This window comes from Pseudomonas sp. Irchel s3a12 (assembly GCF_900187485.1).
In the GTDB taxonomy this organism is placed as follows: Bacteria; Pseudomonadota; Gammaproteobacteria; order Pseudomonadales; family Pseudomonadaceae; genus Aquipseudomonas; species Aquipseudomonas neuropathica.
Genome location: NZ_FYDN01000019.1, coordinates 1 through 56892, shown reverse-complemented (window position 1 = coordinate 56892; position 56892 = coordinate 1). Strand labels below are relative to the sequence as shown.

The window sequence follows — 56892 nt, the reverse complement described above, 5'->3', positions numbered from 1 at the left end:
ACGTCACGCGGCAGACCAAGGCGTTCGGCCCACTGCTCGGCTTGCGCTTCAAACGTCGGGCCGAGGGCCTGGACATGGATGCGGCAGGCCGCGGGTTGCTCGATCATGGAAAACACGCTCAAAAATTCAAGGATCGGCAAATACCGCCGATAATTCATTCAACGCGCATTTTGCCAGAGCTGAGCGTCAACCGAAAAAAATGTCAGGCATTCTTCCCACATCGATTGGCTACATCTCGCCCCATGGCGACTTTAGCCGTCACAACACTCAAGCACTGAGCGGCGTCAGTCACCTGTGGCAGGATTTCTTTGCCCAAGCGATGGCCGAACAGACGAGTGAAGTGGTGCCTGCCTGCGGTACATTTCCGCCGGTTGACCTGAGCAGCCCGGAAGAACCGACCATCGGCAGCGAGCTGCACGCGCACATCGTCAGCCAGCGCGAGTGCGATGTGGTGGAAACCGAAGTGCGTCCGCCAGAGCCGCTGTTCCTGCCAATCGCTGAATTCGAAATGGAACTGCTGGACAAGCCGTTCCCGCCATTCCCGCCAGAAGAACTGCAAGCTCAGCAGGCGCAGCAGGATTTCGACAGCAGTTGGGTTCGCCCGGTGGTGATCAACAATGGTCAGCCCGTTCCAGAGCCTGGCCCGGCCCCGCAGAAGAAACCGCTTTACCTGCCGATTGCCGAGTTCGATCTGGATCTGCTGCAGAAGCCTTACCCGCCGTTCCCGCCGGAAGAAATCGTCGAGCAACAGAAAGCACTGGACTTTGATAACGGTTGGGCGCGCCCGATCGTTCTGCAGAACCTGCGCCTCGCCGCCTAAGCCTCAGCGACACACGCTCCAGCGTCCGACATCGACATGAAAGTGATTGCGGTGGGCGGTGTTGTAATCCGGCCCCAAGACAACACTGAACGCCTCGCAGGCGCCATCGCGCACCTGACGCAGAAACTGCGCGTCCTGATTTTGCTTCGGCCAGTCCTTGAGCACGCTGATGCTGCGACCATCGGTCAGACGAAAACCGGCAATATCCAGCGCATCGGCACTGGCGTGGCGACTGAGCGCGCCGCTTTCGCGGTTGTAGACATTGCGACAGGCGAAGCTGCCGAGGTGATCAATCCGCGCGACCTTTTGCCCGTAAACGGATTGTGCAGCAGGTCGCAGCGTGTGCTGTTCAAACATCGCGTAGGCCACCGCCAGCGGACAACTGGCGAGGAAACTGCTGCTCAACGCCACCTCACCGCCCTGTACGCGCAAGGCACCGATCAGCGGGCACTTGGCGTCGGGACTGTCGGCTTGCCGCATGACCCGCAGATCAGAGCTGTTCAACGCCTGGGCACAGAGTTCAGGATCACTGCGCAAACGCATCAGCTTGTAGCCGGTCAGCCAGTTGGGCGCGGCTTTTACATCCAGTGGCGCCCATGGATTCCATGACGGCGGCACGTCCAGCCAACCGCGCCACACACTGATCAACGCGCCGCCAGTGATCAGCAACACGGTCAGTGCGATCCACCGCCCCATGCTCAGCCTTTGAAGAATTGATTGGCTTTGGCGTACGGCATCGACTGCGAGGTAAACCCGAAAGTGCCGGATTGCTGGATTTCTTCAGCGGCACGGAAGAATTCGCCGAACGCCGCCAACGCCAGTGCCGAACCGGTACTGATGCGCCGCACGCCCATTTCTTGCAGCTCCTGCACGGTCAGTTTCAAACCGCCGGACATCAGCACATTGACCGGTTTTGGCGCCACTGCACGCACCACTGCCAGCACTTCTTCGGCGTTGCGCAAACCTGGCGCATACAACACGTCGGCCCCTGCCTCGGCGAAGGCCTGCAGGCGGCGAATGGTGTCGTTGAGATCGGGATGACCGTGCAGGTAGTTTTCCGCCCGCGCGGTGAGGATGAAGGGAAAGGGTAGCGTGCGCACCGCAGCGACAGCGGCTTCGATGCGCGCCACAGCGTGTTCGAAGCAATAGATTGGCGCATCCGCGCGGCCCGTGGCGTCTTCGATCGAACCACCAACAGCGCCGGCCTCGGCAGCACGCAGCAGACTCTTGGCGCATTCAGCCGGGTCATCGGCGAAACCGTTTTCCAGATCCACCGCTACCGGCAAATCGGTGGCGGCGACAATCGCGCGGACATTGGCCAAGGTCTCATCAAGGCTTAACACGCCGTCGGCCTTGCCTTGGGAAAACGCATAACCGGCACTGGTGGTCGCCAAGGCCTGATAGCCGAGACTGGCGAGCATTTTTGCCGAGCCCGCATCCCACGGATTAGGAATGACGAAAATCCCCGATTGGTCATGCAGGGCTTTGAAGGCGTGGGCTTTACGGGCTTGGGCATCCATCGGCAGGCTCCTGGGCAGAAAAAAATCCGCTTCAGAGCAGGCCAAGTTGCTCCGCGGCGGGTTCTCTGTATAGCGCAGGCAGCGCTGGCAGGCCAGGCAAACGTTGCATCAGTTGTGCGTGAAAACGTTGCGCCAGCTTCGCCGCCAGCAGGTTATCGGCGGTGTGCAGGAAGATGTAAGGCGTGCGGCCCTCTTCGATCCACTCGGCGATTTTCGCCACCCACGGCACTAGGAACGGGTCGTTGGCTTTCAGTTCCGGATGGCCAATGAAGCGCACTTGCGGGAACTGGGTGAACGCCGCCGGGCGCGTCGGCACGCGTGGCTTTTTCGATTGCGCGTGGATTACCGAAGATTCAGTCGACAGGCAACTGAACAGCGCACGCGGGTCGAGGCAGATGCGCTCAACGCCACGATCCAGCAGCAGGCGATTGAGCAGACGTTCACTCTCGCCCTTGGCGAAGAACTGTTCATGGCGCACTTCCACCGCCAACGGGCAATCTAGCGCATCAATAAACCCCGCCAGTTCCGGCAGTCGATGCGGCGTGAAGCTTTTCGACAATTGCAGCCACATCGGCGAGACGCGCTCACCGAGGGGTTTGAGTAATTGCAGAAATGTTTCGGCGGCGGTCAGTTGCTCGCGCAGGTCACCGCTGTGGCTGATGTCGCCGGGGAATTTGGCGGTGAAGCGAAAGTGCTCGGGCATGACCTCGGCCCAACGCTGCACCGTGGCGGGCGACGGGCTGGCGTAGAAGGTCGTGTTGCCTTCAACGGCGTTGAACACTTGGGAATAGAGACCGAGGAAATCGGAGGTTTTGGCGTCTACCGGGTACAGATACTCGCGCCAGGCGTTTTCGCTCCAGGACGGACAACCGAGGTAGTAAGGCAGATCCATCAGATATACAGATCGAGGCCCAGCACGTCTGCATCCCAATCGACAAAACCGGCGGTGCTCAGGTAGCTGGCGAGGGCCATCGCTACGCTTTTGCTCATGGCGCGGTGGTAAATCATGTCTTGTTGGCGGGCGGGCAGATTGCTCAGGCGTTGCGCGGCGGCTTTGGCGGCAGCACGGGCAGCCAGTTGCTCTTCAGTCGGAAATTCCAGCTCACCGTCGATGTCATCGACGGACTCATCCACGATCACATGGCCTTTGCGAGGCTTGCGCTTGATGGGGTAGGACTGAGAGGAAAGGCCGTCTATACGCATAATTTCATGCTCGGTATCAATGATGGCAATTTAGCGGCACTTGACCGACTTAGCAAACTGCCGAGTGATAACTAGAACACATAAAGCGCAAAAGGTTTAAAGCGAGGGGTTAGAAACTGACGATTGGCTTCAGAAGATCAAAAGATCGCAGCCTTCGGCAGCTCCTACATTTGGAATGCGATCCTTGTAGGAGCTGCCGAAGGCTGCGATCTTTTTAAAGGCTCAACGAGCCTTGGGGGTGGCGACTTTGTCGCGCAGGTAAACCGGTTGCGCGTCATCCGCCGGAATCGATTCGCCGCGCTCCCAAGCGAAGCGCGCCAAGGTCAGCAAGTCTTCGGCGTGGGGCAGCATGCCGGCGTCGGAGCCTGTCAGATTGACCGCGATGCGCTCGGCATAACCCCAACCGGTGCCAGCACCGAACCAGTCGCCACTGGCATCGGCCGGCAGCGCAGCAACTTCTGGTGGCAACACCGCTTCGGCACCGACCAGACGCATCTCCCCCGCCGTCTCGCGGTAGCAGCCCCAATACACTTCATCCATCCGCGCATCGATGGCCGCCGCGACCTGGCTCACGCCATGCTCGCGCAGCGCACGCTGGGCCAATACTGCAAGGTTGGACACCGGCAGCACCGGGCGATCCAGCGCGAACGCCAGCCCCTGCACCACACCAATGGCGATCCGCACGCCAGTGAACGCGCCAGGCCCACGACCGAAGGCAATCGCATCGACCGCTTGCAACGTGGTGCCAGCGTCGGCCAGAAGTTGCTGGATCATCGGCAGCAGTTTCTGCGCGTGCAGGCGCGGGATCACCTCGTAATGGCTCGTGACCTTGCCGTCATGCAGCAAGGCAACGGAGCAAGCTTCAGTCGCGGTGTCCAGGGCCAGCAAGGTGCTCATCGATGTTTCCAAAACAGGTGTGGGAAAAAGGGCGTCAGTATAAACAACTACGGCCCGCAAGCGGGCCGTGGATGATGCAGCCGATCAGACTTTTCAGCTCAGCGCGGCCAGCACCTTGGCGGTGATCGCATCAACCGAACCAACGCCCGGAATGTGGCTGTACTTGGGCTTGCCAGCGTTTTTGGCGGACAGGCTCTGATAGAACTCCACCAAAGGCTTGGTCTGCGAGTGGTAGACCGACAGGCGATGACGCACGGTTTCTTCGGTGTCGTCCTTGCGCTGTACCAGCTCTTCGCCGGTGATGTCATCTTTGCCCGCGATTTTTGGCGGGTTGTAGACGATGTGGTAAACGCGGCCGCTGGCTTCGTGAACACGACGGCCGGCGATGCGTTGAACGATTTCTTCGTCTTCAACAGCGATTTCAACCACTGCATCCAGCTCAACGCCGGCAGAAACCAGAGCTTCAGCCTGCGGAATGGTGCGCGGGAAGCCGTCGAACAGGAAACCGTTGGCGCAGTCTGGCTGAGCGATGCGGTCCTGAACCAGTGCGATGATCAGGTCATCCGACACCAGGCCGCCGGCATCCATGATGCTCTTGGCTTGAACGCCCAGTGGTGTACCGGCCTTGACCGCTGCACGCAGCATGTCGCCGGTGGAAATTTGTGGAATGCCGAATTTTTCGGTGATGAACTTAGCCTGAGTACCTTTACCGGCCCCGGGAGCTCCCAGCAGAATGACGCGCATTAGATGTGCTCCTCAATTTTTTTATAAAAAGCTTTTACAAAACAAAGGATTCGCCTCTTGGGACGAATCCTGAAAATACGGGTCGTGGCCGCATAAACGGCCAAAGGCTGATCAAGATACACAGCAGGCTGCGCCCACACAAGACGCCAAAAGTCGGAGAAACCGACGTCCCCCGCGACCTCGCGACGCGGTCACCCAAGTCGCAACCCCATCATTAACTGTCGCCTGACGGCACTTTCGCCGGTCAGGCGACGCGACAGCCAAGTCTTCGTCCGGCTACCGCGCACCCGACAAAAACCTTAGCCGGTATTTCGCAAACCGGCGGCAATGCCCGCCACAGACACCAGCAACCCCTGTTCCACCGGGCTGCCCTGCTCGACATCCTGCTGCCGCGAACGGGCCAGCAGTTCGGCCTGCAATAGATGCAGCGGGTCGAGGTAGGTGTTGCGCAGACGGATAAATTCAAGGGTGTCAGGGCTATGTGCCAGCAGCTGCGACTGGCCAGTCAGGCCGAGCACCACCGCGCACGCCTGCGACAATAGGTCGCGTAACTGCGCGCCCAACGGCAGCAGATCAGGCTCGACCAGACGCTGATCGTAGGACAGCGCAATATCCGCATCAGCCTTGGCCAGGACCATTTCCAGCATGTCGATACGCGTACGGAAGAACGGCCATTGTTCGCGCATCTGCCCAAGCAACTCGCCTTCGCCGCGTTCCAGCGCCTTGCTCAGTGCCGACTCCCACCCCAGCCACGCCGGCAGCATCAGCCGCGTTTGCGTCCAGCCGAAGATCCACGGAATCGCCCGCAGACTTTCGATCCCGCCGGCGCGGCGTTTGGCCGGACGACTGCCCAGTGGCAAGCGACCCAACTCCTGCTCTGGCGTGGACTGACGGAAGTACTCGACGAATTGCGGATTTTCCCGCACGACCTGGCGATAAGCGCTGACGCCATCGGCGGCCAATTCGTCCATCAAGTGACGCCACTCTGGTGTCGGCGGCGGCGGAGGCAGCAGCGTTGCTTCAAGCACCGCCGCCAGATACAGATTGAGGTTTTGCTCGGCGATGTCCGGCAGGCCGAATTTGAATCGAATCATTTCCCCCTGCTCGGTGGTGCGGAAACGCCCGGCCACCGAGCCCGGCGGTTGCGACAGAATCGCCGCATGCGCCGGGCCACCGCCCCGGCCCACGGTGCCGCCGCGACCGTGGAACAGCAGCAGTTCGACTTGTTGCTCGCGGCAGATTTCCACCAAGCGTTCCTGCGCGCGATATTGCGCCCAGGCCGCTGCCGTGGTGCCAGCATCCTTGGCCGAGTCGGAATAACCGATCATCACTTCCTGCGGGCCTTGCAGCCGTGCACGGTAACCCGGCAGCAGCAACAGCCGCTCCATCACCGGCCCGGCGTTGTCGAGGTCAGCGAGGGTTTCGAACAGCGGCACCACGCGCATTGGCCGCAGCACGCCAGACTCTTTGAGCAGCAGTTGCACGGCGAGCACATCAGAAGCAGCGCCGGCCATGGAGATCACGTAGGAACCGAGCGAGGCGCCCGGTGCGGCAGCGATTTCCTTGCAGGTGTTGAGCACTTCGGCGGTGTCAGCGGACGGTTTGAAATGCGCTGGCAGCAGTGGCCGACGATTGCTCAGTTCGCGGGTCAGGAAGCTGATGCGCTGCTCTTCGTCCCAATCTTCGTAGCGACCGAGGCCGAGGTAATCGGTGATTTCAGTCATCGCCGAGCTGTGGCGCGACGAGTCCTGGCGCACATCCAGACGCACAAGGAACAAGCCGAAGGTCACCGCCCGACGCAGGCAGTCGAGCAACGGACCATCAGCGATCACGCCCATGCCGCACTCGTGCAGCGAGTTGAAGCACAGCTCCAGCGGGTCGAGCAGATCGCGGTTGTTGTGCAGCACGTCTGCCGGCGCTGGCGTCGGTGCAGTCAGCGCAGCGTGTGCCCAATTGCGCGTGGCGCGCAGGCGTTCGCGCAGTTGTTTGAGCACCGCACGATACGGTTCGGCGCTGTCGCCGGCCTTGGCTTTGAGGGCGTCGCTGGCTTGTTGCATCGACAGTTCGGCTGCCAAATGATCGACATCACGCAGGTACAAATCGGCGGCCATCCAGCGCGCCAACAGCAACACTTCGCGAGTCACCGCAGCGGTAACGTTGGGGTTACCATCACGGTCGCCGCCCATCCATGACGCGAAGCGAATCGGCGCGGCTTCCAATGGCAGACGCAGGCCGGTCGCTTCATACAACGCCTTGTCGGCCTTGCGCATATGGTTGGGAATCGCCTGCCACAGCGAATGCTCGATCACCGCGAAACCCCATTTGGCTTCATCGACTGGCGTGGGGCGCGTGCGGCGGATTTCTTCGGTGTGCCAGGCTTCGGCAATGAGCCGCTGCAGGGTGTTTTGAATCTGTTCGCGTTCGGCTGTGGTCAGGTCGCGATGGTCCTGCGCGGCGAGTTGCGCGGCGATCGCGTCGTATTTCTGGATCAGCGTGCGCCGCGCCACTTCCGTGGGGTGCGCGGTCAACACCAGTTCGATTTCCAGCCGCGCCAGTTGCCGCGCCAGCGATTCGGCACTGTGGCCTTCGTTGCGCAAACGCGCGAGCAATTCCGGCAGCACGCGGGATTCGAACGGCGCCGGCTGCGACTCCTCGCGACGATGAATCAACTGATACTGCTCGGCGATGTTCGCCAGGTTGAGAAACTGGTTGAACGCGCGCGCCACGGGGAGCAATTCGTCTTCGCTCAATTGATTGAGGCTGGCGCTCAGTTCGGCGTCCATCGAACCACGCCGATCGGCCTTGGCGCCCTTGCGGATCTGCTCGATCTTGTCGAGGAAAGCCTCGCCATACTGATCTCGAATGGTGTTGCCCAGCAGCTCTCCGAGCAGGTGAACGTCTTCGCGCAAGCGTGCATCAATATCGGTCATCAGCAATTCCCCAGCAGTAATCCGGACGGCTTAGAAACGAGTGCATGACCTAGAGAGTGCCGCTCTACGACGCTTCTTACAAGCAGCCGACGAAGGGACGTTAAACCTTGTGGGCGAAAGCTAGTCTCAACAGTAAGCCGCACAACGGCTTGCCGCCGGCCCGGCGGACACTCACCCAGACCTGCCATGAGCAGGTGCGAAATGAGGTCATCATGAAAATTCGTGAACTCGCCCAGCATTGGGAAGAAAACGCCAAAGGTCGCCTGACCGACACTGGCTACGCGATTCATCTGGACGTTGAAGCTGCTGCGCGTCTGGGAGCGATTACCGAGATGTACCCCAAACGTCATGTCGAAGAGTTGCTTGGCGAACTGATCGGCGCGGCGCTTGAAGAGTTTGAAGCGAGCCTGCCGTATGTGAAGGGTTCGACGGTAGTGGCGACCGATGAGGAAGGTGATCCGTTGTATGAAGACGTCGGGCCTACGCCGCGTTTTCTGGCCCTTTCGCGCCGGCATTTGCATGACCTCTCGGCCGCAGCAGGCAAGCAAAAACACTGACACCACACAGATCAAACTGTAGGAGTGAGCCTGCTCGCGATGGCGGATTTTCAGTCGACATTTTTGTTGTCTGATACACCGCTATCGCGAGCAGGCTCACTCCTACAAAGATCGTATTCCAGTTCAAAATCAGTGTGTTTTCGGGATCCGAAAACTCCGCGCGTACCACTCTCCCCCGTCAAAGTTCCCGGCCCAGAGCCCTGTCCATTCAGTCAAAAATTATTTTGGCGATAGGCCATCTTTTCTGAACTTTTGAAAAACGCCTCCGGTCGGAACCTGTAACCACGCCTGGAACGAGCGTTTCAAAAACGCCTTTCACACGACGCTTTCGGCTCCTCGACCAGGATGGATTCAGTTGTTTTCAGGAGATGCCTAATGGAGTTGAAGACCATGAAAAACCAAACCTCGTTTACCCACCTGCGCGGTCTGAAACTGGCGGCTCTGGCCATCGGCACCAGCTTCGTACTGGCCGGTTGCGCCGGTAACCCACCGACCGAGCAATACGCCGTGACCCAGTCGGCTGTGAACAGCGCCGTCAGCGCTGGCGGTACCGAGTTCGCTGCCGTTGAGATGAAGCAAGCGCAGGACAAACTGAAACAAGCCGAAATCGCCATGCACGACAAGAAGTATGACGAAGCTCGCATCCTGTCCGAGCAAGCCGAGTGGGACGCTCGCGTCGCCGAACGCAAGGCTCAGGCCGCTAAAGCCGAACAGGCTGTGAAGGATTCCCAGAAAGGTGTTCAGGAACTGCGTCAGGAAAGTCAGCGCACCGTGCAGTAAGCGCGCATCCCGACCGCAAAGCTGAATCTCTTACCGATAGAAAGGACGACAAATTATGCGTAAGCAACTGATGATCCCCGCTCTCCTCGCCGCAAGTGTTGCTCTGGCTGCCTGCTCCACCCCGCCTAACCCGAACCTGGAACAGGCACGCACCAACTACGCCGGCCTGCAAGCCAACCCACAGGCGAGCAAAGTCGCGGCGCTGGAAACCAAAGACGCCAGCGATTACCTGGACAAAGCCGACAAGGCTTATCTGGACAAGCAAGACGCGGCCAAGGTTGACCAACTGGCTTACCTGACCAACCAGCGTGTGGAAGTGGCCAAGCAGACCATCGCCCTGCGCACTGCGGAAAACAATCTGAAGAATGCCGCCGCCCAACGTGCCCAGGCGCGTCTGGATGCTCGCGATCAGCAGATCAAACAGCTGCAGGACAGCCTGAACGCCAAGCAGACCGATCGCGGTACGCTGGTGACTTTCGGTGACGTGCTGTTCGCCACCGACCGTGCTGACCTGAAGTCCAGCGGTCTGGTCAACATCAACAAACTGGCGCAGTTCCTTCAGGAAAACCCGGATCGCAAAGTGATCGTCGAGGGTTATACCGACAGCACCGGGACCGCCAGCCACAACCAGTCGCTGTCCGAGCGTCGCGCCAACTCCGTGCGCACCGCACTGGTGAAAATGGGCGTTGATCCAGCGCGCATCGTCACCCAAGGCTACGGCAAGGAATACCCGGTTGCCGAGAACGGCAGCGCTTCCGGCCGTGCGATGAACCGTCGTGTGGAAGTGACCATTTCCAACGACAACCAGCCAGTGATGCCACGTTCGGCTGTTAGCTCGAACTAAGCGTCACGCGGTAACGCAAAAGCCCCGCCTGAGTGATCAGGCGGGGCTTTTTTTGTGGGGACTGAAATCGCAGCCCCTCACCCCAGCCCTCTCCCGAGGGAGAGGGAGCCGATTCGCGGTGCGTTCAGAATTTGGTTCGACACGATGGATCAGGTCGGCGTAACTCGAATGACACCTCGGTCAGTCCCCTCTCCCTCTGGGCGGTCCGACGTTTCGGGAGGGTTAGGGTGAGGGCTGGTCCTGCAGAATCACTGCTCAAGCTTCTGCGGGGTTTCTTCGCCCATGCAGCGCACGGCTTTTTTCTGTGCGTTGATCAGCACACCGGTCAGACCTTTCTGCTCGGTATCGAACAACACCAGCACCCCATCAATGCACTGCGCCACCTGCGCCGCCGGGTCCAGCGAGACTTTGTAGTCTTCACCCGGAACAGTCTTGAGCATGGTGAATTCGTTGAGCAGCAACGCATCCTCGGGTTTGGCGAAGTGCAGGTAGCCGTAGTACCACAGCGCCCCGACGGTGCCGAGGATGCTGCAGATACCGGTGATGATCAACGGGATGGCGTTACGTTCTTCACTCATTGCGGACTCTCATCTTCAGAATTCGGGGGTTGCGGATAATTGGGGATTTCGCCGAGGCGGCGCAGGCCGTTGAAGTGCTCGGGGTCGTCGAGATAGCGCAGCATGACTTGGCGCCAGACCGGGTCGCCGAATGTCTGCACATGACCGCCACGGGTCAGTTGCAGCACGCGCGGTGGCGGCGCAGCTTGATACAGACGGATGCCGTTGGACAGCGGCACCAGTGGATCGTCGATGCTGTGGAAGATCAGTTTCGGCACACCGTTGAGTTGCGGCATCGAGTTGATCGCGCTGTCGCTGTCCGGCACCAGCCAGGACAATGGCACCTGGAACGGCCAGGTCAGCCACGAGGTGCTCAGCGCATACTGGCCGACGCTGCGGTAACTGGCGGGCACGCCGTCGAGCACCAAGGCCTTGAGCTGTTTTTGCCGCTCGGGATGCTGCACCAGCCAATGCACCGCCATCGAACCGCCGAGGCTTTGGCCGAGCAGGATCAGCGGTTTGCCTTTGACTTCCGGCGCCTTGTCGAGCCAGGCGAATGCGGCGTCGATGTCCTGATAGATCGCCGGCAGGCTCGGTTTGCCCTCGGACAAGCCATAACCGCGATAGTCAACCAGCAGCACTTGATAGCCGTTTTTCGGCAGCCACCAACTGCCGCCCAGGTGCATCGGCAGATTGCCGCCATTGCCGTGCAAGTGCAGCACGGTGCCTTTGACCTCTACGCCGGGTTTGGCCGGCAGCCACCAGGCGTTGAGCTTCAAGCCATCCGCCGTGACCAGCGTGACGGTGCGGTATTCGAGCTTGGCTTTTTCCGGGGTGAAGATCTGGCCCGGCTCAGGGTAGAACAACAGCGAACTACAACCGCCGAGGGTCAGGAGCAGGCAAATGATGCCGAGGATTCTCATCCGGTGAAACCTCGCAAAAATTCAGGTTCAGATCGTTCCCACGCTCTGCGTGGGAATGCATCCCGTGACGCTCTGCGTCACAGTGGACGCGGAGCGTCCATGGCGGCATTCCCACGCGGAGCGTGGGAACGATCGGTCTGTAGTGGGCTAGAGGATATTGGAGTAATCCGCTTCGATCCGGTCCAGGCTCAAATGGTTGAGGAAGTTGGAGAAGCACATCCACGCCGACAACGCATTCAAATCGCGGAACTGGTCCGGCAGATACTTCGGCGGCACCACCAATCCTTCATCCACCAACTGGCGCAAGGTACGCATGTCTTCCAGCGTGGTCTTGCCGCAGAACAACAACGGAATCTGCTCAAGCTTGCCCTTACGCACGGCCAACTGAATGTAGTTGTAAACCATGATAAAGCCCTTGAGGTAGGACAAGTCTTTGGTGAATGGCAGCCCCGTCGGCGTCGATCCACGGAAAACCCGACTGGCATTGCCGTAACTTTCCGCCATCTCGAAGCCCTGCTCACGGAAGAATTCGAAAACCTGCAGGAAGTCCGCGCCCTCCTCGACCATGTGAATGGCGCGGGTGCGGTTGGTCAGTTTGCGCAGGCGGCTCGGGTAGGAGGCGAAGGTGATGATTTCCATCAGGATCGCCAGGCCTTCCTGGGTCACCGTCGACGACGGTGGGCCTTTGGACAGGAAGGTGCAGATCGGCTGGTTCAAACCGTTGAGCGTGGTGCCCACGTGGACCAGGCCTTCGTGGACTTCCAGCGCGCGCACGTCACGGTCGTTGAACATCGCGTCGGTGCGGATCTTGATGTAGTCCGCACCGGCCGCCGCGTCAGCAACAATACCGTCGGACTCGAACACGCGGATGGTTTCTTCGGCCTCGCCGAACACCTTGTTCAAACGGGTCTGCAGCAAGTGCACAGCGTCTTTGGCGGTGAGGATTTTCGGTTCATCCTTCAAATCGCCGCGGCCATCGATGTTATTCAGGTAGTCGGACATCATCAGGCCGAGGTCGGCCAGGGTCGGGTCACCGGCGTGGAACGCATCGGACGCGGCGCCATACAACTCTTGGGAGATCAGACCGAAATCTTCGGTGCCGCGCGCTTCGAGCATGCGCACCACCATGCGGTATTCCTTGCACATGCGCCGCATGATCTGCCCGACCGGGTTGAACTGGCCAAGCTGGCGGGTGATGTCGCGCTCGATGTTCTGGAATTCCAGTTTGACTTTGCTCGAATCAAAACTCAGCGGCCGATTGAGGTAATAGTCGCGATCCACCGCCGGCATTTCCTTGCCTTTGGCCTTGAGGAACCCTTTGCGAATGTTCTCGTCCCACTTGACCGCGTCGAGCACACGGATCGGCGTCTGCGCCAGCACAATGCGATCGGACAACATGCGTATCGTCTGCTGGTAATCGTCCACCCGAAACTCCTGTAGAAAACCTGACGTAATGAATTATTGGGCGCGGGCCTGGCGCTGGTAGCGCACGGCTTCAACGAAGACGTCGGAATTGGCCGGATCGTCGAGGTAAGCAAAGACCTTGTCGAGATTACTGTCGACTTGCACGCCGTCGCCATCGTCGGTCTGGAAGGCCTGACCGTCGAGGGCTTTTTGTTTGATCGCCTGGTTGATCTGCTCGAGATCGAGGTTGTAGACCACCAGTTCGTGTTTGTCGGTGAGTTCGAAGCCGGCGATGGTGAAGTGGCCACCGTACTGCGCCGGGACTTTCGCCGACAGATACCAGCGGTTGCCATGGCGCGACACGGTGAAGGGATAGGCTTCGCGTTCGCGGGGTTTGACCTTGAAGTAAGTGACAGCCTGATAGCGGTCGTTGCCCAGGCGCGTCAACTCAAGGTTCATCGGCTCGCCCCAGGCGTTGGTGCTCGACCATTTGCCGAGCAGGCCCTTGGGCGCCGGGTCACTGGCGGTCAGCGGCTCCTTGAAAGTCACCAGACAGCCACTGAGCAGCAGGAACGACAAGGCGATCAGCACGCCACGCCAGGCTTTCATTCAATACTCCCTATGAACATTGGCCGCCCTCATGGTGATCGATCGTTCCCACGCTCTGCGTGGGAATGTATCCACTGACGCTCTGCGTCATGTCGACGAAGGGACGCGGAGCGTCCCCGGCGGCATTCCCACGCAGAGCATGGGAACGATCTTGTGGTCAGACCGACGCAAGCACCAGGTGCATATAGCGCGTCAGAATGCCGAGCATGTCCTCTTCGGCCAAAGGCTCGGCGTCGTTGAGCAGGCCCTGATATTCCATCCGACCGATAATCGCCGTCAACACCTTGGCATCCTGTTGCGGTTCACGCGAGCCCAATACCTGGAACAACTGGCAGGTGCCCTGCAACAGAATCTGCTGATGCGAGCGCACCAGAATCGCCAGACGCGGGTTGAGCAGCGCTTCCTGACGGAACGCCTGCTCGGCCATCAAATGCTCACGACGGTTAACCAACTGACGATGCACGTAATCGGCCATCAACCGTGCAATGTCATCGGCTAGTTGCGAGCGCGATTCGGGGCTGCCGTCACCGCTGACAACCATGTCACGCAGCAGACCTTCATTGTTGACCCATAGCTTGGCCATGTACGCCGCGCTGCGTTCAACGTATTGAGCGAAGGTATCGGTGAGCAGGTCATCGATGTCCTTGAAGTAGTAGGTGGTCGCCGACAACGGCACACCAGCCTCGGCGGCCACTGCACGGTGACGCACGGCACGCACGCCGTCGCGCACGACAATCCTCATCGCCGCGTCGAGAATGTCCTGCCGACGCTGCTCACTGCCCTGTCGGCTGGCCTTGCGACCCTGGTACTGAACACTTTCAGCGACCGCAGTGGCGATACCCGCTGCACCCTCTTGAGCTATTGCACCCATCACGACAGAACTTCCTCTGCTATTGCAAAATTAACCAATTGATACATTTGTACCAGACAGGCAATAAAAAGCCGCCTGTTTTAGGCGGCTTTTTAACTGAAACGTTTACGCTTGCGGTCGCATGTGCGGGAACAGGATCACATCGCGAATCGACGGCGAGTTGGTCAGCAACATCACCAGACGGTCGATACCGATACCTTCACCGGCCGTTGGCGGCATGCCGTACTCCAGCGCGCGAACGAAGTCGGCGTCGTAGTGCATGGCTTCGTCGTCGCCGGCGTCCTTGTCGGCCACCTGCGCCATGAAGCGCTCGGCCTGGTCTTCCGCGTCGTTCAACTCGGAGTAGGCGTTGGCGATTTCACGGCCGCCAATGAACAGCTCGAAGCGGTCGGTGACGTTCGGGTTGTCATCGTTGCGACGGGCCAGCGGCGACACTTCAAACGGGTACTGGGTGATGAAGTGCGGCTGTTCCAGTTTGTGCTCGACCAGTTCTTCGAAAATCATCACTTGCAGCTTGCCCAGACCTTCGAAGCCCAGCACCTTGGCGCCGGCCTTCTTGGCGATGGCGCGGGCCTTGTCGATGTCGTTCAGATCATCGGCGGTCAGCTCAGGGTTGTACTTGAGGATCGAGTCGAACACCGACAGACGTACGAACGGCTCGCCGAAGTGGAACACCTTGTCGCCGTACGGCACGTCGGTGCTACCCAGTACCAACTGCGCCAGTTCGCGGAACAGTTCTTCGGTCAGGTCCATGTTGTCTTCGTAGTCGGCGTACGCCTGGTAGAACTCCAACATGGTGAATTCCGGGTTGTGACGAGTCGAAACGCCTTCGTTACGGAAGTTGCGGTTGATCTCGAACACTTTCTCGAAACCACCGACCACCAGACGCTTCAGGTACAGCTCCGGGGCGATACGCAGGAACATTTCCATGTCCAGCGCGTTGTGGTGGGTTTCGAACGGCTTGGCCGCAGCGCCGCCCGGAATGGTCTGCAGCATCGGCGTTTCGACTTCGAGGAAGTCGCGCTTCATCAGGAAGCTACGGATGTGCGCGATCACTTGCGAACGTACGCGGAAGGTCTGACGCACTTCGTCGTTGACGATCAGGTCAACGTAGCGCTGGCGGTAGCGCTGTTCGGTGTCGGTCAGGCCGTGGTGCTTGTCCGGCAGCGGACGCAGCGATTTGGTCAGTAGACGCACGCTGGTCATTTCAACGTACAGGTCACCCTTGCCGGAACGCGCCAGGGTGCCTTCGGCGGCAATGATGTCGCCCATGTCCCAGGTTTTCACCGCGGCCAGGGTGTCTTCCGACAGGGTTTTACGGTTGACGTAGACCTGAATGCGACCGGTCATGTCCTGGATCACCATGAACGAGCCACGGTTGAGCATGATGCGACCGGCAACCTTGACCGGGATTGCAGCCTCTGCGAGCTCTTCCTTGGTCTTGTCCGCGTACTGTTTCTGCAGTGCGTCGCAGTAGTTTTCGCGGCGGAAGTCGTTCGGGAAGGCGTTGCCCTTGGCGCGCTCGGCAGCCAGCTTTTCCTTGCGCAGGGCGATCAGGGAGTTTTCTTCCTGTTGCAGGGCTTGCGGGTCGAGTTGTTGGTCGCTCATGTCTTTAGATATTCCATCAGGTTCGTTGCCCCCGGGCCTTGCGGCCCGGGGATCGCCAGCAGGGCTGGCTCCTACAGGGATCGTACTGAATCAGCCGATGCTGTATTGCGTCTTTTACAGGCCCGATTTCAGGCTGGCATACAGATATTCGTCGATATCGCCGTCGAGTACCTTGTCGCAGTCGCTGCGTTCGATGTTGGTGCGCAGATCCTTGATCCGCGACGCATCGAGCACGTACGAGCGAATCTGGTGACCCCAGCCGATGTCCGACTTGGTGTCTTCCAGCGCTTGCGACGCGGCGTTGCGTTTCTGCATTTCCTGCTCGTACAACTTGGCCCGCAGCATTTTCATGGCGGTGTCCTTGTTGGCGTGCTGGGAACGTTCGTTCTGGCAGCTGACCACGGTGTTGGTCGGTACGTGAGTGATACGTACGGCCGAGTCGGTGGTGTTTACGTGCTGACCACCGGCACCGGAAGAACGATAGGTGTCGATCCGCAGGTCTGCCGGGTTGATTTCGATTTCCACCTTGTCATCGATCTCTGGTGAGACGAAAACCGCGGAAAACGAGGTGTGGCGACGGTTGCCGGAGTCGAACGGGCTCTTGCGCACCAGACGGTGTACGCCGATCTCGGTACGCAGCCAGCCAAAGGCGTATTCGCCCTTGATGTGCACGGTCGCGCCTTTGATACCGGCGACTTCACCGGCCGACAGTTCCATGATGGTCGCGTCGAAACCGCGTTTATCCGCCCAGCGCAGGTACATGCGCAGCAGGATGTTGGCCCAGTCCTGGGCTTCGGTGCCGCCGGAACCGGCCTGGATGTCCAGGTAGGCGTTGTTCGGGTCCATTTCATGGCTGAACATGCGGCGGAATTCCAGCTTGGCCAGATTTTCCTCGAGACGGGCCAGCTCGGCGACGACATCGCCCACTGCGCCTTCGTCGTTTTCTTCGACGGCCATGTCCAGCAGGTCACGGCAATCGGCCAGACCGCCGTTCAGTTCATCGAGGGTATCGACGATCTGCGCCAGCGCAGCGCGCTCGCGGCCCAGTTCCTGGGCGTATTCAGGTTTGTTCCAGACGCTCGGATCTTCAAGCTCGCGATTGACTTCGGTCAGACGCTCATGCTTTTGATCGTAGTCAAAGATACCCCCGAATAGTTTCGGAGCGCTCGGACAGGTCCTTGATGGTGTTCAGGATCGGGTTGATTTCCATGACGGGCAGCACTCGTTGGCGAACTTTTGAAAGCCGGCGAGTATAACGTAATCAGGCTGTGACGGCAGCCCGTCTGGCGGGTGTGGGGATCATTAAAGCCTTTGCCCTCACCCTAACCCTCTCCCAGAGGTAGAGGGGACTGATTGGGGGATGTTCGGGAGGTACACCGACGTGAAAGGGCTTTGCCGAATCCATAATCGCCAAGGATTTCAAGCGGAAATTGGCGCATGGGCCTGCCCCTCACCCTAGCCCTCTCCCGGAGGGAGAGGGGACTGATTGGGGGGTGTTCGGGAGATACGCCGACGTGAAAGGGCTTAGCTGAATCCGGAACTGCCAAGCTTGAAGATCCATAATCGATTCGTTCGATCAGGTCGATGTACAGCGCCAGACACCTCCGTCGGCCCCCTCTCCCTCGGGGAGAGGGCTGGGGTGAGGGGAAAGCCGTTACTCGATCCCAACCTGATTACGCCCACTGTTCTTCGCCAGATACAACCCACGATCCGCCGCCGAAATCAGCAACCGACAATCACTACCCGCCTGCGGCACCATGGTCGCCAGGCCAATACTGATCGTCAGGCTCGCCCCTTCCGCCGGGGTGTTGTGCGGAATTTTCAGCGAGGCCACGGTCTGGCGCAGTTTCTCCGCCACCAGCCGCGCGCCGCCCGGCGAGGTGTTCGGCAGCACCAGCACAAACTCCTCACCGCCATAACGCGCCGGCAGATCCGAAGGTCGGGCGCTGGCCTCGCGGATCGCCGTGGCGACCTTGCGCAGCGCTTCGTCGCCTTCAACATGGCCAAAGCTGTCGTTGTAGGACTTGAAGTAATCGACATCGATCATCAACAACGACAGCTGGCTCTGATCGCGCAGCGAACGCCGCCACTCCAGTTCCAGGTACTCGTCGAAGTGGCGGCGGTTGGACAGCCCGGTCAGACCATCGGAGTTCATCAGCCGTTGCAGCACCAGATTGGTATCGAGCAATTGCTGCTGGCTGACGCGCAACGCACGGTACGCGGCATCGCGTTGCAGCAGCGTCATGTACGAGCGCGAGTGATAGCGGATGCGCGCCACCAGCTCGATGGTGTCCGGCAGTTTCACCAGATAATCGTTGGCGCCGGCGGAGAACGCCGCGCTCTTGATCAGCGGGTCTTCCTTGGTCGACAGGACGATGATCGGGATGTCCTTGGTCGCCGGGTGATTGCGGTATTCGCGCACCAGGCTCAGGCCATCGAGGCCGGGCATCACCAGATCCTGCAGAATCACCGTCGGCTTGATCCGCACGGCCTGCGCGATGGCCTGCTGCGGGTCGGAGCAGAAGTGAAAGTCGATGTTTTCCTGATTCGACAGCCCACGGCGCACCGCTTCGCCGATCATCGCCTGATCGTCCACCAACAACACCATGGCGGCGTTTTCGTCGGTTTTAATGTCGTCGATCTGTAAGTCATTCATGGGCGGTCACCTGTGTACTGCGGGGGCCAGGATTGCGGATAAACCTGTTCATTTGGGAAAAATCTCCAGCAATCGTGGCGCTATCTTTTCCAGTGCACGAATTTCAACCGCGGCATCAATCGCCGCAGCAGCCTTGGGCATGCCGTACACCGCACTGCTTTGCTGATCCTGCGCGATGGTCAGGTAACCCTGCTGGCGCATGAGCTTAAGCCCTTGCGCGCCGTCGCGTCCCATCCCGGTCAATAAAACCCCGATCGCGTCGCCATTCCAATAACTGGCGACACTGTCGAAAAACACATCGATCGAGGGGCGGTAGATCTCGTTGACCGGCTCGGCGGTGTAGGCCAGCGTGCCGTTTTTCAATAAGCGAATATGGTGATTGGTGCCGGCCAGCAGCACCGCGCCGGCCTGCGGCGGTTCGCCCTCGCGGGCCAGACGCACATCGAGGCCGCTGGCGCTGGCCAGCCATTCGGCCATACCGGCGGCGAACACCTGATCGACGTGCTGCACCAGCACAATTGCCGCCGAGAAGTCACGGGGCAGGCCTTTGAGCAAGACTTCCAGCGCTGCCGGGCCGCCCGCAGACGATCCGATCGCCACCAGCCGCTTGCACGAAGCGGAGCTGCGCTGGGGTGTAGGCGCCGGGCGTGAGCGTTGCGGCTTGTCGCCGATCAGCCAGCCAATATTGAGGATTTTACGCAGCAACGGCGCCGCCGCTTCCTGCGCATTGCCGGCGCCGAGAGCCGGGGTATCGACCACGTCCAGCGCGCCGTGCCCCATGGCTTCGAAGACCCGGTGCACGTTCTGCTGGCGATCGACCGTCACAATGACGATCGCGCACGGGGTTTCGGCCATGATCCGGCGCGTGGCTTCGACGCCGTCCATCACCGGCATGATCAGGTCCATCAGGATCAGGTCCGGAGTATTTTCAGCGCACAGTTGCACTGCCTCGGCACCGTTGCGGGCGACCCAGACCACCTGATGCGCCGGCTCGAAGGCCAGCGCCCGGCGCAGGGCCTCCACCGCCATGGGCATGTCGTTGACGATGGCGATCTTCATGCCCGCGCTCCTCCAATAAGCTCGACCACTGCGTCGAGCAGGGCGTCGTCATGAAAACTGGCTTTGGCTAAATAATAGTCGGCGCCGGCATCGAGGCCACGGCGGCGGTCCTCTTCCCGATCCTTGTATGACACAACCATCACCGGCAGCGATTGCAGGCGGTTGTCGCGGCGCAGCAGGGTGACCAGCTCGATGCCGTCCATGCGCGGCATGTCGATGTCGGTGATCAGCAAATCGAAGTCCTCCGAACGCAGCGCGTTCCAACCGTCCATGCCGTCCACCGCCACCGCGACGTCGTAGCCGCGATTGAGCAGCAGTTTGCGTTGCAGTTCGCGCACGGTCAGCGAGTCGTCGACCACCAACACCCGCTTGCGCGCCGCCTCGGCGGCTTGATTGCCATGACGCGCGATGCGCTCAAGGCGCCCGGTATTGAGCAGTTTGTCCACCGAGCGCAGCATGTCTTCGACGTCGACAATCAACACCACCGAACCGTCGTCAAGCAAAGCGCCGGCGGAGATGTCCTGCACTTTGCCCAGACGCTCATCGAGTGGCAAGACCACCAGCGTGCGCTCGCCAATGAAGCGCTCCACGGCAACGCCATAAACCGCATCACGCTCGCGGATCACCACGACTTTAAGGGTTTCGCCGGTGTTCTGGCTGGCCGGGCGGTTGAGCAACTGGCTGGCCGCAACCAGCCCGACGTGCTGGCCTTCGTGCCAGAAATGCTGACGGCCTTCGACCTGCACGATGTCCTCCGGCGCCAGATCGCACATGCGTTCGATGTGCGCCAGTGGGAAGGCGTAGGCCTCTTCGCCAACTTCCACCACCAGACTGCGTACCACCGACAAGGTCAGCGGTACCTCCAGATGAAAGCGACTGCCCTCGCCCGCCGTCTGCTCCAGCACCACCGCACCGCGCAACTGGCGAACCATGTGTTGAACAGCATCGAGGCCGACGCCCCGCCCGGACACTTCGGTGACCGTGTCGCGCAGGCTGAAACCGGGGAGAAACAGGAACGTCAGCAGTTCTTCCTCGCTCAACTGCGCCGCCGTTTCCGCTGGGGATAGCTGCCGCTCGACAATGCTGCGGCGGACCTTTTCCAGATCGACGCCATTGCCGTCATCGCTCAATTCCAGCACCAGCAGGCCGGCCTGATGCGAGGCGCGCAGGCGGATCAGGCCCTCTTCTGATTTGCCTTTAAGCAGACGCTGCTCAGGGGTTTCAATACCGTGATCGACAGCGTTGCGCAGCAAATGGGTGAGCGGCGCTTCGAGTTTTTCCAAGACATCGCGATCGACCTGGGTTTTCTCGCCTTCGATCTCCAGCCGCACCTGCTTGCCGAGGCTGCGGCCCAGATCGCGGACCATGCGCACCTGACCGGTCAGCACGTCCGCAAAGGGCCGCATGCGGCAGGCTAACGCCGTGTCATAGAGCACTTGTGCGCGCTGGCTGGCCTGCCAGGCGAACTCGTCGAGTTCGGCGTTTTTCTCGCTCAGCAATTGCTGGGATTCGGCGAGCAAACGCCGCGCGTCTTCCAAGGCTTCGAGCGCTTCAAGGCTCAGCGCGTGTTCCTTGAGGTGCACGTTGAGATTTTCCAGCGCACGCAAGCCGTTGTTCTGCATGCGTTTGAGGCGCTGCATGGTCGCCAGATGCGGTTTGAGGCGCTGGGTTTCCACCAGCGACTTGCTCGATAGATCGAGCAAACTGTTCAGCCGTTCAGCGGTGACCCGCAGCACCCGCTCGCCACCTTCGGTGGTGCGTTTGCTTTTGCGTGGCGCCGATTCAGAGGTTTCGACCGGGGCTTCGATGATCGGCGCTGGCGTCAGTTCAAATACGGGCGGCGCTTCAAGTTGCAACTCGGCCATCGGCGGCGCAACGAACGCTGCCAGCGGCGTCGACGGATCGAGCAAACCCGCCATCAACGCCACATAAGTTTCAATATCGCTCGGCTGCGGCGCATTGGCCGGTGTAGCGATGCGCATCAGCAAATCGGTGCCCTGCAACAGCGCATCGATATGTTCGGGCCGCAGCAACAAGCGCCCTTCCTGCGCGCTGACCAGGCAATCTTCCATGACATGGGCGACGCTGACGCCGCTGTCGATGCCAACAATTCGCGCCGCGCCTTTGAGCGAATGCGCCGCGCGCATGCACGATTCCAGTTGATCGGCCTGGGTCGGGTTGCGCTCCAGCGCCAGCAATCCGGCGCTGAGCACTTGGGTCTGGGCTTCGGCTTCGAGGCTGAACAGCTCAAGCAGCGAGGCGTCGCGCATTTGCTCGGGGGTCATGTGAGGCTCCGGGTCACGGCGGACAGCAGCTGTTCTTCATCCAGCCAACGCAGGCTACGACCGCGATACTGCAGAACACCACGGGTGTATTTGGCACTGGCTTGCACGCCGGACTGCGAGGCGGCATCAAGAATGCGCTCGTCGATGGCATGAATACCGTCGACCTCATCCACCGGCACCACCACCGGCCCGCCATGGGCGGCGATGATCAGCATGCGCGGCATGATGCGCGCGCCGGTGGCTGGCGCGGCGTTGCCATCCAGATCGAGCAATTCAACCAGCGACAGGCACGCCACCAACGCGCCGCGCACATTGGCCACACCGAGCAATGCGCGTGAGCGCTGGTGCGGCAACGAGTGAATCGCCTGCAGTGGCGCGACTTCGACGAGACTGCGCGTCGCCAGCCCCAGCCATTCTTCACCGAGCCGGAACATCAGTAGCGAGCGGGTTTTCACGTCGCTTTCCACAGCGATCGCCACCGGGTCGCGTTCGTCCTGCTGCAACGCATAACGGTCGAGCAGGCGCGTGGCGGCGGCGGAATACACCGAACAATTGCGGCAATGAATGTGGTCTTCGAGCAGCGGACAGGACTTGTCGCCATGAATGCCGATGCGGTTCCAGCAATCGTCGATGGCCCGGGCGTCTTCGTGGGTGACGTTCAAGGTGTCGGACGGGATCATCGTTTACGCTCACTGTCGGCAGTGCGGCCGCTGCGAGCGGCGCGTTCCTGCAATCGTCTGGCACCCGTTGTATCGCCCTGAGCCTGCAGCAGCGCGGCCAGGTGCATCAACGCTTCGGGATGTTGCGGTTCGAGGTACAACGCTTTGCGGTAGAAACCCTGAGCTTCGAGGGTCAGGCCGGCGACATCGCTGAGCAAGCCGAGCCAGTAAAACACCTGGGCCACCGGTTCGTGGCTGCGCAAATACTGTTCGCAGGCAGCGCGGGCCTCGGCACTTTTGCCTTCGTTGGCCAATGCAGCGATGTTGGCCAGCAGGGTCGCCGCGTCCGGGTTGGCACTTTTGCTGGCGGTCGGCAGTGGCGTTACGGCGGCAAACGGTCGAGTGCGCACCGGTGCTGGCTGCGCGCTGCGAGGCGGTTGGCTGACCGGCACCACGATGGGCTTGGGCGTTGGCAACGGCTCGGGGTGCGGATCGCTATGGCGACTGAACGCGAAGGATTGCGGGATACCGATCGAACGCATGCCCAAACGTCCGAGCAAACTGCCCTCGGCCGGGCCGATAAACAGCACGCCATCGAAATGCGTCAGGCGCTTGAGCACCTCGAACACCAGTTTTTGCGTCGGCTGATCGAAATAGATCAGCAGATTGCGGCAGAACACGAAATCGAACGCCGGCTCGCTGGCCAGCAGCGTCGGATCGAGCACATTGCCGACCTGCAAACGCACCTGCTCACGCACGTCGTCATTGACCCGATGGCCGTCCTGCTCAGGCGTGAAGTGCCGTTCGCGAAAGTCCAGTTCCTGGCCGCGAAACGAATTCTTGCCGTACACCGCGCGCCGGGCCTTCTCCACCGACAGCGGGCTGACGTCCATGCCATCGACCTTGAACTGATGCGGTTTGAGCCCGGCATCGAGCAAGGCCATGGCAATCGAATAGGGTTCTTCGCCGGTGGAACATGGCAGGCTGAGGATGCGCAGCGCACGCATGTTATTCAGCTCGGCGAGGCGATTGCGCGCCAGCTTGCCCAGCGTGGCAAACGATTCCGGGTAACGGAAAAACCACGTTTCCGGAACGATCACCGCTTCGATCAGCGCCTGTTGTTCGTCTCGCGAGCCTTGCAGCAGTTGCCAATACTCATCGGCATGCGCCGCTTGCGAGAGTGTCGTGCGCTGGCGTACGGCGCGTTCGATGATCGCCGGCCCTACCGACGTCACATCGAGGCCGATGCGTTCCTTGAGAAAGTCGAAAAAACGCTGATCGCTGCTCATGCCTGCGCCTCAAGCTGCGCCGGACTCAGCGGCGGATCGGGGAACAGCAAAGTACGCACGGCGTCATCGAGCAAGTCATTGACCCGTACCCATTGCACCAATCCCTGGGCATCTTCACGCACCGGGCCGAGGTAAGGCGCCGCGCGGTTGTCGAGGCCGTAAGGCTGAAACTCTTGCGGATGGCAACGCAGGGTGTCGGTGGCCTGTTCGAGAATCAACCCGAGCCATTGCGCGGGTTGCGCTTCATCCGGCCGATAATTGACCAATACCAGACGGGTGCTGGTGCGCGCCTCGGCGGTATGGCCGAAGGTCAGCGCACTGAGGTCGATCACCGGCACCACCGCACCGCGATAGGCAAATACGCCAGCAACCCACTGCGGCGCCCGGGCGATTGGCTTGAGCGGCAGGCGCGGCAGCACTTCCGCCACTTCGGTGGCGCGCAAGGCGTAGCGCTCGCTGCCGATGCGAAACAGCAGGAACAACGCCGGCTTCGCCACCTGCGCGGCGCTGCGTTTGGCGATGATTTCGCTCATCAGACTTTGAATCGCGAAACGCCGCTGCGCAGCCCGACGGCTACCTGGCTCAGTTCGTCGATGGCGAAACTGGCCTGGCGCAACGACTCGACGGTCTGGCTGCTGGCGTCGCCCAACTGCACCAGCGCGTGGTTGATCTGCTCGGCACCGGTGGCCTGAGCCTGCATGCCTTCGTTGACCATCAACACCCGCGGCGCCAGCGCCTGCACCTGATGGATGATCTGCGACAACTGCTCGCCGACCTGCTGCACCTCGGACATGCCACGGCGCACTTCTTCGGAGAACTTGTCCATGCCCATCACCCCGGCTGATACCGCCGACTGGATTTCGCGCACCATCTGTTCGATGTCGTAAGTGGCGACAGCGGTCTGATCCGCCAGGCGTCGCACTTCGGTGGCGACCACGGCAAAACCGCGGCCGTACTCACCGGCCTTCTCGGCTTCAATCGCCGCGTTGAGCGACAACAGGTTGGTCTGGTCGGCGACCTTGACGATGGTCACCACCACCTGATTGATGTTGCCGGCCTTCTCATTGAGGATCGCCAGTTTGGCGTTGACCAGATCAGCCGCGCCCATCACCGAGTGCATGGTGTCTTCCATACGCGCCAGGCCTTGCTGGCCGGAGCCGGCAAGCACCGAGGCCTGATCGGCGGCGGTGGACACTTCGGTCATGGTGCGTACCAGATCGCGCGAGGTAGCGGCGATCTCGCGCGAAGTCGCGCCGATCTCGGTGGTGGTCGCGGCGGTTTCGGTGGCGGTGGCTTGTTGTTGCTTGGAGGTGGCAGCGATTTCGGTCACCGAGGTGGTGACTTGCACCGACGAACGTTGCGCCTGGGATACCAGCGCAGTCAGCTCGGTCATCATGTCGTTGAAGCCGGTTTCGACGGCGCCGAACTCGTCCTTGCGGTCGAGATTGAGACGCGAACTGAGGTCCCCGGTGCGCATGGTTTCGAGAATCTGCACAATGCGGCTCATCGGCGCCATGATCGCGCGCATCAGCAACAGACCGCATAGGCCGGCGGCGAGGACGGCGACCAGCAGTGAAATGAACATGCTGACTTTGGCGGCCGCCACGGCATCGTCGATATTGTTCATGGCCTGATCGGCGACTCTCTTGTTCTCGCCGATGATGTCGTTGAGCTTCATGCGCCCGGAATACCAGGCTGGCGTCAGCTTTTCGTGGAACATCCTGACCGCGTCCGCTTCCAGGTTGCGCTTGTGCAGGTCCAGCACGGCATCCTGAATCTGGAGGTAGGCGTCGTGGTACTTCTCGAACGCGGCAAACTCGACACGATCCTCCTCGGTTGCCATGGTCTTGCGATAGTTCCCCATCTGCTCCTGCAAACGCGCCTCGAAAGCCTTGTAGTCGGCCGCGTCCTCGCTGGAAACCCCCTGACCTTCCTTGAGTCCGAGCAGTTCTTGCGTCTGCATGTAACTGTCGACCCAGGCGCCACGGATCATCGAGCTGTAATAGACGCCGGGAATCGCGTCATCACGCACGCTGTTTTCACTGGCCTCGATCTTCAACAGTCGCGAATACGAAACGACGACCATCAGCAACATGATGGCGATAATCACCGCAAAGCTCGCCAAAATGCGTTGGCGCAACGTCCAGTTCTTCACAGTGATTCCTCGTGCCTAGTCGAAATGCGGGGAGTATAGCCGAGGGCGGTGTTTCATTTATAAGACGCTTTGTAACCCTCGGGCCTGTCCGCCTTGGTCGCGGGAGGGCTCTGGGCTGGGACTGTCCGACAATTGCGGGTGGGCGTGCCAGTGGGGTAATGGCAAAAAGAGGCGATAGATCGGCCATGGCGTATGCAGTGAGGCTGAAACAACATCGCGAGCAGGCTCCGTGCACGCCGGAATAACCTGTGGGAGCGAGCCTGCTCGCGAAGAGGCCGGAAGGGTCAACATTGATGTCGTCTGACCCGGTGCTTTCGCGAGCAGGCTCGCTCCCACAGGGGTTGCGATTGTTAAAACACGCCGTCTCTACACAGAGGCCAGCCGCACCTGCTTCTCCAGCTCCGACTTCAACCCCGGCTCGAGCTTCAACTGTCGCGCCAGTTCATCCAGATAGCTCTTCTCCATGAAGTTCTCCTCATCCACCAGCATCACGCTGGCGATGTACATCTCAGCCGCCATCTCCGGCGTGCTCGCGGCGCGGGCCACGTCAGTCGGGTCGAGAGGTTTATTGAGTTCCGCGTGCAGCCAGTGTTGCAGTTCCTGGTCGTTGTCGAGTTTGGTGAATTCGCCTTCGATCAGTTGGCGCTCACGGTCATCGATGTGGCCGTCAGCCTTTGCGGCGGCGACCAGCGCCTTGAGAATGGCTTGGCTGTGTTGCTCGGCTTGCGCGGGTGGAAGGCGATCAAGGGTTTGTGGTTCGCGTTGTGGTGCGGTGCCTTTTTGCGCGTTGTAGTTGCCGTAAGCCTTGTACGCCAGCACACCGAGCGCCGCGAGGCCACCGTAGATCGCGACTTTCCCGCCGACCTTGCGCACTTTCTTGTTACCGAGCAACAAACCCATCGCGCCGGCCGCCAATGCGCCACCACCTGCGCCTGAGAGCAAACCGCCAAGGCCACCGGAGCCTGAAGCGCCGCTGAGCAAACCGCCCAAGCCACCGCTGGCCGATTTGTTCTGCGAACCACCGGCCTTGTTCTGCAACAGATCCTGGCCGGACTTGAGTAGTTGATCGAGCAATCCACGGGTGTTCATGTTCCGCCTCCAAAACAGGGGTTATCCGGATCTATAAGGCCTCCAGCCTAGTTCGAAAGTGCCCCAGCCCTGCTTGCGAGTGTGCTTCCAGATGTTGCTCAGTACGCCCAAGCCGTTCGTGAAAATAGATATACACTCAGCCCAATCTATAAAAACCGCCCACTGGGTAGCCCTTCTCATGATGACCCTGCGTCAGATCCGTCATTTCATCGCTGTGGCCGAAACCGGCTCGATCTCCGCCGCCGCGCAAACCGCGTTTATTTCCCAATCAACCCTGACCCTGGCGATCCAGCAACTGGAAGAAGAAATCGGCGTCAGCCTTTTCAGCCGCCACGCCAAGGGCATGACGCTGACACACCAAGGTCATCAATTCCTACGACAAGCGCACCTGATTCTGGCAACGGTGGATAACGCCAAGCGCAGCTTGCAACAGAGCACTGATCAGGTTGCCGGGCAGTTGATCATCGGCGTGACCAGCCTCGTCGCCGGTTATTACCTGGCGGATCTGCTCACCCGTTTTCAGCGCGCGTATCCCAATGTCGAAATCAGAGTGATGGAAGACGAACGCCCCTACATCGAGCATTTGCTGGTCAGTGGCGAGATCGATGTCGGCGTATTGATCCTCTCCAACCTCGAAGATCGCCACGCTTTGCAGACTGAAGTACTGACTCACTCGCCCCACCGTTTATGGTTGCCAGCCCAGCACCCGCTGCTGGAACACGACAGCATCAACCTCGCCGACGTCGCCCGCGAGCCGTTAATTCAGCTAAACGTCGATGAGATGGATCGCAATGCCCAGCGATTGTGGCGCGGCGCCGGGTTGCAGCCAAAAATCACCTTGAGAACCGCCTCGACCGAAGCGGTGCGAAGTCTGGTCGCCGCCGGTCTGGGCGTATCGATTCAACCCGACATGACTTACCGCCCATGGTCGCTGGAGGGCGACATCATCGAAGCGCGCCCCATCGCCGACCTCAATCAGACCTTGGACGTGGGCCTGGCCTGGCGACGTGGCACTGCGCGCCCCGCTCTTGTCGACCCATTCCTGACCGTAGCCCGTGAGCAACCCCACGGCGGGCGCAAGCCATCTATTTAATCGAATGCCGCCTTCAGTATTTAGTATTTGTCGACCTCGGAGCCGCGCACTAGTCTTGCTGCATCTATAAGACGGTCGGCTCCCGGTTTCAGGGAGCAACAATGGCCACACAAGAAAAGAGATCGCGGAAAATGGCTGGCGCGCAGACCCCGATGTGTACCGCGTTGTTGATTGACGGCGAACTGGTCGCCGGGGAAGGTTTTGTCGAGCCGATTCTCAATCCGGCCACCGGCGAAATCCTCACGCACATCGCCGAAGCCAGCACCGAGCAAGTCGAAGCCGCCATCCTCGCCGCCCACCGCGCATTTGCCGAGTGGTCGCGCACCACACCTCAGCAACGTTCTAACCTGTTGCTCGAGATCGCCAACGCCGTGGAAAAACACGCCGACCACCTCGCCCGCCTCGAATCGCTGAACTGCGGCAAGCCGTTGCACCTGGCGCGTCAGGACGATTTGACGGCGACCGTCGATGTGTTCCGTTTCTTCGCTGGCGCCGTGCGCTGCCAGACCGGTCAGCTCAGCGGCGAATACCTGCCGGGCTACACCAGCATGGTGCGTCGCGATCCGATTGGCGTGGTCGCCTCGATTGCGCCGTGGAACTACCCGATCATGATGGCCGCGTGGAAAATCGCCCCGGCCCTCGCCGCCGGCAACACGCTGGTGTTCAAACCGTCCGAACACACGCCGCTGTCGATCCTCGCTCTGGCGCCAGCGCTGGCCGAAATCCTCCCGCGCGGGGTCATCAACATCATCTGCGGTGGCGGCGAAGGCGTTGGCAGCCATTTGGTCGGCCACGCTAAAGTGCGCATGGTGTCGCTGACCGGCGATATCGTCACCGGACAGAAAATCCTTCAAGCCGCTGCGAAAACCCTGAAACGCACGCACCTCGAACTCGGCGGCAAAGCCCCGGTGATCGTCTGCAACGACGCCGACATCCAGGCCGTGGTCGATGGCGTGCGCACTTACGGTTACTACAACGCCGGGCAGGACTGCACCGCTGCCTGTCGGATCTACGCGCAGGCCGGGATTCACGACAAATTGGTCGCCGAACTCGGCGCCGCCGTCAGCAGCCTGCGCTTCGCCGGCAAACGTGATGCCGATAATGAGATCGGCCCGCTGATCAGCACCCGCCAGCGCGACCGCGTCGCCAGTTTCGTCGAGCGCGCCCTCGGCCAGCCGCACATCGAACGCGTGACCGGTGCGGCGGTGCACTCCGGTGCCGGTTTCTACTATCAGCCGACGCTGCTCGCCGGTTGCAAACAGAGCGACGAAATCGTCCAGCGCGAAGTGTTCGGCCCGGTGGTCACGGTGACCCGTTTCGACGAACTCGCCCAAGCCGTCGACTGGGCCAACGACTCCGAATACGGCCTCGCCTCGTCGGTCTGGACACAGAATCTGGACAAGGCCATGCAGGTTGCAGCGCGCTTGCAGTACGGCTGCACCTGGATCAACAGCCATTTCATGCTGGTCAGCGAAATGCCCCACGGCGGGCTGAAGCGCTCCGGTTACGGCAAAGACTTATCCAGTGATTCGCTGCAGGACTACAGCGTGGTGCGGCACATCATGGCCCGCCACGGCCAGCATCTCTGACTACGCTAATAACAAGCCGCCAACGGCATGCTTCACCGCGTTCACAACTGCCCCGACCATAATTTAAAGAAGAGGGTTCAACCATGTTCGTGCACAAGACCGCACTGCTCAGTGCAATCACCACGGCCCTGCTGGCCAGCGCCAGCCTGCAAGCGGCCGAGCCGTTAAAGGCTGTCGGTGCTGGCGAAGGTCAGCTGGATATCGTTGCGTGGCCGGGTTACATCGAACGTGGCGAGAGCGACAAGGCTTACGACTGGGTCACCGGTTTCGAAAAAGAAACCGGCTGCAAGGTCAATGTGAAGACCGCTGCGACCTCGGACGAAATGGTCAGCTTGATGGCCAAGGGCGGTTACGACCTGGTCACCGCGTCGGGTGATGCCTCGCTGCGGTTGATCGTCGGCAAGCGGGTGCAACCGATCAACACTGCCTTGATCGCGAACTGGAACACTCTCGACCCGCGCCTGAAAGATGCGCCGTGGTACGTAGTCAACAAGCAAACTTACGGCACCCCGTACCAGTGGGGCCCGAACGTGCTGATGTACAACACCAACGTGTTCAAGACTGCGCCGAGCAGTTGGAACGTGGTGTTCACCGCTCAGGATCTGCCCGACGGCAAGCCGAACAAGGGCCGCGTGCAGGCGTATGACGGCCCGATCTACATCGCAGATGCGGCGCTGTATCTAAAGTCGACCAAGCCTGAACTGGGTATCAAGGATCCGTATCAACTGACCGAAGATCAGTACAAAGCCGTGCTTGATCTGTTGCGCGCACAGCAGCCGTTGATCCACCGCTACTGGCATGACACCACGGTGCAGATGAGCGACTTCAAAAATGAGGGCGTGGTCGCCTCCAGCGCCTGGCCGTATCAGGTCAACGGCCTGATGAACGAGAAACAGCCGATCGCTTCGACCATTCCGAAAGAAGGCGCTACGGGTTGGGCTGATACCACCATGTTGCACGCCGAGGCCAAGCATCCGAACTGTGCGTACAAGTGGATGGACTGGTCGCTGAAACCGAAAGTCCAAGGCGATGTGGCGGCGTGGTTTGGTTCGTTGCCGGCCGTTCCTGCGGCGTGCAAAGAGAGTGAGTTGCTTGGCGCGGAAGGTTGCAAGACCAACGGCTTCGACCAGTTCGACAAGATCGCCTTCTGGAAAACCCCGCAGGCTGAGGGTGGCAAATTTGTGCCGTATAGCCGCTGGACCCAGGACTACATCGCGATCATGGGCGGCCGCTAGCTCTCAATAACGACGCGGCCTGCCCCCTTTCCCCCTTGGGGGAGAGGGCTGGGGTGAGGGGGTAGCTTTTGCCTTTGCTCTTGATCTCAGAGCAATGACCGAAACCGCCACCCTCACCCCCCGCCCTCTCCCGAAGGGAGAGGGAGCTCAAAGCGGATCGCATTCACCGTTAGATGCCGATCGCTCCCACGCTCTGCGTGGGAATGCATCACCGGACGCTCCGCGTCCATTTGCACGAGGTGACGCAGAGCGTCACAGGCAGCATTACCACGCAGAGCGTGGGAACGATCATTCGAAAGACTGTTTTTTCAAAAGGCTGGGCAGGGCCGCTGCGACGGCCTTCGCCTTTTTGGAGCACCGCACCATGACGCTTGCAGTCCAGTTCACCAACGTTTCCCGGCAGTTCGGCGAGGTGAAGGCCGTTGACCGGGTTTCCATCGATATCGAGGACGGCGAGTTCTTTTCCATGCTTGGCCCTTCCGGCTCGGGCAAAACCACCTGCCTGCGCCTGATTGCCGGTTTCGAACAACCGAGTGCCGGCTCGATCCGTATCCACGGCGCCGAAGCGGCCGGTTTGCCGCCGTATCAACGTGACGTCAACACGGTGTTTCAGGACTACGCGCTGTTCCCGCACATGAATGTCCTCGACAACGTCGCCTACGGTTTGAAGGTCAAAGGCGTCGGCAAAAACGAGCGGCATAAACGCGCCGAAGAAGCCTTGGACATGGTCGCCCTCGGCGGTTACGGCGCACGCAAACCGGTGCAGTTGTCCGGCGGTCAGCGCCAGCGTGTGGCCCTCGCCCGCGCCCTGGTCAATCGCCCGCGTGTGCTGCTACTCGATGAGCCGCTCGGCGCGCTGGATTTGAAACTGCGCGAGCAAATGCAAAGCGAATTGAAGAAGCTGCAACGCCAGCTCGGGATCACCTTCATCTTCGTCACCCACGATCAAACCGAAGCGCTGTCGATGTCCGATCGCGTCGCCGTGTTCAACAAGGGCCGCATCGAGCAGGTCGACACGCCGCGCAATCTGTACATGAAACCGACCACCACTTTCGTGGCCGAATTCGTCGGCACCTCGAACGTGATTCGCGGCGATCTCGCACGCCAAATCAGCGGTCATCCGCAGCCGTTTTCGATTCGTCCGGAACATGTGCGTTTCGCCGAAGGCCCCTTGGCCAGCCATGAAATCGAAGTCAGCGGTTTGCTCCACGACATTCAGTATCAGGGCAGCGCCACGCGTTATGAATTGACCCTGGAAAACGGCCAGACCCTGAGCATCAGCCACGCCAACAACCAGTGGATCGACAGCAGTGCCCAGCATCAGACCGGCCAGCGCCTGAGCGCACGCTGGGCGCGGGAAGCGATGATCCCGCTGCACGACACCGTGACGAGCGGGGTGTGAAATGAGCACGCTCGCGATGACTCAATCGCCGCCGTTGCGCCGGTTTTCCAACCTGCTCTACCGCAAGCCGAACCTGTACTTGTCGATGCTGCTGGTGCCGCCGCTGCTGTGGTTCGGCGCGATCTATCTCGGCTCGTTGCTAGTGCTGTTGTGGCAAGGTTTCTACACCTTCGACGACTTCACTATGGCGGTCACGCCTGACCTGACCCTGGCGAATTTTGCTGCGCTGTTTCAGCCGTCGAACTTCGACATCATCCTGCGCACGTTGAGCATGGCCATCGTTGTGTCGATCGCCAGCGCCATCGTCGCGTTCCCGATCGCCTATTACATGGCGCGCTACACCACGGGCAAGACCAAGGCGTTTTTCTACATCGCAGTGATGATGCCGATGTGGGCCAGTTACATCGTCAAGGCGTATGCGTGGACGTTGCTGCTGGCCAAGGGCGGTGTGGCGCAATGGTTCGTGCAGCACTTGGGGATGGAGCCGGTGTTGCAGTTCATTCTGGGGATTCCCGGCGTCGGTGGCAGCACCTTGTCGACCTCGCATCTGGGGCGGTTCATGGTGTTTGTTTATATCTGGCTGCCGTTCATGATTCTGCCGATTCAGGCTTCGCTGGAGCGTCTGCCGCCGTCGCTGTTGCAGGCTTCTGCCGACCTCGGTGCCAAGCCGCGCCAGACCTTTATTCAGGTGATCTTGCCGCTGTCGATTCCGGGCATCGCCGCGGGGTCGATCTTCACGTTTTCGCTGACCCTGGGCGACTTCATCGTGCCGCAACTGGTCGGGCCGCCGGGTTACTTTGTCGGCAGCATGGTGTACGCGCAGCAAGGTGCGATCGGCAATATGCCGATGGCGGCGGCGTTCACGTTGGTGCCGATTGTGTTGATCGCGGTTTACCTGTCGATCGTCAAACGTCTGGGGGCTTTCGATGCGCTCTAATTCAGAAAAGCAGGGGGAGAAAGCCTCTCTAGGTCTGAAAGTCGCTGCTTGGGGCGGGTTGGTATTTCTGCACTTCCCGATCCTGATCATCTTCCTTTACGCCTTCAACACCGAGGAAGCCGCGTTCAGCTTTCCGCCGAAGGGCTTTACGTTGCACTGGTTCAGCGTGGCGTTTTCGCGGCCGGACGTTTTGGAGGCAATCAAGCTTTCGTTACAGATCGCAGCCATCGCCACGTTGATTGCGATGGTCCTCGGCACCTTGGCTTCAGCAGCGTTGTACCGCCGCGATTTCTTCGGCAAACAGGGCATTTCGCTGATGCTGATTTTGCCGATTGCGCTGCCGGGAATCATCACCGGGATCGCCTTGCTGGCGACGTTCAAGACGCTGGGGATTGAGCCAGGGATGTTCACCATCATCGTCGGCCACGCGACCTTCTGCGTGGTGATCGTCTACAACAACGTCATCGCCCGATTGCGCCGCACTTCGCACAGTTTGATCGAGGCCTCGATGGATCTTGGCGCCGATGGCTGGCAGACCTTTCGCTACATCATCCTGCCCAACCTCGGCTCGGCATTGCTGGCCGGCGGCATGTTGGCGTTTGCGTTGTCGTTCGACGAGATCATCGTCACCACGTTTACCGCCGGGCATGAACGCACGTTGCCGTTATGGCTGCTCAACCAACTGAGCCGACCACGGGATGTGCCGGTGACCAATGTCGTCGCCATGCTGGTGATGATGGTGACGATGCTGCCGATCCTCGGTGCTTATTACCTGACGCGTGGTGGCGAGAGTGTCGCCGGCAGCGGTGGCAAATAACCGAATAACTGAAGAAACCGAATCCCGTGTAGGAGCTGCCGAAGGCTGCGATCTTTTGATATTGCTTTGAAGATCAAGATCAAAAGATCGCAGCCTTCGGCAGCTCCTACATGGGTTCGGTTTCGGCAGAACAATAAAAGTGTTAGTGAGGACAACAGACATGCAAACCAAACTCTTGATCAACGGCCAACTGGTCAACGGCGAAGGCCCGGCGCAACCGGTGCTCAATCCTTCGCTCGGCGAAGTCCTGATTGAAATCAACGAAGCCAGCGAAGCCCAGGTCGATGCCGCCGTGCGCGCTGCCGACAACGCGTTCGCCGACTGGTCGCAAACCGCGCCGAAAGACCGCTCGCTGCTGCTGCTCAAACTCGCCGATGCCATCGAAGCCCACGGCGAAGAACTGGCCAAGCTCGAATCCGACAACTGCGGCAAACCCTACAGCGCCGCGCTCAACGACGAGATCCCGGCGATTGCCGACGTGTTCCGTTTCTTCGCCGGCACCAGCCGTTGCATGAGCGGCTCGGCCGCTGGCGAATACCTGCCCGGCCATACCTCGATGATCCGTCGCGACCCGGTCGGCGTGATTGCCTCCATCGCGCCGTGGAACTACCCGCTGATGATGGTCGCCTGGAAAATCGCCCCGGCGCTGGCGGCCGGTAATACCGTGGTGCTCAAGCCGTCAGAACAAACCCCGCTGACCGCGTTGCGTCTGGCTGAACTCGCGTCGGAAATCTTCCCGGCCGGTGTACTCAATCTGGTGTTTGGTCGCGGTCCTACAGTTGGCAGCCCATTGGTTACGCACCCGAAAGTGCGCATGGTTTCGCTGACCGGTTCGATCGCCACGGGCGCCAACATCATTTCCAGCACCGCCGACAGCGTTAAACGCATGCACATGGAGCTGGGTGGCAAGGCGCCGGTGATCATCTTCGACGACGCTGATATTGATGCGGCGGTGGAAGGGATTCGCACCTTCGGTTTCTACAACGCCGGGCAGGACTGCACCGCCGCTTGCCGGATCTATGCCCAGCAAGGCATTTACGACAAATTCGTCGAGAAGCTCGGCGCGGCGGTCAGCAGCATCAAGTACGGGTTGCAGGATGATCCGTCGACCGAGTTGGGGCCGCTGATTACTGCGCAACATCGTGACCGGGTTGCAGCGTTCGTCGAACGTGCCGTGGCGCAGCCGCACATTCGCTTGATCACTGGCGGCAAGGCCGTGGACGGCAATGGTTTCTTCTTCGAACCGACCGTGTTGGCCGATGCGCAGCAAGACGATGAAATCGTCCGTCGTGAGGTGTTTGGGCCGGTGGTTTCGGTGACCAAGTTCACCGATGAAGCGCAGGCGCTGGAATGGGCCAACGATTCGGACTACGGCCTCGCGTCCTCCGTGTGGACAGCGGATGTAGGACGTGCGCATCGCATGTCGGCGCGTTTGCAGTACGGCTGCACGTGGGTGAATACGCACTTCATGCTCGTCAGCGAAATGCCCCATGGCGGTCAGAAATTGTCCGGTTACGGGAAAGACATGTCCATGTACGGGCTGGAGGACTACACCACGGTTCGGCATGTGATGTTCAAGCACTAAGCCTTTAAAAGCTTCGCGAGCAGGCTCGCTCCCACAGGGGTAAGTATTCCAAATGTGGGAGCGAGCCTGCTCGCGAAGGCGTCACCCCGGTATCAGGAAAGAAACCGGCACTACGCACCACCAGGATTCCACACCTAACAATAACTACCGAACCGGGCGGCGCCCACAAAGCCCCGCCACGGCCTCGGCCATCCGAAATCTGCCGATTTCACGGAGCAATCACACATGAGTTCCTCACCCGATCTCGCCGCAGCCATCGCCGACAGTGATGCCGAACAACTGCGCAAGCTGGGCTACACCTCGAACTTCAATCGCAGCATGAGCCTGTGGGAAAACTTCGCTTTGGGCTTCACTTATCTGTCACCGGTCGTAGGGGTTTATACCCTCTTCGGCCTGTGCCTCGCCGCCGGCGGCCCACCGATGTTCTGGGCCTACTTGCTGGTCGGTTGCGGCCAATTGCTGGTGTGCCTGATCTTCGGCGAAGTGGTTTCGCAGTTCCCGATTTCCGGCGGGGTTTACCCTTGGGCACGCCGATTGGTCGGTAAAAAATGGGCGTGGATGGTCGGCTGGATCTACTCCATCGCCCTGTGCGTCACCATCGCCGCCGTTGCGGTCGGCGCTGGCCCGTACCTGGCCGCCATGCTCGGCTTTGAGCCAAGCAACAACACCAACATCGTCATCGCCCTGGTGCTGACCCTGTTCGCCACACTGGTCAACCTCAGCGGCACCAAAGTGCTGGCGCGCATCGCCATGTTCGGCTTTCTCTGCGAACTGGTTGGCGCAGTGATCGTCGGTGTTTACTTGCTGGTATTCGAACGCCATCAACCGCTGAGCGTGCTGTTCAACACCTTCGACATCAGCGTCGACGGTTCGTACCTGCCGGCCTTCCTCACCGCATCGCTGGCGGGGATGTTCCTCTACTACGGCTTCGAGGCCTGCGGCGACGTCGCCGAAGAAACCCCGAACCCGAGCGCAAAAATCCCGGTGGCCATGCGCATGACCATCTACATCGGCGGCATCGCGGCGATGTTCGCCTGCCTGGCGCTGATTCTCGCCGTGCCGGACATGCAAGCGGTGATCAACGGCACCGACAAAGACCCGGTCACCACCATCCTCAACAACGCCTTCGGCCCGGTCGGTTCGAAAGTGGTGATGGGCGTGGTAATGATTTCCTTCATCTCCTGCGTCATCAGCCTGCAAGCCGCGGCAAGCCGTCTGCTGTACTCCTACGCTCGCGATGAAATGGTCATCGGCAGCCGACTGCTGAAAAAGATTTCTCCTACCACCCAAGTACCGGTTGCAGCACTGTTCGTGTCCGGCGTCCTGCCGGCCCTGATCATCGCCCTCGGCTTCTTCCTGCAAGACGCCGTGGCCACCATCGTCAGCTTCGCCGCCATCGGCATCTACCTCGCGTTCCAGATGATCGTCCTGGCCGCGCTGTACGCCCGCAGCAAAGGCTGGAAACCCAGCGGCAAATTCACCCTCGGCGCGTGGGGCTGGCCGGTGAACATTGGCGCGCTGGTGTATGGCGTTGGCGCGATCATCAACATGGCCTGGCCACGTACGCCGGATGCAGCGTGGTATGTGAACTATGCGATGGTGTTGAGTACTGCGATCGTGATTGGCTTGGGGCTGGTTTATATGTGGATTGGCAAGCCGTATGACCATGGGAAGGCGCCGGCTGGGGATGCTTGGAAGGTGAGTCGCTAAGAAGAATCACCCCGGAATCGAGATTTGATTCCGGGGTCTCCTCGAAGCACTGTCATCAATTCATCAGTACGCCATTTGATATCGGCTTTACCTCTAACAGCTTCGAAGCGATCCAGATCGATCACCTTTCTCTTTTTACCCTTCGCTTCATCTTTGCTCACAGAATTACTTCTCCCTTTTCCCGATTGCTAACTCATAAAGGAAAATCTTCGGTGCAGGGATGGTTTAGCAGCGGAATCAAAAAAAACAGACATTTCCTACAGACACAGCCTGCCTGAAAAAGCCCCATTTCCTACGATGTGTGGCGAAAGGGTAGACTTGTCGCCGCAAGCGCCTGACCGATAGGCTTTATCCCGTCGCTGTTAATTCAGCGATCCGGGGTCGAAGCCGGAAACTGTCAAAACGGTGCTTGCATGCCCTCCATTGAACTGCGGCTTTTTCACAACTTCAGTTCTGCTTTATGGCGGGCCGTGTGGCGCGGGCCTTCCGGCTTTACCGTTTCGACAGGAAGTAACCCGACTTCGAACGCCACTCGGCTCGCCACCCAATTTTTCGAAGAATTGGTGGCGACTTTCCAACTCGAAACGGAAGTCACTACATGTCTACGCAAATCCAGAATCCACCTTCAACGCACTTCACCCCCACCGCCTTCACCCGCCACAACCGTTTCCTCCACGCCTTCATGCAAGATCACGAAGCCTGGTTCTGTGTTCAGGATCTCGGTCGCTTGATGGGCTATCCGCTAAACGAACGCCTCACCCTGAAACTAGATCCCGATCAGCGTCGCAATGTCCTCCTGCGCAAGGACGGCGAAATCATCGATTGCGCGATGGTCAGCGAGTCCGGACTGTTCGCCCTGCTCGTCCATCACTTCGTTCCGGAAAACAGACACCTGCGCCAATGGCTGAGCCATGAAGTCATCCCGATGCTGCGCGACACCCATTCAAGCCCAGTGGGAAACCATCCGAGCCTGAGTTCGATGCATTGGGCAGGCGTCACCGTGCCGTTGCTGCACTGGCAACATCAGGCGTGGGTCAAATGGCGGGATGTTCCAGAGTTGATAAACGGCCAGCGGCCGTATCCAGTACTGGGAACGTGTAGCTGATCCAAATAAAAAAGGGGCGGACTTTTCAGTCCACCCCTTTTTATTTCCACTCAAAACCGCGAAACACTCCGCATCGCATCCACCAGATAGCGCATCGCAATCCGGTCATTCTCCGAAAGCTCCCGATAACGCTCCACCAGCTTCACTTCGTCAGAGCTGAGCCGACGCCTTTTGCGGCCGCTGCCGAGGCAGGGAAAGATGCCCAACATGTCGGTGATCCCTTGTATTTTTGCCATGGACGATGTCCTTCAATACTTCAAAGAATTGCTAAACCACCACATCGCCCTGCCCCTTACAGCAGCGCCGTGTGCCCTACCGGTCAGCACCGGTCATGCCCATAGAATAGAAATTAAATCGGCGCTGAAAAGCGGTTTTTAGAGTAATTAGTCGAAAAAAGCAGATATGCCGTGTAAATCAGAACGCCCTGTCAGATTTTTAACCGACATGTCTTGTTTCATTTACACACTGGCGCGGTGAATCAACGAATTTTGCATTGCAAGCGAACCGTTTAAGCTAGCCGGCATCTGTTTATAGTCCGTTGCGTTTGGCCGAAGGCATGTCCGAACCGTAATTTCTGATCCAGCACGTGCCAGGAACGGCGCGGGATTGCACACGACAGGTTGTATTTATGCATCGCAGGAATTTGCTCAAAGCGTCCATGGCCATTGCGGCTTACACCGGTCTATCCGCCACTGGCCTGCTGGCCAGCCGCGCCTGGGCTGCCAATGGCGGCGCCGCCGATGGCGAGGCTCAGGCTTTCGACTTCGAAGCGCTGAAGCGTCAGGCCAAGCAACTGGCCGGCAGCGCCTATCAAGACACCAAACAGGTGTTACCGCCGACGCTGGCAACGATGACCCCGCAAAACTTCAACGCGATCCGCTACGACGGCGAGCATTCGTTGTGGAAGGAGAACAAGGGTCAACTGGACGTGCAGTTCTTCCATGTCGGCATGGGTTTCCGTCAGCCGGTGCGCATGTACAGCGTCGATGCCAAGACCCGTACCGCCCGCGAGGTGCATTTCCGCCCGGCGTTGTTCAACTATGAGAACACTTCGGTCGATACCCAACAGCTCAAGGGCGACCTCGGTTTTGCCGGATTCAAGCTGTTCAAGGCCCCGGAACTTGATCGTCACGACGTGTTGTCGTTCCTCGGCGCCAGCTATTTCCGTGCGGTAGATGCGACTGGCCAATATGGCCTCTCCGCGCGCGGCCTAGCGATCGACACGTACGCGAAAAAACGCGAAGAATTTCCTGACTTCACCAAGTTCTGGTTCGAGACACCGGACCAGAACGCCACACGTTTTGTGGTCTACGCACTGCTCGACTCGCCGAGCGCCACTGGCGCTTATCGTTTCGACATCGATTGCCAGGCCGAACGCGTGGTGATGGAAGTCGATGCGCACATCAATGCGCGCACGGCGATCGAGCAATTGGGCATCTCGCCGATGACCAGTATGTTCAGCTGCGGCACCCACGAACGCCGTATGTGCGACACCATTCACCCGCAAATCCACGACTCGGATCGCTTGGCGATGTGGCGCGGCAACGGCGAGTGGATCTGCCGTCCGCTGAACAACCCGGCGACCCTGCAGTTCAACGCGTTTGCGGACAAGGATCCTAAGGGTTTCGGGCTGGTGCAGACTGACCATGAGTTCGCCAACTATCAGGACACCGTCGACTGGTACAGCAAGCGCCCGAGCCTGTGGGTAGAACCGACCACCGCGTGGGGCGAAGGCTCGATCGATCTGCTGGAAATCCCTACCACCGGCGAGACTCTCGATAACATCGTCGCGTTCTGGACCCCGAAAAAACCGGTGGCTGCCGGGGATTCGCTGAACTATGGCTACAAGCTCTACTGGAGCGCATTGCCGCCAGTGGGTACACCGTTGGCACGGGTGCACGCGACCCGTTCCGGCATGGGCGGATTCACCGAAGGCTGGGCACCGGGCGAGCACTACCCGCCGGTGTGGGCGCGTCGTTTTGCCGTGGACTTCACTGGCGGTGGTCTGGATCGACTGCCGCAAGGCACCGGGATCGAACCGGTGGTGACGTGCTCGAACGGCAAGGTGCAGGACTTCAGCGTCTTGGTGCTGGATGACATCAAGGGCTATCGGATTCTGTTTGACTGGTACCCGACCAATGACAGCGTGGAGCCGGTGGAGCTGCGGTTGTTTATTCGCACCAACGATCGCACGTTGAGCGAGACCTGGTTGTACCAGTATTTCCCGCCGGCGCCGGACAAGCGCAAATACCCTTGATGATTTGAGGCGCCTGCACGGGCCTCATCGCTGGCAAGCCAGCTCCCGCAGTGTTTGGTATTGATCACAATTTTTGTGTACGACGCCAAACCTGTGGGAGCTGGCTTGCCAGCGATGACGGCAGTATTTCAACAAAAGATCAGCAGACAAAACAAAGCCCCGACCATCACTGACCGGGGCTTTTTGCCTTACCGCTACCAACTCAATCGCGTAAATCAGACTCATGAATCGGCTGATCCCGATGAGTCGCGCGCTGATACTGCGCCGGCCACACCGCTTTGCGCCCACCGAGATCATCGTCGGCATGCAGTGGCCAGTAAGGGTCACGCAACAGCTCCCGAGCGAGGAAAATGATGTCAGCCTGACAGGTGCGCAGAATATGCTCGGCCTGCGCCGGTTCGGTAATCATTCCCACGGTGCCGGTGGCGATGCCTGACTCCTTGCGCACACGTTCGGCGAAACGCGTCTGATAACCCGGCCCAACCGGAATTTCCGCGTTGGCCGCCGTCCCGCCCGACGACACATCGATCAGATCCGCGCCGAGGGTGTGCAGACGTCGCGCCAGTTCCACGGTTTCATCCGGGTTCCAGCCGTCTTCCACCCAGTCAGTGGCCGACACGCGAACAAACACCGGTAACTCCTCCGGCCAGACCGCCCTTACCGCTTCAGTCACCTGCAACACCAGACGAATGCGGTTTTCAAACGAACCACCGTACTGATCCCGGCGCTGATTACTCAGCGGCGAAAGAAACTGATGCAGCAGATAACCATGCGCCGCGTGTACCTCGACCACGCTGAAACCCGCCTTCAGCGCGCGTTTGGCGGCGTCGACAAACGCCTGAATGACGTCGGCGATCTGCCCTTCATCCAGCTGTTTCGGTTGCGTGTGCTGCGGATCGAAAGCAATCGGCGACGGGCCGACCGGTGTCCAGCCGCCATCATCGGGTTTGACACTGCCATGCTTGCCGATCCACGGCCGATGAGTGCTGGCCTTGCGCCCGGCGTGGGCCAGTTGAATGCCGGCAACCGCGCCTTGGGACGTGATGAAGCGGGTAATGCGTTGCAGCGGTTCGATCTGTTCATCGTTCCACAGGCCAAGGTCTTCGGCGGTGATCCGCCCGTCGGCCGTGACCGCCGTGGCTTCGGTAAATACCAGACCCGCGCCACCTACCGCGCGACTGCCGAGGTGTACCAGATGCCAGTCGTTAGCGAGGCCGTCGACACTGGAGTATTGGCACATCGGTGACACCGCGATGCGGTTGGGCAGGGTCAGTTGGCGCAGGGTGAAGGGTTCAAGCAGCAGACTCATGGGGCACCTCTCAAATCAGTGGGCAGGCTCCAGGGTTCTGTTTGAATAGTCGACGAGTGACAGGAAAAAGGTGCAGCACCCGCCCCCGCGGGCAAAAAAATCGACAAGACGTCACAAGGCCAATCAAGCAGTGCTTAGAGCCTAGTCGACAACCGGGGATGAGGGAGGGTTCAGAGTGATTCAGTGTGTGAAAGGACACTTTCGCGAGCAGGTCGAATCGTCGTATCGGCGCTCCCACATTTGGAACGCATTCCAATGTAGGAGCTGCCGCAGGCTGCGATCTTTTGATCTTCAGCGCGGTTCGATGTGGGCAATCATCAACTGAACAGTCTCGTTACCCCGAAACTCGTTAACGTCGAGCTTATAAGCCAGTTCAACCCACTGAATCGTCGGGTTCGGCCAGATATCGCGGTCAACGCCAAAGGCAATACCATCCAGCTTCACCGAGCCACATTCGCTCTTCAGCACCACTTTCAGGTGCCGTTCGCCGACCACTCGTTGTTCGACCAACTGGAACACGCCATGAAACAGCGGCTCCGGGAAGTGCTGCCCCCAAGGCCCGGCATGGCGCAAGGCGCGGGCCAGTTCGAGGTGGAATTCTTCAACCGCCAGCGTGCCATCGGTCAGCATGCGCCCGGTCAGGTCTTCTTCGCGAAGTTGCCTACGCACCTCAGCGTCAAAGGCCTCGGCGAAAAGCGGAAAATTCTCCTGCGGCAGGGTCAGACCAGCGGCCATTGCGTGGCCACCATACTTGGCGATCAGGTTTGGATGCTGCGCCGCCACCACGCTCAACGCGTCACGAATGTGGAAGCCCTGTACCGAACGGCCCGAGCCTTTTAGCAAACCATCTCCCGCATCGGCGAAAGCAATGGTCGGACGGAAATAGCGCTCTTTCATCCGCGACGCGAGAATCCCGATTACACCCTGGTGCCACTCCGGGTCGAACAGGCACAGACCAAACGGCATCGATTCGACCGGCAAGTCCTTGAGCTGCGCCAGCGCCTCGCGCTGCATGCCTTGTTCGATAGATTTGCGATCTTGGTTCATGCCGTCCAGTTGCGCGGCCATTTCCCGGGCCAGGTTGGCGTCGGCAGTGAGCAGGCATTCGATGCCCAGGCTCATGTCATCCAGACGCCCGGCCGCGTTCAGGCGTGGGCCAACGATAAACCCGAGATCGGTGGAGGTAATGCGTGCAGCATCTCGCTTGGCCACTTCAAGGATCGCTTTGATCCCCGGCCGTGCGCGCCCGGCGCGAATCCGCTCGAGGCCCTGATGCACCAGAATCCGATTGTTGGCGTCCAGCGGCACCACGTCGGCGACGCTGCCCAACGCCACCAGGTCAAGCAGTTCGCCGATGTTCGGCTGAGGCTTGTTCTCGTACCAGCCAAGGCTGCGCAGGCGCGCGCGCAACGCCATCAACACATAGAAAATCACCCCGACGCCGGCGAGCGCCTTGCTCGGGAATTCGCATCCGGGCTGGTTCGGGTTGACCAGCGCATCGGCCAGCGGCAGTTCATCGCCGGGCAAGTGGTGGTCGGTGATCAGTACTTTGAGGCCAGCCTTTTTGGCTGCGGCCACGCCTTCGACGCTGGAGATGCCGTTGTCGACGGTGATCAGCAATTGCGGCTCGCGGGTCAGTGCGACCTCGACGATTTCCGGGGTCAGGCCGTAGCCATATTCGAAGCGGTTCGGCACCAGATAGTCGACATGCGCCGCACCGAGCAAGCGCAAACCGAGCATGCCGACAGTGCTGGCGGTCGCACCGTCCGCGTCGAAGTCGCCGACGATGAGGATGCGCTGGCGTTGCTCCAGCGCCGTCACCAGCAGGTCTACCGCCGCATCGATGCCCTTGAGTTGCTGAAACGGGATCAACCGCGCCAGGCTCTTGTCCAGCTCCGCCTCGGACTGCACGCCCCGCGCCGCGTACAAGCGGGTCAGCAAGGGTGGCAGATCACCGAGAAACGGCAGAGTGGCAGGCAGTTGACGAGGTTCGATACGCATGGGGTGACAGAGACTTCTCTTGATTACGTGGGATTATTGCGGTGGTGACGCGGGATCAGCCGCGCTCACCTTGCAGCCATTGCAACTGGACTTCGTGCTGCCCCCGGTCGTCAGTGACGAAGATCGTCCCTTCGCTGATCATCACGTCCCACTTGATAACGCGGGGCATGTCCTTGGCCAGGGTTTCCAGCACTTCTTGCGGGACCGCTGCGATGTTGACGTTCTTCAGGTTTTTGATCGCCGGGATCACTTTGGTTTCCCAGACACGCAGGCTGCCGTAGGCCAGCAGGCTGGTGCGCTCAGTGCGACGCGAGCACCAGGTCAGGCGATCAGCGTCAGGCTGGCCAACTTCGATCCAGTGCAGAACACGGTCGTCCAGGCTCTTTTCCCACAGTGCAGGTTCATCCACGTCTGACAGACCGCGACCAAACGACAACTGCTCGTTGTACCAGAGGGCGTAGGCCAGCAGTCGCACGGTCATACGCTCTTCGGTTTCCGAAGGGTGACGGGCGATGGTCTGTTTGACGCTCTCGTAGACACTGCGGTCGAGGTCGGTGAGGTTCAGTTCAAATTTGTAGGTAGTGGACGGCTGGGCCATGAACGGGCTTCTTGATACGAGGAAAGTCGGCAAGTCTAACCGATGCGGTAGGCAATCATCGAATTGATGGCGATCAAGCTGCGGCGTCTGACAGCCGGCTATGTTAAAACGCTGTATCTGCTTAGCCTTGTCCTACAGGATTCAGTATGCCGTTCGCCAACAAACCGCTCAGCGGTGTGAAAGTCATTGAATTGGGTACATTGATTGCCGGGCCGTTTGCCTCGCGCATTTGCGGCGAGTTCGGTGCCGAAGTGATCAAGATCGAATCGCCCGACGGCGGGGATCCACTGCGCAAGTGGCGAAAACTGTATGAAGGCACGTCGCTGTGGTGGTTCGTCCAGGCGCGCAATAAAAAGTCGCTGACGCTGAACCTCAAACACCCTGACGGCTTGGCGATCCTGAAAAAACTGCTCAGTGAAACCGACATCCTCATCGAGAACTTCCGCCCCGGTGTCCTGGAAAAACTGGGCCTGGGTTGGGAAACCCTCCACGCCTTGAACCCGAAACTGGTGATGGTGCGCCTGTCCGGTTTTGGCCAGACCGGGCCGATGAAGGATCAGCCCGGCTTCGGTGCGGTGGGTGAGTCCATGGGCGGCTTGCGCTACATCACCGGTTTCGAGGACCGTCCACCGGTGCGCACCGGAATTTCCATCGGCGATTCGATTGCCGCGCTATGGGGCGTGATCGGCGCGCTAATGGCGCTGCGTCATCGCGAAGTCAATGGTGGCACAGGCCAGGTTGTCGATGTCGCGTTGTACGAAGCGATTTTCGCGATGATGGAAAGCATGGTGCCGGAGTTCGACGTGTTCGGTTTTATCCGCGAGCGCACCGGCAACATCATGCCCGGCATCACGCCCTCCTCTATCCACACCAGTGCCGATGGCAAACACGTGCAGATCGGCGCCAATGGTGACGCGATCTTCAAACGCTTCATGCTGATCATCGGCCGTGAAGACCTGGCCAATGACCCTACGCTGGCCAGCAACGACGGGCGCGACAATCGTCGCGACGAGTTGTACGGCGTGATTGATCGCTGGGTCAATTCGTTGCCGCTGCAAACCGTGCTCGACCTGCTCAATCAGGCCGATGTACCGGCCAGCCGGATCTTCAGCGCCGAGGACATGTTCAGCGATCCGCAGTACCTGGCCCGAGAGATGTTCCTGCAGGCCAAGCTGCCCGGCGGCAAAGATTTCAAGATGCCGGGCATCGTGCCGAAACTCTCAGAGACACCCGGCAGTTCGGAATGGGTCGGACCGCAATTGGGTGAACACAATGCGCAGGTACTTCACGATCTTGGCTACGACGAGAGACAGATCGCCAAGCTGCGCGAAGACGGAGCCATTTAAGCTGAAACGCCGGCAGACATCGCACGCCAACCACGCCCATCAATGGTGGACGTGGCGGCTGTTCGGCTTGTTGTTTCTACTCATGTTGTCGAACGGCGCGCAGGCGAAACCGACGCTGATCTGGTTACTGCGCGACCTGCCGCCACTGACCATTTTCGAAGGCCCGAAAAAAGGCCAGGGTGTCATTGATCACCTCATGCCGATGCTGATTGCCGGCATGCCGCAATACGAACACAAGTTGATGCGAGTCAATCGAGCCCGAGGCATCCAGATGCTTCACGAAGCCTCCTTCACCTGCGACCCGTCGCTGATCTGGAGCAAGGAGCGCGCGCAATGGATCGCGTACTCCATCCCGGCCTTCCGCGCCGTCAGTAATGGGCTGGTGGTGCGTCAGAAAGATCGCGAAGTGTTGGCACCGTTTCTCGTGGAAGGTGAAATCGATCTGGCATCGCTTCTAGCCAATGGCCAAGAGAAAATCGGGGTCGTGGCGGAACGCAGTTACGGTGAAATAGTCGATGACTTGCTGCGTCAGGCCCCCAAGGAGGCCCTGACGCCTCATTATGGCAACGAGGCCCTGAACAATCTGCTGCTGATGCAGCGCCTGGGACGATTACAGGTGGTGCTGGGCTATTGGCCAGAAATTCGTTATCAGGCTCATCTGGCGCAAATCGCCGAAGACGAGTTGCTGTTCTATCCGATTCGCGGCACCGGTAAATACCTGTCGGGCTACATCGGCTGCTCCGACACACATCAGGGCCGTCAGGCAATCAGCGAAATAAACCAACTGCTGCGCACTCTTCCCCACGATCAACTGAACCAGTTGTACGCCGACTGGCTGGACCCCGCGATGCGAAGCGACTACCTCGAACAGGCCCGATCGTTCTTCGAACAACAAGCGGCGCCATGAGCAAATCGCAGACAAAAGAAACCCCGAGAAGTGGGGAGACGACTCGGGGTTAAACGTGGCCTACATAAAGACCCGTAGCAGCAAGCGACAAGCACCGGAGCACAATGCTTGATCCTGCTGTTACCGGGTCTGACTGACAGGGATGCAGGAAGGTTCCCACAAAAAATATTTCATCTTTACAGCGCCGCACGTTTATCCAGCGCAGCGTTGCGCAATGCCGCGATCACACAGGGTTCCAGCCTTCCCTCCGCAATCAGAACGTCGCGGTGCAAGCCGTCAACGACATCGGTCAACTGGCGCTTGTCGGTCAGTTGCGCCTGATTGAATTCGCGTTCCACCACAATGGCGCCGTGACTGTTCTTCAAGGTCACCAGGCATTCGCCATGGGAACCGTTTGGAGACAACGAAACCTGATACGGGCTCAGAGCCTCACCGAGCAATAGACTGATACTTTCCATCTCGATCTCCACTCAATAGTCCGAAAACTGTGTGCCTGGGGCGTGTTCACAATAAATGACCACCGGCCCGAGAAGAAAGTTCTGCATACCGATCGCTCCGCTCCTGGAGTCACCGGTCTGTCAGAGCATGCACGGCGAAGATGACAGAAAAATAACCGTCCCCGTCAAACCTGGAGAGTTGGCGAAGCGGCGCTCAGGTAACTGTCGAGCAAACCGCGCATCAGCACCGCAGACACCGGGGTTTGCAGGCGCCCCAGCAGCCGCAGGCGGTGTTCACACAGCAAAGGCTCTAGATCGTTCAGCAGGCTTGGTGCGACCGTCCCCAGCAGGATCAACGCACGCGCCTCATGCCGTGTCGCCAGATGATGAATCAGCGCCAGGCCATCGCCACCCTTGAGTTGCGGATCGCAAATGGCGATGTCGACCGCGCCGCGATGGCCCAGCGAAGACAGCGCAGAGCCCAGCGACGGCGCCGTCAGCACGTCATAGATGCCAATGGCATTGAGCATTTGATGCAATGCCATCAGCTGGAACGGATTGGGTTCAAGTATCAGGACTTTAAGCGAGCGCATAAGCGACCTCTGGAGGCGACAATCGCGGACTCTCACCGCAGTTGTTGTCACTCTAGGGCAGCCGTCCTAAGCCTCCCATCGGAAAAGTAGTCGCGTCTTATAGGACATTTCCCATCTTCATTGCAGACATCGACACCCGCTCTCTGTACGACGCAGGGTGATGTCCGTCCAGCCCCCCAAAAGTCCACGCAGTTTGCCGTCGGCGCTGTAGAACGGCACTGTCCACTGGTAGACCTCGCGCGGACCACTCTTGAATTGCAATCGGCGCTTGCTGAAGCGCGACTTGCGGGTACGCAACTGCACCAGGAACTCGTCGTGCAGCATCAGCGCCGTAGCCTGCGGCAGCGCGTCAACCTCGATCAGCAACTTCCCGAGCACCTGATCCAATCGAATCGACAAGGCCTCCTCATAGCTGCGATTGCACATGATCAGCCGCCCTTGCAGGTCACGGACAAACACCGGGTCGGGCATGGAGTCGATCAACGCGTGCTGAAACGCCAGTTGATCGCCCAGATCCTTTTCCGCCGCGCGACGCAGTTTGATCACGGCCGTCAGTCGCCGATTCCATATCAGGAAAAGCAGGCCAAACACGCCGAGTCCGCCCATGCCCCAGCAACCCCATTCGAACATCTGCTGCCAGACCGACGGCACGGGCACCGGAGCAACACCCTCCAGCCATTTCAGGCGGATCGCCCGTAATTCCGCCGCAGGAAAAGCCTCAAGGGCCTTGTTGAGAATACTCAAGAGCACTGGCATGCCCTTGCGCACGGCCAGGTTATCCGCTTCCCATTTGCCTTCGACCAGACCGCCCACCTTGAGCAACCCCAAAGGATACAGCTGAGCGCCGATTTCGTTCTCGATGGTGGCGTAAGCTTCACCGCTCTCGACCAGTGCCCGCGCCTCGGCGTAGGTCTTGACCGAGCGAATCTCGATCGAAGGGAAGTCACGCCGGATCATGTCTTCCAGCGCATGCCGGGCCGGCAGCACCAACACCCGTTTACTCAACTGCTCAAAAGCCTCCAGCCGGGGCGCGTCAGCGCGGCCGACAAACACCCAGCCCGCACCACCAAATGCGTGGCTGTAATCCAGAAACGCCTTGCGCTCCTCGCTCATGGCCAGGGTCGTACTGATATCCGCCGATCCGCTTTCCAGACGTTCAAGCATGTGATCGGTGGAAAACGACTCCTGATGCACAAACCGCAACCCGGTCATCGCCGTCACGCGCTTGAGTACATCATTATTCAAGCCGCTCCACTGCCCGTGCTCATCCTGGAACAGATACAACGGGTACTGCAACGACGTCACCTTCACCTCCGGGTTGTCTTGAATCCACTGACGCTCGTGCGCAGCCAGTTCGATGGGCTGGACCCTGGAAGTCGCGGCATCGTCTTGCAGCGCCAGTTGCGCCGCCTCGCTGCTGCGCATCAAAGCCAGTAATCCGAACAAGAACAGCCCACTCAGTGCCGGTTTCAAACCTCTATAAAACAGCATTGCCACTTCCTTCGTGATCGACTCACCCGTCCTTCGTGGGTGAAAACCCGAACAGTGTGGCAGCAGAAACAAAAAAGCCCGTCAGGAGACGGGCTTCAAAATGTGACAGCTTTTACCGGCTTAAAGCGGCTTGCCGCGGTTGCCATGCTGACTGACAAAGGCTTGCACGGCTTTCAGCTCGTTTGGCAAAACGGTGCAACGCTCGTTTCGCTCAAACAAATCAGAAAGATGTGCAGGTAGCTCGAGCGCTTTTCCTACACCGGCTTTCTCTACCGCATCCGGGAATTTCACCGGATGTGCGGTGCCGAGAATCACCATCGGGATATCGAGGCTACGACGGCATTCGCGCGCGGCCTTGACGCCGATCGCGGTATGCGGATCCAGCACTTCACCGGTCTGCTCGTAAACTTCGGCGATGGTTTCGCAGGTTTGCGCGTCGTCCACGGCCAGCGAGTCGAACAGTTTGCGGGCTTCGGTCCAGCGCTCCTGCTCGACGCTGAAACCACCACCCTGCTTGAACGTGTCCATCAGACCGGCGATGGCCGCGCCGTTGCGACCGTGCAGGTCGAACAGCAGGCGTTCGAAGTTCGACGAGACCATGATGTCCATCGACGGCGACAGCGTGGCGTGCAGGGTTTCCTTGACGTACTGATTGCCGCTCATGAAGCGGTGCAGGATGTCGTTGCGGTTGGTGGCGACGATCAACTGGTTGATCGGCAGGCCCATGTTGCGCGCCAGGTAACCGGCGAAGATGTCGCCAAAGTTGCCGGTTGGCACCGAGAACGACACCGAACGCGCCGGACCGCCCAACTGCAGGGCCGCGTGGAAGTAGTAGACGATCTGGGCCATGATCCGCGCCCAGTTGATCGAGTTCACCGCCACCAGACGCGTGCCTTTGAGGAAGCTCTGGTCGGCGAAGCTCGCCTTGACCATTTCCTGGCAGTCATCGAAGTTGCCTTCGATGGCGATGTTGTGGATGTTCTCGCCGAAAATCGTGGTCATCTGGCGACGCTGCACTTCGGACACACGGTTATGCGGGTGCAGAATGAAGATGTCGACGTTTTCGCAGTGCTTGCAGCCTTCGATGGCCGCCGAGCCGGTGTCACCCGAGGTGGCGCCGACGATGACCACGCGCTCACCGCGTTTTTCCAGCACGTAGTCGAGCAGACGACCGAGCAGTTGCAGAGCGAAGTCCTTGAACGCCAAAGTCGGGCCGTGGAACAACTCCAGCACCCATTCGTTGCCGTTCAACTGACGCAGCGGCGCCACGGCGCTGTGCGAGAACACACCGTAGGTTTCTTCAAGGATTTTTTTGAAATCGGCATCCGGAATGCTGCCGGTAACGAACGGACGCATCACCCGGAAGGCCAGCTCGTGATACGGCAGGCCGGCCCACGAAGCGATTTCTTCCTGAGTGAAACGTGGCAGGTTTTCCGGAACGTACAGACCGCCGTCGGTGGCGAGACCGGCCAGCAGGACGTCTTCGAAATTCAGGGCCGGTGCCTGGCCGCGGGTACTGATGTAACGCATGACTGACTCCAATGGAGAGTGTTCACGACACCCGCCCCGTGCACGGGACGGGTGCAGGACAACGACTTAGTTCAGGTGCTCGACGCGGATCCGTACAACCGGACCATTCACACCGGCCAGGGCTTCGAGGGCGGCGATCGCATCGTTGATACGTTGCTCGACCACGCGGTGGGTCAGCAGGATCATCGGCACCAGACCGTCGTGCTCTTCAACTTCCTTCTGCATGATCGACTCGATGTTGATGCCGCGCTCCGAGAGGATGCTCGCCACCTGAGCCAGTACACCCGGATGGTCCTTGGCCTGGATGCGCAGGTAGTAGGCGCTTTCGCAGGCTTCGATCGGCAGGATCGGATGGGCCGACAGCGAATCCGGCTGGAAGGCCAGGTGCGGTACGCGGTTTTCCGGGTCGGAAGTCATGGCGCGAACCACGTCGACCAGGTCGGCAATTACCGAAGAGGCGGTTGGCTCCATGCCGGCGCCAGCGCCGTAGAACAGCGTCGAACCAGCCGCATCACCGTTGACCATTACTGCGTTCATCACGCCGTTGACGTTGGCGATCAGGCGATCAGCCGGGATCAGGGTCGGGTGCACGCGCAACTCGATGCCGGCAGCGGTGCTGCGAGCGACACCGAGGTGCTTGATGCGGTAGCCCAGCGCTTCGGCGTAGTTGACGTCGGCGGTGGTCAGTTTGGTGATGCCTTCGGTGTAAGCCTTGTCGAATTGCAGCGGAATGCCGAACGCGATGGAGGCCAGAATCGTCAGTTTGTGCGCGGCGTCGATGCCTTCAACGTCGAAGGTCGGATCGACTTCGGCGTAACCCAGTGCCTGGGCTTCGGCCAGCACGTCTTCGAAGGTACGGCCCTTCTCGCGCATTTCGGTGAGGATGAAGTTACCGGTGCCGTTGATGATCCCGGCCACCCAATTGATGCGGTTGGCGGACAGGCCTTCACGGATCGCCTTGATCACCGGAATGCCACCGGCCACGGCCGCTTCAAACGCCACGATCACGCCTTTCTCGCGAGCCTTGGCGAAAATTTCATTACCGTGAACGGCAATCAGAGCCTTGTTCGCGGTGACCACATGCTTGCCATTCTCGATGGCCTTGAGTACCAGCTCGCGGGCAACGGTGTAGCCGCCCATCAGCTCTATGACGATGTCGATCTCAGGGTTCGTGGCCACTTCGAAGACATCGTTGGTAATCGCAATACCGGTCGTCTGGAACTGAGGCTTTGGCGTGCGCATGGCAATTTGTGCCACTTCGATTCCACGCCCGGCACGACGAGCAATTTCCTCGGCGTTGCGCTGAAGTACGTTGAAGGTACCGCCACCGACGGTCCCTAACCCACAGATGCCTACTTTGACCGGATTCACTGTGAACTCCCCATAAAACGGCCGACACGGGGTCGGCCGGAAAACAACCGCGTGCTCGCGGCTCTCTATTAATGGCCCGGCGATGCTGCTGCCGGACCATGATCGTCACGGCTGACCGTGACGATGCGAATTTACTTCGCGCCCAGCGCCAGTTTGGCGACTTGTGGCGCAGGCTGGTAGCCCGGAATCACTTGTCCGTCAGCCAAAACGATGGCCGGTGTACCGTTCACGCCGATCGACTGACCGAGGGCAAACTGTTTGGAAACCGGGTTTTCGCACTTGGCGGCCTTGATTTCCTTGCCATCGACCATTTTGTCCATGGCGGCTTTCTTGTCTTTCGAGCACCACACGGCTTGCAGTTGCTCGTCACCCGGCGAGTTCAGACCCTGGCGCGGGAACGCAACGTAACGCACTTCGATGCCGCGCTTGTTCAGCTCCGGCACTTCCGCGTGCAGCTTGTGGCAGTACGGGCAGGTGGTGTCGGTGAACACGGTGATGTGCGATTTGGTTTCGCCCACAGCCGGGTAGACCACGGTTTCGGCCACCGGTATGGCATTGATCAGTTTGGAGATGCCCAGGCGTTCGGTCTTCTCGGTCAGGTTGACCGGTTTGCCGTCCTTGAGCTGGAACAGGTAACCCTGAACGATGTACTGGCCATCGGCGCTGGCGTAGAGCACGCGGCTGCCCTTGAGCTTGACTTCGTACATACCCGGCAACGGGCTGGCGCTGATGCTTTCTACCGGAACCTCGAGTTCGAGTTTTTCCAGGCTTTGACGAATGGCTTTGTCGGCCGCGTCATCGGCGACGGCAAAGGTGCTGACCAACGCAATGGCTGCGGCGGCGAAAATCTGGGTCAGACGCATGAGAACTCCTGAAGGCGGACAAATGGAACGATCAGAACGCCCGTGCCGGAACACCGGGTCATAACCGTCCATCGTGCAAACCGGCAAAGCCTAACACATAAGGTCACGGTGGCCGAATGCGCCTGTCGCCACTCATCACCCCCGCCTTATGTAGGAGCTGCCGAAGGCTGCGATCTTTTGATTCTGTTTTTAAGATCAAAAGATCGCAGCCTTCGGCAGCTCCTACAGGGGGAGGTATGTAGTCAGCCGCGCGGGTGGTGTTTGGCGTGCAGATCCTGCAGGCGCGCGCGCGCGACGTGGGTGTAGATCTGCGTCGTGGAAAGGTCGCTGTGGCCGAGCAACATCTGCACCACGCGCAAATCCGCGCCATGGTTGAGCAAGTGCGTGGCAAACGCATGGCGCAAGGTGTGCGGCGACAGCGACTTGCCGATCCCGGCGACCTTGGCCTGATGCTTGATCCGGTGCCAAAAGGTCTGGCGGGTCATCTGCTCGCCGCGCTGACTGGGGAATAGCACATCGCTGGGCCGGCCACCGAGCAATTCGCCGCGACCGTCACGCATGTAGCGCTCGACCCAGACGATCGCCTCTTCGCCCATGGGCACCAGCCGTTCCTTGCTGCCCTTGCCCATCACCCGCAACACACCTTGACGCAGGTTGACCTGTTCCAGCGTCAGGCTGACCAGTTCTGTCACGCGTAAACCGCAGGCGTACAACACCTCAAGCATGGCGCGGTCACGCTGGCCGATCGCTTCGCTCAAATCCGGGGCCTTCAACAGCGCTTCCACATCGGCTTCTGAGAGCGACTTGGGCAGAGGCCTACCGAGTTGCGGCATGTCTACGCGCAATGTCGGGTCGACGCTGATCATCTTTTCCCGCAGCAAATAGCGATAAAAGCCACGTACCCCGGAAAGAAATCTGGCAGTGGAGCGCGGTTTGTAGTTCTGCTCCAGACGCCAAGCCAAGTGATCAAGGATCAGCTCACGACCGGCATTGATCAGTTCCAGGTTTTTCTCCTGCAACCAGCCATTGAACAGCGCCAGATCACTGCGATAAGCGCCACGGGTGTTATCGGACAGGCCTTTCTCCAGCCATAAAGCGTCGAGGAATTGATCAATCAGTGGATGGTCGATGGCAGGCATGGGCGCTCAAGTCACACAGCCTCAAGACTGTGCGCAAATGTAGAGTGAACTGTAGGAATGGGCGCTAGTCTTTCATAGCCCGCTAATTCAAGGAACAGGGAGCATCAATGAACGAGCAGCAAATTCTCTTGGCATTTGGCGGGATCGGCGCGGCCGCGCTGGGTTGCCAATGGCTGGCCTGGCGCCTGAAGCTGCCGGCGATTCTGTTTCTGTTGTTGACGGGGATTCTGGTCGGCCCGGTGCTGGGCTGGCTCGATCCACAGGAGATGTTCGGGCCGCTGCTGATGCCGCTGGTGTCGCTGGCGGTCGCGCTGATTCTGTTTGAGGGCAGCTTGACCCTGCACCTGTCGGAGTGGAAGGAGATCGGCAGCGTCGTTCATCGCCTGGTGACCATTGGCGCGATCTCGACCTGGATCGTCATCGCGGTCGCCACGCATTTTCTGCTCGGCTTCGACTGGATGCTGGCCATCCTGTTCGGCAGCCTGACACTGGTCACCGGCCCGACCGTCATCGTGCCGATGCTGCGCGTGGTGCGGCCGAAAGCCTCGATCGCCAACATTCTGCGCTGGGAGGGCATTGTCATCGACCCGATCGGCGCCCTCCTCGCCGTGGTGGTTTACAGCTTCATCATTGCCAGCGCCGAAGGGCACGGCCTCAAGCAGAGTCTGTTCACCTTTGGCGGGGTGATTCTCTGCGGCGCGGTGTTCGGCATTGTCGGTGGCTGGCTGCTTGGCACCGTGATCCGCCGGCAATGGCTGCCGGAGTATCTGCATAACCTCGCCTCGCTGGCAGCGGTGCTGGGGATTTTCATTGCCGCCAACGAAGTGATGCATGAATCCGGCCTGCTGGCGGTAACGCTGATGGGCATGTGGCTGGCGAACATGAAAGGTGTGGATGTACGGCACATCCTGCACTTCAAGGAAAACCTCAGCGTGCTGCTGATTTCCGGGTTGTTCATCTTGCTGGCGGCGCGACTGGACTTGTACGCCTTGATCGGTTTGGGGCCGCTGGTGCTGATTCTGCTGTTGGTGATTCAACTGATCGCTCGACCGCTGAACGTGCTGCTCAGCACGGCCGGTTCCAGCCTGAGCTGGCGTGAGCGCGCGTTGCTGTGCTGGATTGCGCCGCGCGGGATCGTTGCAGCGGCGGTGTCGGCGATTTTCGCGATTCGCCTGCACGAGGCCGGGCACGAGGGAGCATTGCTGCTGGTGCCGCTGACGTTTGCGGTAATCATCGGCACTGTGGTCCTGCAAAGTGCGACTGCGCGGCCACTGGCACGACTGCTCAAAGTTGCGGAGCCAGCGCCGAGTGGCTTCCTGATCGTCGGTGCCAACGGCCCGGCGCGGGAGCTGGGCAAGTCGCTGCAGCAACTCGGCAGTCGCGTGCTGCTGACCGACTCGAGCTGGGAAAACATTCGTGCGGCACGCATGGAGGGTTTGCCGACCTACTTCGGCAACCCGGCTTCGCAACATGCCGATGCGCATCTGGATCTGGTCGGACTTGGGCATTTGCTCGCGCTGTCGCCGTCGGGTGAACTCAATACCTTGGCGGCGATGCGCTTTCGGCATGATTTCGGCCATCAGCGCCTGTTCGGTCTGGCCAGCGGCCATGAAAGCCGCCGCAGTGACAAGCACCGCGCCAGCCTTGAACATCGTGGCAATCAGTTGGGCAGCGAGGCGTTTACTTACGCGAAACTCGCCAGCCAGATGGGCCAGGGTGCGGAGTTATACAGCACGACGCTGACGGATGGTTTTGGCTGGGAGGATTACCGGGCGCTGCATGGTAATCGTGCGACCTTGCTGTTCATGCGCGATGACAGCGGGTGGGTGCATGTGGTGACGCCGGAGACTGCTGTGAAACCAGGATCCGGGTGGACGCTGCTGGCGTTGATTCAGCCTGAGGCCAGCGGCGCCTGAGCTGACGCCTTCGCGAGCAGGCTCGCTCCCACAGGTTCTGTGCCGGACACAAATGTTGTGTTCACCCCCGATCACTGTGGGAGATTCTATGGTTGAGGGGAAGCCCTCAACTGACTTTTGTCTGGTATTCGCTTTGCCCTTTCAGCAAGGCGAATACCACCCGAGCAAGTTTGCGAGCCAGCATCACCAACGCCTGCGTGGT

General features: G+C 59.9%; 52 protein-coding genes and 1 pseudogene (1 of these 53 only partly in view). 17 read left to right on the top strand and 36 right to left on the bottom strand.

What is annotated here, in order from left to right:
• Positions 1-107: the beginning of a class I SAM-dependent methyltransferase gene (locus tag CKW14_RS26655; RefSeq protein ID WP_095050449.1), read on the bottom strand. 676 nt of this gene lie to the left of the window's left edge; the window shows 107 of its 783 coding nt (coding positions 1-107); its start codon is at positions 105-107; its stop codon lies off the left edge, out of view.
• A 92-nt stretch (positions 108-199) separates the two neighbouring features.
• On the opposite strand from CKW14_RS26655, the gene CKW14_RS26650 reads away from it, so the two are divergent.
• A complete protein-coding gene (locus CKW14_RS26650) occupies positions 200-820 on the top strand; it encodes an energy transducer TonB (protein WP_093436665.1) in 621 nt (206 codons plus the stop codon).
• Between the two features lie 3 nt (positions 821-823).
• Here the strand turns inward: CKW14_RS26650 and CKW14_RS26645 are convergent, their stop codons facing one another.
• From CKW14_RS26645 to ppc, 7 genes are all read right to left on the bottom strand, one after another.
• Positions 824-1516, bottom strand: coding sequence for an extensin family protein (locus CKW14_RS26645; RefSeq protein ID WP_095126479.1), 693 nt, complete (start codon positions 1514-1516; stop codon positions 824-826).
• A gap of 2 nt (positions 1517-1518) precedes the next feature.
• Positions 1519-2340 (bottom strand): oxaloacetate decarboxylase, encoded by an 822-nt coding sequence (locus tag CKW14_RS26640; protein WP_095126478.1) that lies wholly within the window; start codon positions 2338-2340, stop codon positions 1519-1521.
• Between the two features lie 31 nt (positions 2341-2371).
• Positions 2372-3232 carry a DUF72 domain-containing protein gene (locus CKW14_RS26635; RefSeq protein WP_095126477.1) on the bottom strand — a complete coding sequence of 287 codons (861 nt, stop codon included), beginning with the start codon at positions 3230-3232 and terminating at the stop codon, positions 2372-2374.
• Positions 3232-3543 carry a hypothetical protein gene (locus CKW14_RS26630; protein ID WP_095050381.1) on the bottom strand — a complete coding sequence of 104 codons (312 nt, stop codon included), beginning with the start codon at positions 3541-3543 and terminating at the stop codon, positions 3232-3234. The genes CKW14_RS26635 and CKW14_RS26630 overlap by 1 nt, the downstream gene beginning before the upstream one ends.
• A gap of 222 nt (positions 3544-3765) precedes the next feature.
• A complete protein-coding gene (gene tsaB, locus CKW14_RS26625; protein ID WP_095050380.1) occupies positions 3766-4440 on the bottom strand; it encodes a tRNA (adenosine(37)-N6)-threonylcarbamoyltransferase complex dimerization subunit type 1 TsaB in 675 nt (224 codons plus the stop codon).
• A 93-nt stretch (positions 4441-4533) separates the two neighbouring features.
• The gene (adk, locus tag CKW14_RS26620) at positions 4534-5184 is read right to left on the bottom strand and encodes an adenylate kinase (RefSeq protein ID WP_095050379.1); all 651 of its coding nucleotides are present in this window, start codon (positions 5182-5184) and stop codon (positions 4534-4536) included.
• Between the two features lie 299 nt (positions 5185-5483).
• On the bottom strand, positions 5484-8114 hold the full coding sequence (gene ppc, locus CKW14_RS26615) for a phosphoenolpyruvate carboxylase (protein WP_095126476.1): 2631 nt from the start codon (positions 8112-8114) through the stop codon (positions 5484-5486).
• Between the two features lie 212 nt (positions 8115-8326).
• Here ppc and CKW14_RS26610 point away from each other — a divergent pair, with 212 nt between their 5' ends.
• The 3 genes from CKW14_RS26610 (at position 8327) to CKW14_RS26600 (ending at position 10295) form a co-directional block, all read left to right on the top strand.
• Complete coding sequence (locus CKW14_RS26610) at positions 8327-8671, top strand: pilin assembly protein (protein WP_095050377.1); 345 nt, start codon at positions 8327-8329, stop codon at positions 8669-8671.
• A gap of 375 nt (positions 8672-9046) precedes the next feature.
• Positions 9047-9451, top strand: coding sequence for a DUF4398 domain-containing protein (locus tag CKW14_RS26605; RefSeq protein WP_093436697.1), 405 nt, complete (start codon positions 9047-9049; stop codon positions 9449-9451).
• 55 nt (positions 9452-9506) lie between these two features.
• Positions 9507-10295, top strand: a complete 789-nt coding sequence (locus CKW14_RS26600; RefSeq protein WP_016983302.1) for an OmpA family protein — start codon at positions 9507-9509, stop codon at positions 10293-10295.
• Positions 10296-10543: 248 nt separating this feature from the next.
• Here the strand turns inward: CKW14_RS26600 and CKW14_RS26595 are convergent, their stop codons facing one another.
• From CKW14_RS26595 to CKW14_RS26520, 15 genes are all read right to left on the bottom strand, one after another.
• Entirely contained in the window at positions 10544-10873 is a 330-nt protein-coding gene (locus CKW14_RS26595; protein ID WP_095050376.1) for a hypothetical protein, read from the bottom strand.
• Positions 10870-11775, bottom strand: a complete 906-nt coding sequence (locus tag CKW14_RS26590; RefSeq protein ID WP_095050375.1) for an alpha/beta hydrolase — start codon at positions 11773-11775, stop codon at positions 10870-10872. The genes CKW14_RS26595 and CKW14_RS26590 overlap by 4 nt, the downstream gene beginning before the upstream one ends.
• A gap of 147 nt (positions 11776-11922) precedes the next feature.
• Positions 11923-13173 carry a flavohemoglobin expression-modulating QEGLA motif protein gene (locus CKW14_RS26580; RefSeq protein ID WP_175559644.1) on the bottom strand — a complete coding sequence of 417 codons (1251 nt, stop codon included), beginning with the start codon at positions 13171-13173 and terminating at the stop codon, positions 11923-11925.
• A 60-nt stretch (positions 13174-13233) separates the two neighbouring features.
• Positions 13234-13788, bottom strand: a complete 555-nt coding sequence (locus CKW14_RS26575; protein ID WP_095126474.1) for a hypothetical protein — start codon at positions 13786-13788, stop codon at positions 13234-13236.
• A gap of 157 nt (positions 13789-13945) precedes the next feature.
• Positions 13946-14659: a TetR/AcrR family transcriptional regulator gene (locus CKW14_RS26570; RefSeq protein WP_095050372.1), complete on the bottom strand. Its 714-nt coding sequence runs from the start codon at positions 14657-14659 to the stop codon at positions 13946-13948.
• Positions 14660-14764: 105 nt separating this feature from the next.
• The gene (gene lysS, locus CKW14_RS26565; RefSeq protein WP_095126473.1) at positions 14765-16267 is read right to left on the bottom strand and encodes a lysine--tRNA ligase; all 1503 of its coding nucleotides are present in this window, start codon (positions 16265-16267) and stop codon (positions 14765-14767) included.
• A 114-nt stretch (positions 16268-16381) separates the two neighbouring features.
• Positions 16382-17477, bottom strand: a protein-coding gene (gene prfB, locus CKW14_RS26560) for a peptide chain release factor 2 (protein WP_102900567.1) whose coding sequence is annotated in 2 segments (ribosomal slippage) — positions 16382-17404 and positions 17406-17477 — 1095 coding nt in all. Because the reading frame shifts where the segments join, the coding sequence is not laid out codon by codon here.
• 444 nt (positions 17478-17921) lie between these two features.
• Positions 17922-18923 (bottom strand): PleD family two-component system response regulator, encoded by a 1002-nt coding sequence (locus CKW14_RS26555; protein WP_095126472.1) that lies wholly within the window; start codon positions 18921-18923, stop codon positions 17922-17924.
• Between the two features lie 48 nt (positions 18924-18971).
• Positions 18972-19982, bottom strand: a complete 1011-nt coding sequence (locus CKW14_RS26550) for a chemotaxis response regulator protein-glutamate methylesterase (RefSeq protein WP_095126471.1) — start codon at positions 19980-19982, stop codon at positions 18972-18974.
• Entirely contained in the window at positions 19979-22267 is a 2289-nt protein-coding gene (locus tag CKW14_RS26545; protein ID WP_095050368.1) for a hybrid sensor histidine kinase/response regulator, read from the bottom strand. Before CKW14_RS26545 ends, CKW14_RS26550 begins: the two co-directional genes overlap by 4 nt.
• The gene (locus tag CKW14_RS26540) at positions 22264-22947 is read right to left on the bottom strand and encodes a chemotaxis protein CheW (protein ID WP_095126470.1); all 684 of its coding nucleotides are present in this window, start codon (positions 22945-22947) and stop codon (positions 22264-22266) included. Before CKW14_RS26540 ends, CKW14_RS26545 begins: the two co-directional genes overlap by 4 nt.
• Positions 22944-24215 (bottom strand): CheR family methyltransferase, encoded by a 1272-nt coding sequence (locus tag CKW14_RS26535; RefSeq protein ID WP_095126469.1) that lies wholly within the window; start codon positions 24213-24215, stop codon positions 22944-22946. Before CKW14_RS26535 ends, CKW14_RS26540 begins: the two co-directional genes overlap by 4 nt.
• Entirely contained in the window at positions 24212-24748 is a 537-nt protein-coding gene (locus tag CKW14_RS26530; RefSeq protein WP_095050365.1) for a chemotaxis protein CheW, read from the bottom strand. Before CKW14_RS26530 ends, CKW14_RS26535 begins: the two co-directional genes overlap by 4 nt.
• Positions 24748-26370 carry a methyl-accepting chemotaxis protein gene (locus tag CKW14_RS26525; RefSeq protein WP_095126468.1) on the bottom strand — a complete coding sequence of 541 codons (1623 nt, stop codon included), beginning with the start codon at positions 26368-26370 and terminating at the stop codon, positions 24748-24750. The genes CKW14_RS26530 and CKW14_RS26525 overlap by 1 nt, the downstream gene beginning before the upstream one ends.
• Before the next feature lie 366 nt (positions 26371-26736).
• Positions 26737-27459, bottom strand: coding sequence for a tellurite resistance TerB family protein (locus CKW14_RS26520; RefSeq protein WP_095126467.1), 723 nt, complete (start codon positions 27457-27459; stop codon positions 26737-26739).
• Positions 27460-27637: 178 nt separating this feature from the next.
• On the opposite strand from CKW14_RS26520, the gene CKW14_RS26515 reads away from it, so the two are divergent.
• From CKW14_RS26515 to CKW14_RS26480, 8 genes are all read left to right on the top strand, one after another.
• On the top strand, positions 27638-28552 hold the full coding sequence (locus tag CKW14_RS26515; RefSeq protein WP_053117503.1) for a LysR family transcriptional regulator: 915 nt from the start codon (positions 27638-27640) through the stop codon (positions 28550-28552).
• A 131-nt stretch (positions 28553-28683) separates the two neighbouring features.
• The gene (locus tag CKW14_RS26510; RefSeq protein ID WP_095050362.1) at positions 28684-30141 is read left to right on the top strand and encodes a gamma-aminobutyraldehyde dehydrogenase; all 1458 of its coding nucleotides are present in this window, start codon (positions 28684-28686) and stop codon (positions 30139-30141) included.
• Between the two features lie 83 nt (positions 30142-30224).
• The gene (gene ydcS / locus CKW14_RS26505; protein ID WP_095050361.1) at positions 30225-31376 is read left to right on the top strand and encodes a putative ABC transporter substrate-binding protein YdcS; all 1152 of its coding nucleotides are present in this window, start codon (positions 30225-30227) and stop codon (positions 31374-31376) included.
• Between the two features lie 364 nt (positions 31377-31740).
• On the top strand, positions 31741-32778 hold the full coding sequence (locus tag CKW14_RS26500; RefSeq protein WP_095050360.1) for an ABC transporter ATP-binding protein: 1038 nt from the start codon (positions 31741-31743) through the stop codon (positions 32776-32778).
• Between the two features lies 1 nt (position 32779).
• A complete protein-coding gene (locus tag CKW14_RS26495; protein ID WP_095050359.1) occupies positions 32780-33715 on the top strand; it encodes an ABC transporter permease in 936 nt (311 codons plus the stop codon).
• The gene (locus tag CKW14_RS26490; RefSeq protein WP_095050358.1) at positions 33705-34532 is read left to right on the top strand and encodes an ABC transporter permease; all 828 of its coding nucleotides are present in this window, start codon (positions 33705-33707) and stop codon (positions 34530-34532) included. The genes CKW14_RS26495 and CKW14_RS26490 overlap by 11 nt, the downstream gene beginning before the upstream one ends.
• 160 nt (positions 34533-34692) lie before the next feature.
• Positions 34693-36117, top strand: a complete 1425-nt coding sequence (locus tag CKW14_RS26485) for a gamma-aminobutyraldehyde dehydrogenase (protein ID WP_095126466.1) — start codon at positions 34693-34695, stop codon at positions 36115-36117.
• 225 nt (positions 36118-36342) lie between these two features.
• On the top strand, positions 36343-37827 hold the full coding sequence (locus CKW14_RS26480) for an APC family permease (RefSeq protein ID WP_095050356.1): 1485 nt from the start codon (positions 36343-36345) through the stop codon (positions 37825-37827).
• On the opposite strand, the gene CKW14_RS30065 is transcribed toward CKW14_RS26480, so the two are convergent.
• Positions 37824-37988 carry a hypothetical protein gene (locus tag CKW14_RS30065; protein WP_160056119.1) on the bottom strand — a complete coding sequence of 55 codons (165 nt, stop codon included), beginning with the start codon at positions 37986-37988 and terminating at the stop codon, positions 37824-37826. The genes CKW14_RS26480 and CKW14_RS30065 overlap by 4 nt on opposite strands.
• A 437-nt stretch (positions 37989-38425) precedes the next feature.
• Here CKW14_RS30065 and CKW14_RS26475 point away from each other — a divergent pair, with 437 nt between their 5' ends.
• Positions 38426-38932 (top strand): Bro-N domain-containing protein, encoded by a 507-nt coding sequence (locus CKW14_RS26475; protein WP_095126465.1) that lies wholly within the window; start codon positions 38426-38428, stop codon positions 38930-38932.
• Between the two features lie 50 nt (positions 38933-38982).
• Here CKW14_RS26475 and CKW14_RS26470 read toward each other — a convergent pair whose 3' ends face one another.
• Positions 38983-39168, bottom strand: coding sequence for a hypothetical protein (locus CKW14_RS26470; RefSeq protein ID WP_007908956.1), 186 nt, complete (start codon positions 39166-39168; stop codon positions 38983-38985).
• 392 nt (positions 39169-39560) lie between these two features.
• On the opposite strand from CKW14_RS26470, the gene CKW14_RS26465 reads away from it, so the two are divergent.
• Positions 39561-41189, top strand: a complete 1629-nt coding sequence (locus tag CKW14_RS26465) for a glucan biosynthesis protein D (RefSeq protein WP_095126464.1) — start codon at positions 39561-39563, stop codon at positions 41187-41189.
• A 202-nt stretch (positions 41190-41391) separates the two neighbouring features.
• Here the strand turns inward: CKW14_RS26465 and CKW14_RS26460 are convergent, their stop codons facing one another.
• From CKW14_RS26460 to CKW14_RS26450, 3 genes are all read right to left on the bottom strand, one after another.
• Positions 41392-42498, bottom strand: a complete 1107-nt coding sequence (locus tag CKW14_RS26460; protein ID WP_095119340.1) for an NADH:flavin oxidoreductase/NADH oxidase — start codon at positions 42496-42498, stop codon at positions 41392-41394.
• A 291-nt stretch (positions 42499-42789) separates the two neighbouring features.
• A complete protein-coding gene (gene recJ / locus CKW14_RS26455) occupies positions 42790-44499 on the bottom strand; it encodes a single-stranded-DNA-specific exonuclease RecJ (RefSeq protein ID WP_095050352.1) in 1710 nt (569 codons plus the stop codon).
• Between the two features lie 55 nt (positions 44500-44554).
• On the bottom strand, positions 44555-45097 hold the full coding sequence (locus tag CKW14_RS26450) for a YaeQ family protein (RefSeq protein WP_007908961.1): 543 nt from the start codon (positions 45095-45097) through the stop codon (positions 44555-44557).
• A 146-nt stretch (positions 45098-45243) separates the two neighbouring features.
• On the opposite strand from CKW14_RS26450, the gene CKW14_RS26445 reads away from it, so the two are divergent.
• A complete protein-coding gene (locus CKW14_RS26445) occupies positions 45244-46443 on the top strand; it encodes a CaiB/BaiF CoA-transferase family protein (RefSeq protein WP_095126463.1) in 1200 nt (399 codons plus the stop codon).
• The gene (locus CKW14_RS26440; protein ID WP_176471347.1) at positions 46370-47350 is read left to right on the top strand and encodes a TIGR02285 family protein; all 981 of its coding nucleotides are present in this window, start codon (positions 46370-46372) and stop codon (positions 47348-47350) included. The genes CKW14_RS26445 and CKW14_RS26440 overlap by 74 nt, the downstream gene beginning before the upstream one ends.
• A gap of 176 nt (positions 47351-47526) precedes the next feature.
• Here CKW14_RS26440 and CKW14_RS26435 read toward each other — a convergent pair whose 3' ends face one another.
• From CKW14_RS26435 to xerD, 7 genes are all read right to left on the bottom strand, one after another.
• Positions 47527-47808, bottom strand: coding sequence for a DUF3509 domain-containing protein (locus tag CKW14_RS26435; protein ID WP_093436783.1), 282 nt, complete (start codon positions 47806-47808; stop codon positions 47527-47529).
• A gap of 164 nt (positions 47809-47972) precedes the next feature.
• Positions 47973-48380, bottom strand: coding sequence for a response regulator (locus tag CKW14_RS26430; protein ID WP_095126461.1), 408 nt, complete (start codon positions 48378-48380; stop codon positions 47973-47975).
• A 117-nt stretch (positions 48381-48497) separates the two neighbouring features.
• A complete protein-coding gene (locus tag CKW14_RS26425) occupies positions 48498-49871 on the bottom strand; it encodes a transporter substrate-binding domain-containing protein (protein WP_095126460.1) in 1374 nt (457 codons plus the stop codon).
• A gap of 120 nt (positions 49872-49991) precedes the next feature.
• Positions 49992-51401, bottom strand: coding sequence for a threonine synthase (gene thrC / locus CKW14_RS26420; protein WP_093436796.1), 1410 nt, complete (start codon positions 51399-51401; stop codon positions 49992-49994).
• Between the two features lie 66 nt (positions 51402-51467).
• Positions 51468-52772 (bottom strand): homoserine dehydrogenase, encoded by a 1305-nt coding sequence (locus CKW14_RS26415; RefSeq protein ID WP_095050347.1) that lies wholly within the window; start codon positions 52770-52772, stop codon positions 51468-51470.
• Positions 52773-52903: 131 nt separating this feature from the next.
• Positions 52904-53635, bottom strand: coding sequence for a bifunctional protein-disulfide isomerase/oxidoreductase DsbC (gene dsbC / locus CKW14_RS26410; protein WP_095050346.1), 732 nt, complete (start codon positions 53633-53635; stop codon positions 52904-52906).
• A gap of 242 nt (positions 53636-53877) precedes the next feature.
• Positions 53878-54774 (bottom strand): site-specific tyrosine recombinase XerD, encoded by an 897-nt coding sequence (xerD, locus tag CKW14_RS26405; RefSeq protein WP_095126459.1) that lies wholly within the window; start codon positions 54772-54774, stop codon positions 53878-53880.
• Between the two features lie 107 nt (positions 54775-54881).
• On the opposite strand from xerD, the gene CKW14_RS26400 reads away from it, so the two are divergent.
• A complete protein-coding gene (locus CKW14_RS26400) occupies positions 54882-56690 on the top strand; it encodes a sodium:proton antiporter (RefSeq protein WP_095050344.1) in 1809 nt (602 codons plus the stop codon).
• Between the two features lie 106 nt (positions 56691-56796).
• On the opposite strand, the pseudogene CKW14_RS26395 reads toward CKW14_RS26400, so the two are convergent.
• Positions 56797-56892, bottom strand: a pseudogene (locus CKW14_RS26395) (IS110 family transposase); the annotation flags it as partial.

Excerpts from the sequence above, each read along its gene's own strand:
- CKW14_RS26485 (WP_095126466.1), top strand. The coding sequence starts at position 34,693 with ATGCAAACCAAACTCTTGATCAACGGCCAACTGGTCAACGGCGAAGGC.
- CKW14_RS26450 (WP_007908961.1), bottom strand. The coding sequence starts at position 45,097 with ATGGCCCAGCCGTCCACTACCTACAAATTTGAACTGAACCTCACCGAC.
- CKW14_RS26570 (WP_095050372.1), bottom strand. The coding sequence starts at position 14,659 with ATGGGTGCAATAGCTCAAGAGGGTGCAGCGGGTATCGCCACTGCGGTC.
- CKW14_RS26555 (WP_095126472.1), bottom strand. The coding sequence starts at position 18,923 with ATGAATGACTTACAGATCGACGACATTAAAACCGACGAAAACGCCGCC.
- CKW14_RS26575 (WP_095126474.1), bottom strand. The coding sequence starts at position 13,788 with ATGAAAGCCTGGCGTGGCGTGCTGATCGCCTTGTCGTTCCTGCTGCTC.
- CKW14_RS26595 (WP_095050376.1), bottom strand. The coding sequence starts at position 10,873 with ATGAGTGAAGAACGTAACGCCATCCCGTTGATCATCACCGGTATCTGC.
- CKW14_RS26650 (WP_093436665.1), top strand. The coding sequence starts at position 200 with ATGTCAGGCATTCTTCCCACATCGATTGGCTACATCTCGCCCCATGGC.
- CKW14_RS26465 (WP_095126464.1), top strand. The coding sequence starts at position 39,561 with ATGCATCGCAGGAATTTGCTCAAAGCGTCCATGGCCATTGCGGCTTAC.
- ydcS (WP_095050361.1), top strand. The coding sequence starts at position 30,225 with ATGTTCGTGCACAAGACCGCACTGCTCAGTGCAATCACCACGGCCCTG.
- xerD (WP_095126459.1), bottom strand. The coding sequence starts at position 54,774 with ATGCCTGCCATCGACCATCCACTGATTGATCAATTCCTCGACGCTTTA.
- CKW14_RS26635 (WP_095126477.1), bottom strand. The coding sequence starts at position 3,232 with ATGGATCTGCCTTACTACCTCGGTTGTCCGTCCTGGAGCGAAAACGCC.
- tsaB (WP_095050380.1), bottom strand. The coding sequence starts at position 4,440 with ATGAGCACCTTGCTGGCCCTGGACACCGCGACTGAAGCTTGCTCCGTT.
- adk (WP_095050379.1), bottom strand. The coding sequence starts at position 5,184 with ATGCGCGTCATTCTGCTGGGAGCTCCCGGGGCCGGTAAAGGTACTCAG.
- CKW14_RS26475 (WP_095126465.1), top strand. The coding sequence starts at position 38,426 with ATGTCTACGCAAATCCAGAATCCACCTTCAACGCACTTCACCCCCACC.
- CKW14_RS26500 (WP_095050360.1), top strand. The coding sequence starts at position 31,741 with ATGACGCTTGCAGTCCAGTTCACCAACGTTTCCCGGCAGTTCGGCGAG.
- CKW14_RS26460 (WP_095119340.1), bottom strand. The coding sequence starts at position 42,498 with ATGAGTCTGCTGCTTGAACCCTTCACCCTGCGCCAACTGACCCTGCCC.
- recJ (WP_095050352.1), bottom strand. The coding sequence starts at position 44,499 with ATGCGTATCGAACCTCGTCAACTGCCTGCCACTCTGCCGTTTCTCGGT.
- CKW14_RS26590 (WP_095050375.1), bottom strand. The coding sequence starts at position 11,775 with ATGAGAATCCTCGGCATCATTTGCCTGCTCCTGACCCTCGGCGGTTGT.
- CKW14_RS26640 (WP_095126478.1), bottom strand. The coding sequence starts at position 2,340 with ATGGATGCCCAAGCCCGTAAAGCCCACGCCTTCAAAGCCCTGCATGAC.
- CKW14_RS26540 (WP_095126470.1), bottom strand. The coding sequence starts at position 22,947 with ATGATCCCGTCCGACACCTTGAACGTCACCCACGAAGACGCCCGGGCC.
- CKW14_RS26440 (WP_176471347.1), top strand. The coding sequence starts at position 46,370 with ATGCGCAGGTACTTCACGATCTTGGCTACGACGAGAGACAGATCGCCA.
- CKW14_RS26470 (WP_007908956.1), bottom strand. The coding sequence starts at position 39,168 with ATGGCAAAAATACAAGGGATCACCGACATGTTGGGCATCTTTCCCTGC.
- CKW14_RS26550 (WP_095126471.1), bottom strand. The coding sequence starts at position 19,982 with ATGAAGATCGCCATCGTCAACGACATGCCCATGGCGGTGGAGGCCCTG.
- CKW14_RS26545 (WP_095050368.1), bottom strand. The coding sequence starts at position 22,267 with ATGACCCCCGAGCAAATGCGCGACGCCTCGCTGCTTGAGCTGTTCAGC.
- CKW14_RS26435 (WP_093436783.1), bottom strand. The coding sequence starts at position 47,808 with ATGGAAAGTATCAGTCTATTGCTCGGTGAGGCTCTGAGCCCGTATCAG.
- CKW14_RS26445 (WP_095126463.1), top strand. The coding sequence starts at position 45,244 with ATGCCGTTCGCCAACAAACCGCTCAGCGGTGTGAAAGTCATTGAATTG.
- dsbC (WP_095050346.1), bottom strand. The coding sequence starts at position 53,635 with ATGCGTCTGACCCAGATTTTCGCCGCCGCAGCCATTGCGTTGGTCAGC.
- CKW14_RS26630 (WP_095050381.1), bottom strand. The coding sequence starts at position 3,543 with ATGCGTATAGACGGCCTTTCCTCTCAGTCCTACCCCATCAAGCGCAAG.
- CKW14_RS26425 (WP_095126460.1), bottom strand. The coding sequence starts at position 49,871 with ATGCTGTTTTATAGAGGTTTGAAACCGGCACTGAGTGGGCTGTTCTTG.
- CKW14_RS26495 (WP_095050359.1), top strand. The coding sequence starts at position 32,780 with ATGAGCACGCTCGCGATGACTCAATCGCCGCCGTTGCGCCGGTTTTCC.
- ppc (WP_095126476.1), bottom strand. The coding sequence starts at position 8,114 with ATGACCGATATTGATGCACGCTTGCGCGAAGACGTTCACCTGCTCGGA.
- CKW14_RS26530 (WP_095050365.1), bottom strand. The coding sequence starts at position 24,748 with ATGAGCGAAATCATCGCCAAACGCAGCGCCGCGCAGGTGGCGAAGCCG.
- thrC (WP_093436796.1), bottom strand. The coding sequence starts at position 51,401 with ATGCGTTACATCAGTACCCGCGGCCAGGCACCGGCCCTGAATTTCGAA.
- CKW14_RS26515 (WP_053117503.1), top strand. The coding sequence starts at position 27,638 with ATGATGACCCTGCGTCAGATCCGTCATTTCATCGCTGTGGCCGAAACC.
- CKW14_RS26510 (WP_095050362.1), top strand. The coding sequence starts at position 28,684 with ATGGCTGGCGCGCAGACCCCGATGTGTACCGCGTTGTTGATTGACGGC.
- CKW14_RS26480 (WP_095050356.1), top strand. The coding sequence starts at position 36,343 with ATGAGTTCCTCACCCGATCTCGCCGCAGCCATCGCCGACAGTGATGCC.
- CKW14_RS26520 (WP_095126467.1), bottom strand. The coding sequence starts at position 27,459 with ATGAACACCCGTGGATTGCTCGATCAACTACTCAAGTCCGGCCAGGAT.
- lysS (WP_095126473.1), bottom strand. The coding sequence starts at position 16,267 with ATGAGCGACCAACAACTCGACCCGCAAGCCCTGCAACAGGAAGAAAAC.
- CKW14_RS26610 (WP_095050377.1), top strand. The coding sequence starts at position 8,327 with ATGAAAATTCGTGAACTCGCCCAGCATTGGGAAGAAAACGCCAAAGGT.
- CKW14_RS26600 (WP_016983302.1), top strand. The coding sequence starts at position 9,507 with ATGCGTAAGCAACTGATGATCCCCGCTCTCCTCGCCGCAAGTGTTGCT.
- CKW14_RS26580 (WP_175559644.1), bottom strand. The coding sequence starts at position 13,173 with ATGTTGTCCGATCGCATTGTGCTGGCGCAGACGCCGATCCGTGTGCTC.
- CKW14_RS26645 (WP_095126479.1), bottom strand. The coding sequence starts at position 1,516 with ATGGGGCGGTGGATCGCACTGACCGTGTTGCTGATCACTGGCGGCGCG.
- CKW14_RS26400 (WP_095050344.1), top strand. The coding sequence starts at position 54,882 with ATGAACGAGCAGCAAATTCTCTTGGCATTTGGCGGGATCGGCGCGGCC.
- CKW14_RS26490 (WP_095050358.1), top strand. The coding sequence starts at position 33,705 with ATGCGCTCTAATTCAGAAAAGCAGGGGGAGAAAGCCTCTCTAGGTCTG.
- CKW14_RS26430 (WP_095126461.1), bottom strand. The coding sequence starts at position 48,380 with ATGCGCTCGCTTAAAGTCCTGATACTTGAACCCAATCCGTTCCAGCTG.
- CKW14_RS26605 (WP_093436697.1), top strand. The coding sequence starts at position 9,047 with ATGGAGTTGAAGACCATGAAAAACCAAACCTCGTTTACCCACCTGCGC.
- CKW14_RS26535 (WP_095126469.1), bottom strand. The coding sequence starts at position 24,215 with ATGAGCAGCGATCAGCGTTTTTTCGACTTTCTCAAGGAACGCATCGGC.